This is a genomic window from Micromonospora sp. SL4-19 (assembly GCF_047921475.1).
GTDB lineage: Bacteria > Actinomycetota > Actinomycetes > Mycobacteriales > Micromonosporaceae > Micromonospora.
Genome location: NZ_JBLROB010000006.1, coordinates 56201 through 112648, shown reverse-complemented (window position 1 = coordinate 112648; position 56448 = coordinate 56201). Strand labels below are relative to the sequence as shown.

Annotated in this window: 51 protein-coding genes and 1 pseudogene (2 of these 52 only partly in view); 28 read left to right on the top strand and 24 right to left on the bottom strand. The window is 74.0% G+C overall.

Features of this window, described 5'->3' with window-relative positions; genetic code table 11:
- Positions 1-286, top strand: the 3' portion of a protein-coding gene (locus ACNAVT_RS11380; protein ID WP_416295371.1) for an FMN-binding protein. Its footprint begins 188 nt before the window's first position; the window shows 286 of its 474 coding nt (coding positions 189-474); its start codon lies beyond the left edge, outside the window; its stop codon occupies positions 284-286.
- Positions 283-1113 carry an FAD:protein FMN transferase gene (locus ACNAVT_RS11375; RefSeq protein ID WP_416295370.1) on the top strand — a complete coding sequence of 277 codons (831 nt, stop codon included), beginning with the start codon at positions 283-285 and terminating at the stop codon, positions 1111-1113. Before ACNAVT_RS11380 ends, ACNAVT_RS11375 begins: the two co-directional genes overlap by 4 nt.
- Here the strand turns inward: ACNAVT_RS11375 and ACNAVT_RS11370 are convergent.
- Positions 1095-2285 (bottom strand): FAD-dependent monooxygenase, encoded by a 1191-nt coding sequence (locus ACNAVT_RS11370; protein ID WP_416295368.1) that lies wholly within the window; start codon positions 2283-2285, stop codon positions 1095-1097. The genes ACNAVT_RS11375 and ACNAVT_RS11370 overlap by 19 nt on opposite strands.
- An 83-nt stretch (positions 2286-2368) precedes the next feature.
- Here ACNAVT_RS11370 and ACNAVT_RS11365 point away from each other — a divergent pair, with 83 nt between their 5' ends.
- From ACNAVT_RS11365 to ACNAVT_RS11335, 7 genes are all read left to right on the top strand, one after another.
- The gene (locus ACNAVT_RS11365; RefSeq protein ID WP_416295366.1) at positions 2369-3130 is read left to right on the top strand and encodes a TetR/AcrR family transcriptional regulator; all 762 of its coding nucleotides are present in this window, start codon (positions 2369-2371) and stop codon (positions 3128-3130) included.
- A 257-nt stretch (positions 3131-3387) separates the two neighbouring features.
- A complete protein-coding gene (locus ACNAVT_RS11360; RefSeq protein WP_416295365.1) occupies positions 3388-3897 on the top strand; it encodes a YbaK/EbsC family protein in 510 nt (169 codons plus the stop codon).
- 76 nt (positions 3898-3973) lie between these two features.
- Positions 3974-4735: a monooxygenase gene (locus tag ACNAVT_RS11355; RefSeq protein ID WP_416295363.1), complete on the top strand. Its 762-nt coding sequence runs from the start codon at positions 3974-3976 to the stop codon at positions 4733-4735.
- On the top strand, positions 4732-5307 hold the full coding sequence (locus ACNAVT_RS11350; RefSeq protein WP_416295362.1) for a GNAT family N-acetyltransferase: 576 nt from the start codon (positions 4732-4734) through the stop codon (positions 5305-5307). Before ACNAVT_RS11355 ends, ACNAVT_RS11350 begins: the two co-directional genes overlap by 4 nt.
- Positions 5304-6182 carry a carotenoid biosynthesis protein gene (locus ACNAVT_RS11345; protein ID WP_416295360.1) on the top strand — a complete coding sequence of 293 codons (879 nt, stop codon included), beginning with the start codon at positions 5304-5306 and terminating at the stop codon, positions 6180-6182. Before ACNAVT_RS11350 ends, ACNAVT_RS11345 begins: the two co-directional genes overlap by 4 nt.
- Positions 6179-7303, top strand: coding sequence for a glycosyltransferase (locus ACNAVT_RS11340; protein WP_416295358.1), 1125 nt, complete (start codon positions 6179-6181; stop codon positions 7301-7303). Before ACNAVT_RS11345 ends, ACNAVT_RS11340 begins: the two co-directional genes overlap by 4 nt.
- An 11-nt stretch (positions 7304-7314) precedes the next feature.
- Positions 7315-8802, top strand: coding sequence for a phytoene desaturase family protein (locus ACNAVT_RS11335; RefSeq protein ID WP_416295356.1), 1488 nt, complete (start codon positions 7315-7317; stop codon positions 8800-8802).
- A gap of 10 nt (positions 8803-8812) precedes the next feature.
- On the opposite strand, the gene ACNAVT_RS11330 is transcribed toward ACNAVT_RS11335, so the two are convergent.
- Together ACNAVT_RS11330 and metF are read right to left on the bottom strand one after the other, a co-directional pair.
- Positions 8813-9538 carry a CDP-alcohol phosphatidyltransferase family protein gene (locus tag ACNAVT_RS11330; RefSeq protein ID WP_416295354.1) on the bottom strand — a complete coding sequence of 242 codons (726 nt, stop codon included), beginning with the start codon at positions 9536-9538 and terminating at the stop codon, positions 8813-8815.
- 44 nt (positions 9539-9582) lie between these two features.
- Positions 9583-10500 (bottom strand): methylenetetrahydrofolate reductase [NAD(P)H], encoded by a 918-nt coding sequence (metF, locus tag ACNAVT_RS11325; protein WP_416295352.1) that lies wholly within the window; start codon positions 10498-10500, stop codon positions 9583-9585.
- A gap of 226 nt (positions 10501-10726) precedes the next feature.
- On the opposite strand from metF, the gene ACNAVT_RS11320 reads away from it, so the two are divergent.
- Together ACNAVT_RS11320 and ACNAVT_RS11315 are read left to right on the top strand one after the other, a co-directional pair.
- Complete coding sequence (locus ACNAVT_RS11320) at positions 10727-12187, top strand: helix-turn-helix domain-containing protein (protein ID WP_416295350.1); 1461 nt, start codon at positions 10727-10729, stop codon at positions 12185-12187.
- Entirely contained in the window at positions 12184-13266 is a 1083-nt protein-coding gene (locus tag ACNAVT_RS11315) for a polyprenyl synthetase family protein (protein ID WP_416295348.1), read from the top strand. The genes ACNAVT_RS11320 and ACNAVT_RS11315 overlap by 4 nt, the downstream gene beginning before the upstream one ends.
- A gap of 50 nt (positions 13267-13316) precedes the next feature.
- On the opposite strand, the gene ACNAVT_RS11310 is transcribed toward ACNAVT_RS11315, so the two are convergent.
- A complete protein-coding gene (locus tag ACNAVT_RS11310; protein ID WP_416295346.1) occupies positions 13317-13706 on the bottom strand; it encodes an Rv2175c family DNA-binding protein in 390 nt (129 codons plus the stop codon).
- Between the two features lie 154 nt (positions 13707-13860).
- On the opposite strand from ACNAVT_RS11310, the gene pknB reads away from it, so the two are divergent.
- Positions 13861-15849 (top strand): Stk1 family PASTA domain-containing Ser/Thr kinase, encoded by a 1989-nt coding sequence (pknB, locus tag ACNAVT_RS11305; RefSeq protein WP_416295344.1) that lies wholly within the window; start codon positions 13861-13863, stop codon positions 15847-15849.
- Positions 15850-15905: 56 nt separating this feature from the next.
- A complete protein-coding gene (locus ACNAVT_RS11300; RefSeq protein WP_416295343.1) occupies positions 15906-16766 on the top strand; it encodes a deoxyribonuclease IV in 861 nt (286 codons plus the stop codon).
- A 37-nt stretch (positions 16767-16803) separates the two neighbouring features.
- Here ACNAVT_RS11300 and ACNAVT_RS11295 read toward each other — a convergent pair whose 3' ends face one another.
- The 3 genes from ACNAVT_RS11295 to ACNAVT_RS11285 form a co-directional block, all read right to left on the bottom strand.
- Positions 16804-17778, bottom strand: a complete 975-nt coding sequence (locus ACNAVT_RS11295; protein ID WP_416295633.1) for a threonine aldolase family protein — start codon at positions 17776-17778, stop codon at positions 16804-16806.
- A gap of 104 nt (positions 17779-17882) precedes the next feature.
- Entirely contained in the window at positions 17883-19289 is a 1407-nt protein-coding gene (locus ACNAVT_RS11290) for a class II 3-deoxy-7-phosphoheptulonate synthase (protein WP_416295341.1), read from the bottom strand.
- A 116-nt stretch (positions 19290-19405) separates the two neighbouring features.
- On the bottom strand, positions 19406-19927 hold the full coding sequence (locus ACNAVT_RS11285) for a hypothetical protein (RefSeq protein ID WP_416295339.1): 522 nt from the start codon (positions 19925-19927) through the stop codon (positions 19406-19408).
- 233 nt (positions 19928-20160) lie between these two features.
- On the opposite strand from ACNAVT_RS11285, the gene ACNAVT_RS11280 reads away from it, so the two are divergent.
- Positions 20161-21153: a helix-turn-helix domain-containing protein gene (locus tag ACNAVT_RS11280; protein ID WP_416295337.1), complete on the top strand. Its 993-nt coding sequence runs from the start codon at positions 20161-20163 to the stop codon at positions 21151-21153.
- Positions 21154-21219: 66 nt separating this feature from the next.
- Here ACNAVT_RS11280 and ACNAVT_RS11275 read toward each other — a convergent pair whose 3' ends face one another.
- The gene (locus tag ACNAVT_RS11275; protein WP_416295335.1) at positions 21220-22863 is read right to left on the bottom strand and encodes a glycosyl hydrolase family 18 protein; all 1644 of its coding nucleotides are present in this window, start codon (positions 22861-22863) and stop codon (positions 21220-21222) included.
- 142 nt (positions 22864-23005) lie between these two features.
- On the opposite strand from ACNAVT_RS11275, the gene ACNAVT_RS11270 reads away from it, so the two are divergent.
- Positions 23006-23497: a glutathione peroxidase gene (locus ACNAVT_RS11270; protein ID WP_416295333.1), complete on the top strand. Its 492-nt coding sequence runs from the start codon at positions 23006-23008 to the stop codon at positions 23495-23497.
- A gap of 87 nt (positions 23498-23584) precedes the next feature.
- Positions 23585-24877 (top strand): exo-beta-N-acetylmuramidase NamZ domain-containing protein, encoded by a 1293-nt coding sequence (locus tag ACNAVT_RS11265; protein WP_416295331.1) that lies wholly within the window; start codon positions 23585-23587, stop codon positions 24875-24877.
- 102 nt (positions 24878-24979) lie between these two features.
- Here the strand turns inward: ACNAVT_RS11265 and ACNAVT_RS11260 are convergent, their stop codons facing one another.
- Positions 24980-25783: an SGNH/GDSL hydrolase family protein gene (locus ACNAVT_RS11260; RefSeq protein ID WP_416295329.1), complete on the bottom strand. Its 804-nt coding sequence runs from the start codon at positions 25781-25783 to the stop codon at positions 24980-24982.
- 194 nt (positions 25784-25977) lie between these two features.
- Between ACNAVT_RS11260 and ACNAVT_RS11255 the strand changes: the two genes are divergently transcribed.
- On the top strand, positions 25978-26784 hold the full coding sequence (locus ACNAVT_RS11255; RefSeq protein ID WP_416295327.1) for a hypothetical protein: 807 nt from the start codon (positions 25978-25980) through the stop codon (positions 26782-26784).
- A gap of 53 nt (positions 26785-26837) precedes the next feature.
- Here the strand turns inward: ACNAVT_RS11255 and ACNAVT_RS11250 are convergent, their stop codons facing one another.
- On the bottom strand, positions 26838-27188 hold the full coding sequence (locus tag ACNAVT_RS11250; protein ID WP_416295325.1) for a DUF2203 domain-containing protein: 351 nt from the start codon (positions 27186-27188) through the stop codon (positions 26838-26840).
- Between the two features lie 147 nt (positions 27189-27335).
- Here ACNAVT_RS11250 and ACNAVT_RS11245 point away from each other — a divergent pair, with 147 nt between their 5' ends.
- Positions 27336-27821: a hypothetical protein gene (locus ACNAVT_RS11245; RefSeq protein WP_416295323.1), complete on the top strand. Its 486-nt coding sequence runs from the start codon at positions 27336-27338 to the stop codon at positions 27819-27821.
- 42 nt (positions 27822-27863) lie between these two features.
- On the opposite strand, the gene proC is transcribed toward ACNAVT_RS11245, so the two are convergent.
- The 3 genes from proC to ACNAVT_RS11230 form a co-directional block, all read right to left on the bottom strand.
- Positions 27864-28682, bottom strand: a complete 819-nt coding sequence (gene proC, locus ACNAVT_RS11240) for a pyrroline-5-carboxylate reductase (protein WP_416295321.1) — start codon at positions 28680-28682, stop codon at positions 27864-27866.
- Between the two features lie 72 nt (positions 28683-28754).
- A complete protein-coding gene (locus ACNAVT_RS11235; RefSeq protein ID WP_416295631.1) occupies positions 28755-29783 on the bottom strand; it encodes a 6-phosphofructokinase in 1029 nt (342 codons plus the stop codon).
- Positions 29784-30042: 259 nt separating this feature from the next.
- Positions 30043-30537: a polyadenylate-specific 3'-exoribonuclease AS gene (locus tag ACNAVT_RS11230; RefSeq protein WP_416295629.1), complete on the bottom strand. Its 495-nt coding sequence runs from the start codon at positions 30535-30537 to the stop codon at positions 30043-30045.
- 245 nt (positions 30538-30782) lie between these two features.
- Here ACNAVT_RS11230 and ACNAVT_RS11225 point away from each other — a divergent pair, with 245 nt between their 5' ends.
- Positions 30783-31475: a Crp/Fnr family transcriptional regulator gene (locus tag ACNAVT_RS11225; protein WP_073838866.1), complete on the top strand. Its 693-nt coding sequence runs from the start codon at positions 30783-30785 to the stop codon at positions 31473-31475.
- A gap of 54 nt (positions 31476-31529) precedes the next feature.
- Here the strand turns inward: ACNAVT_RS11225 and ACNAVT_RS11220 are convergent, their stop codons facing one another.
- Positions 31530-31739: a hypothetical protein gene (locus ACNAVT_RS11220; RefSeq protein WP_416295319.1), complete on the bottom strand. Its 210-nt coding sequence runs from the start codon at positions 31737-31739 to the stop codon at positions 31530-31532.
- 186 nt (positions 31740-31925) lie between these two features.
- Here ACNAVT_RS11220 and ACNAVT_RS11215 point away from each other — a divergent pair, with 186 nt between their 5' ends.
- The gene (locus ACNAVT_RS11215) at positions 31926-35513 is read left to right on the top strand and encodes an ATP-binding protein (RefSeq protein WP_416295317.1); all 3588 of its coding nucleotides are present in this window, start codon (positions 31926-31928) and stop codon (positions 35511-35513) included.
- A gap of 29 nt (positions 35514-35542) precedes the next feature.
- Here ACNAVT_RS11215 and ACNAVT_RS11210 read toward each other — a convergent pair whose 3' ends face one another.
- Positions 35543-36235: a lysophospholipid acyltransferase family protein gene (locus tag ACNAVT_RS11210; protein ID WP_416295316.1), complete on the bottom strand. Its 693-nt coding sequence runs from the start codon at positions 36233-36235 to the stop codon at positions 35543-35545.
- 237 nt (positions 36236-36472) lie between these two features.
- On the opposite strand from ACNAVT_RS11210, the gene ACNAVT_RS11205 reads away from it, so the two are divergent.
- Both ACNAVT_RS11205 and ACNAVT_RS11200 read left to right on the top strand, forming a co-directional pair.
- On the top strand, positions 36473-37315 hold the full coding sequence (locus ACNAVT_RS11205) for a DUF308 domain-containing protein (RefSeq protein WP_416295314.1): 843 nt from the start codon (positions 36473-36475) through the stop codon (positions 37313-37315).
- A gap of 171 nt (positions 37316-37486) precedes the next feature.
- Positions 37487-38905: an alpha,alpha-trehalose-phosphate synthase (UDP-forming) gene (locus tag ACNAVT_RS11200; RefSeq protein WP_416295313.1), complete on the top strand. Its 1419-nt coding sequence runs from the start codon at positions 37487-37489 to the stop codon at positions 38903-38905.
- 21 nt (positions 38906-38926) lie between these two features.
- Here ACNAVT_RS11200 and ACNAVT_RS11195 read toward each other — a convergent pair whose 3' ends face one another.
- From ACNAVT_RS11195 to ACNAVT_RS11170, 6 genes are all read right to left on the bottom strand, one after another.
- Positions 38927-39751 (bottom strand): alpha/beta hydrolase, encoded by an 825-nt coding sequence (locus ACNAVT_RS11195; RefSeq protein WP_416295311.1) that lies wholly within the window; start codon positions 39749-39751, stop codon positions 38927-38929.
- 106 nt (positions 39752-39857) lie between these two features.
- On the bottom strand, positions 39858-41261 hold the full coding sequence (locus ACNAVT_RS11190) for a flavin-containing monooxygenase (protein WP_416295309.1): 1404 nt from the start codon (positions 41259-41261) through the stop codon (positions 39858-39860).
- 104 nt (positions 41262-41365) lie between these two features.
- Entirely contained in the window at positions 41366-42067 is a 702-nt protein-coding gene (locus tag ACNAVT_RS11185) for an endonuclease/exonuclease/phosphatase family protein (RefSeq protein WP_416295307.1), read from the bottom strand.
- A gap of 1 nt (position 42068) precedes the next feature.
- The gene (locus ACNAVT_RS11180; protein WP_416295306.1) at positions 42069-43016 is read right to left on the bottom strand and encodes an ROK family glucokinase; all 948 of its coding nucleotides are present in this window, start codon (positions 43014-43016) and stop codon (positions 42069-42071) included.
- Between the two features lie 72 nt (positions 43017-43088).
- Complete coding sequence (locus ACNAVT_RS11175; RefSeq protein ID WP_416295305.1) at positions 43089-43766, bottom strand: hypothetical protein; 678 nt, start codon at positions 43764-43766, stop codon at positions 43089-43091.
- A gap of 41 nt (positions 43767-43807) precedes the next feature.
- On the bottom strand, positions 43808-44263 hold the full coding sequence (locus ACNAVT_RS11170) for an SRPBCC family protein (protein ID WP_416295303.1): 456 nt from the start codon (positions 44261-44263) through the stop codon (positions 43808-43810).
- 179 nt (positions 44264-44442) lie between these two features.
- On the opposite strand from ACNAVT_RS11170, the gene ACNAVT_RS11165 reads away from it, so the two are divergent.
- From ACNAVT_RS11165 to ACNAVT_RS11145, 5 genes and pseudogenes are all read left to right on the top strand, one after another.
- Entirely contained in the window at positions 44443-46248 is a 1806-nt protein-coding gene (locus ACNAVT_RS11165) for an AMP-dependent synthetase/ligase (RefSeq protein WP_416295302.1), read from the top strand.
- A gap of 14 nt (positions 46249-46262) precedes the next feature.
- Positions 46263-47958, top strand: a pseudogene (locus ACNAVT_RS11160) (GAF domain-containing sensor histidine kinase).
- Between the two features lie 7 nt (positions 47959-47965).
- Positions 47966-48634, top strand: coding sequence for a response regulator transcription factor (locus ACNAVT_RS11155; RefSeq protein WP_007072219.1), 669 nt, complete (start codon positions 47966-47968; stop codon positions 48632-48634).
- A gap of 200 nt (positions 48635-48834) precedes the next feature.
- On the top strand, positions 48835-49647 hold the full coding sequence (locus ACNAVT_RS11150) for an SAM-dependent methyltransferase (RefSeq protein WP_416295301.1): 813 nt from the start codon (positions 48835-48837) through the stop codon (positions 49645-49647).
- 85 nt (positions 49648-49732) lie between these two features.
- Positions 49733-51445: a putative bifunctional diguanylate cyclase/phosphodiesterase gene (locus ACNAVT_RS11145; RefSeq protein WP_416295627.1), complete on the top strand. Its 1713-nt coding sequence runs from the start codon at positions 49733-49735 to the stop codon at positions 51443-51445.
- On the opposite strand, the gene ACNAVT_RS11140 is transcribed toward ACNAVT_RS11145, so the two are convergent.
- Both ACNAVT_RS11140 and ACNAVT_RS11135 read right to left on the bottom strand, forming a co-directional pair.
- Complete coding sequence (locus ACNAVT_RS11140) at positions 51405-52079, bottom strand: LuxR C-terminal-related transcriptional regulator (RefSeq protein ID WP_416295299.1); 675 nt, start codon at positions 52077-52079, stop codon at positions 51405-51407. The two genes, ACNAVT_RS11145 and ACNAVT_RS11140, sit on opposite strands and share 41 nt — an antisense overlap.
- A complete protein-coding gene (locus ACNAVT_RS11135) occupies positions 52031-53335 on the bottom strand; it encodes a sensor histidine kinase (protein ID WP_416295297.1) in 1305 nt (434 codons plus the stop codon). The genes ACNAVT_RS11140 and ACNAVT_RS11135 overlap by 49 nt, the downstream gene beginning before the upstream one ends.
- Positions 53336-53508: 173 nt before the next feature.
- On the opposite strand from ACNAVT_RS11135, the gene ACNAVT_RS11130 reads away from it, so the two are divergent.
- On the top strand, positions 53509-55626 hold the full coding sequence (locus ACNAVT_RS11130; protein WP_416295295.1) for an MMPL family transporter: 2118 nt from the start codon (positions 53509-53511) through the stop codon (positions 55624-55626).
- 19 nt (positions 55627-55645) lie between these two features.
- Here the strand turns inward: ACNAVT_RS11130 and ACNAVT_RS11125 are convergent, their stop codons facing one another.
- Positions 55646-56448: the 3' portion of a glycosyltransferase family 4 protein gene (locus ACNAVT_RS11125; RefSeq protein ID WP_416295293.1), read on the bottom strand. The gene runs 322 nt beyond the window's last position; only the last 803 of its 1125 coding nucleotides appear in the window; the start codon falls outside the window, past its right edge; it ends in the stop codon at positions 55646-55648.

Genomic DNA, 56448 nt, shown 5'->3' with positions numbered 1-56448 from the left:
GTCGTCCAGCGGCACAGCCACCGGGTCGGTGACGCAGACCCGGTGGGGTCCGGTGCAGGTCCGGATCACCGTCTCGGGCGGGAAGATCACCGACGTGGCCGCCGTGCGGGTGCCGGACGGCAACCGCCGGGACCAGGAGATCAACGACTACGCGGTGCCGATCCTGCGACAGGAGGCCCTGGCCGCGCAGAGTGCCCGGATCGACACGGTTTCCGGCGCCACCGTCACCAGCGACGGCTACCGGGAGTCGTTGCAGTCCGCCATCGACACGGCGCACCTGAAATGAGCGGGACGGCGACGACGGACCGGACCGTCGAGCCGGACCGGCGGGCCTGGGTGGTGCAGGTGATGGGGCTGCCGGTGAGCGTGCACCTGCGCGGCCCGCGGGTGTGCACCGACGCGGTGGCGGAGCGGGTGGAGCGGGTCTTCGCCGAGCTGCGCGAGATGGACGCGGTGTTCAGCACATACCGGCCGGAGAGCGGGCTGGGCCGGCTCGGCGGCGCGGTGCCCGACCCGGCCACCGCCGAGCCGGTGGTGCGCGAGGTGGTGGCGCTCTGCGAGCTGGCCCGTACCCGTACCGGCGGGTGGTTCGACGCGCGGCGCCTGCCGCTGCCCGGCGGCGGCGTCGGCTTCGACCCGTCCGGCCTGGTCAAGGGGTGGGCGGTGGAGCGGGCCGCCCGGTGGCTGGCCGACCTGCCCGACCACGACCTCTGCCTCAACGCCGGCGGGGACGTGCTGCTACGCACCGCGCCGGGCCGGCCGGCCTGGCGGATCGGGATCGAGGACCCCGATCGCCCCAACCGGATGCTCGACGTCGTCGAGCGGGCGCGCGGCGCGGTCGCCACCTCGGGCACCGCCCGGCGCGGCGCGCACATCCTGGACCCGCACGCCGGCCGGCCCGCCGAGGCCGTCCGGTCGGTCACCGTGGTCGGCCCCGAGCTGCTCTGGGCCGACGTGTACGCGACCGCGGCCGTCGCCCGCGGCGCGGACGCGCTCGACTGGCTGGCCACCCTGGACGGGTACGCGGCCCTGCTGGTGGACGCCGCCGGCCGGGTCCAGGCCACCCCGACCTGGCCCGGCACCCGGCCGGCGGCTCAGACCCGCACCGCGTAGTCGGGCAGGCCGGCGTCGGTGGCCAGCGAGCCGGTGCCGCGCACCAGCATCGCCTGGACCGGGCGGGCGGACAGCAGCCGGTCGCGCAGCCACAGGCCCCACCCGCTGGCCGGGGCGAGGAAGTGGCCAGGGTTGGCGCCGCGCTGCCAGCGGGACGCGTAACCGCGCATCCGCCGCTCGTACGCGGGCAGGGCCACCCGCGGATCCCCGCCGGCCAGGGCCAGCTCGCCGGCGAGCACGTACGCCCCGACCAGGCCGGTGCCGACCCCCATCCCGCCGAGGGTCACCCCCCACGCCGCGTCGCCGAGCAGCACGGCCCGGTCGGTGTGCCAGCGGGGTACGCGCACCCGGGCGATGGCGTCGAAGTAGAGCTCCGGCGCGGCGCGCAGGCCGGCCAGCAGGTGCGGCACGTGCCAGCCCAGCCCGGCGAAGGCGTCGGCGATCAGCGCCTTCTGCCGGTCGACGTCGAGCCGGTCGTGGTCCTGCCGGGGCGAGGCGAAGACCACCAAGGCGCCCGCCCGGCTCGGGTCGCGTTGGTCGGCGGCGACGCTGGCCATCCGCCCGGGCACGTTGTACTGCCGGGGAACGGCGTCGAAGCCGCGGTCGTTGGGCAGGTCCCAGCCGGCCAGGTGGTAGCCGAGGTGGGTGACGTACGCCGACTCCGGGCCGAGGACGAGCCGGCGCACCCCGGAGTGCAGCCCGTCCGCGCCGACCACCAGGTCGACGGTGCGGGAGCCGGCCCGGGCGAGGTCGACGCGCACCCCGTCGGCCGTCTCGGTGAGCGCGGTGATCCGGTCGCCGAACAAGTACTCCACCCGGTCGGCGCCGCGCTCGTACAGGATCCGGGACAGGTCCCGGCGGCGGACCTCCAGCTCGCCGCCCGCGAACTCGGACGGCAGCCGGAAGATCTCCCGACCGTGCTCGTCCACCCGGCTCATCGCGCCCGCGTGGGTCTGCACCGCGCGCAGCTCGTCGAGCACGCCCATGGCGGCCAGCACGCCGAGGTGGGTCGGCCCCCGGAAGTCGACGGCGAAGCCGCTGGTCCGCAGCGCCGGGGCGACCTCGACGACGGTGACCTCGGCCCCGTAGCGGGCCAGCCACCAGGCCACCGCCGGGCCGGCCACCCCGGCACCGGAGACGAGCACGCGCGAGCCGCGCAGCGGAAGAGACATGATTTCCCCCGAGATAGAAACTGTGTCCGTCGGATACAGAGTATCGTAGACACAGTTTTTGTCCGGGCACAAGAGAGGTGATCGTGGAGACCGGTGGCATCGACAACCGGCGGCTGTACGAGCTGCTCTGGGGCACGCCCAGCGGGCCCCGGCGCGGGCCCCGCCCCACCCTCACGCTGGCCGCGATCGCCCGGGCCGGCATCGCCATCGCCGATGCCGAGGGGCTCGACGGGCTGACCATGCAGCGGGTTGCCGAGTCGCTGGACGTCACCAAGATGGCGCTCTACCGATACGTGCCCGGCAAGGCGGAGTTGGTCGCCCTGATGCTGGAGGCGGCGATGGGCGAACCGCCTCCGCCCCCGGCGGGCGCGGACTGGCGCGGGCAGCTCGACGACTGGGCCCGGCAGTTGTTCGACCGGTTCCGCCGCCACCCGTGGGCCAACGCGGCGACGGTCGGCCCCCGGCTGCCCGGCCCCCACGAGCTGGCCTGGTTGGAGCGGGTCGTCGCCGCCCTGACCGGCACCGGCCTGACCGGCGACGAGCAGCTCGACGTCGCGGTGCTCCTGGTCGGACACGCCCGCAACCTGGCCCAGCACGCGGCGGCGACCACCACCGAGGCGCCCGGACAGGTCCGGGAATCCGGGTTCGCCGCGCTGCTGCGGGGCCGGGAGGAACGCTTCCCGGCGCTCGACGCCGCGTTGCGCTCGGCCGCCGCCCAGGACGCCGGCGACCAGGCCCTCGACTTCGGCCTCGCCCGCATCCTCGACGGCATCGAGGCCCTCATCACCGCCCGCGCCGCCCGACCACCGCACACGTTCGGGGCAGCTGCCGCGACCGCCCCCTGACCTGGGGGTGGTGCGACCCCGGACCGCTCCGCCGTCTCACCGGTGCGGCGACACGCGCTCGCCTCCTCCAGAGCCGACAGGCGTGGGCGACCAGAGCCGACAGGCGTGGGCGACCGACGAGCCCGGGCGGGTCACCGGACAGCTGTCTACCGGAGATCCGTAGACAGTGTCTACTCGGCGACGGGCGAACCACCCCCGCCCTGCGCCTCGCCCGGGTGGGTGTGCTGAGGAACGGGGCAGGAAGCAGAATGAGCGACATGCAGTCACAGCCAGACATGCAGGCGGTACACCCGAACGTGCAGGCGGTGCAGCGCGCGCTCGACGACGCGGGCGCGCGTAACGGCTCCGGCGCGGCGAGCCGAATCCGCCTGCTGCCCGAGGCGGTGCACACCGCCGCGGCGGCAGCCGAGGCGCTCGGCGTCAGCGTCGGCGCCATCGCCAACTCGCTCATCTTCGACGCGGACGACGCACCACTGCTCGTGCTCACCTCCGGCGCGCACCGGGTGGACACCGCCGGCCTGGCCGCGTCCCTCGGGGTCACCCGGCTGCGCCGGGCCACCCCGGAGTTCGTCAAGCGGCACACCGGCCAGGTGATCGGTGGGGTCGCCCCGGTCGGCCACCCTCAGCCGCTGCGCACCCTGGTCGACACCGCGCTGCGGGAGTACGACGAGGTGTGGGCGGCCGGCGGCGTGCCCCGGGCGGTCTTCCCCAGCACCTACGCGGAGCTGCTGCGGATCACCGCCGGCACCCCCACCGAGGTGGCGTGAGCGAGCGGAGCGAGCGAACCATCGAGCTCAGCAGCGAGGCGCCTCGCGCCGCCGCGGAGCGGAGCGGAGCGGTGGCGTGAGCGCTCCCGGACTCGTCACGTTGCACGTGTGGCGGATCCCCCGCACGGCGGTCCCTCGGGCGCTGGCCCGGATGGCAACGCATCCGCCGCGGCTGCGCCGGACCCCCGGCGTACGGTTCGGCAAGCTGCTCGGCACCGGGACCGGCACCGGCTTCGGCCCCGGCGACGCCGACCTGACCCGGTGGGCCGCCCTGACGGTCTGGGACTCCCCCGCCGCGGCGGCCGGCTTCGACACCTCGCCGGTCGGCCGGTCCTGGGCCCGGATCGCCCGCTCCTCGGCCAGGCTGGAGCTGCGTCCGCTGACCAGTCGGGGTGAGTGGTCCGGCCACCGGCCGTTCGGCGAGCCGTCCGGCGGCCACCGCCCCGGCTCGCCGGTCGATCCCGGTCGGGGCACCGGTCCGGTGCTGGCGCTGACCCGGGCCCGGCTCCGGGCCCGCCGGGCGGTCACCTTCTGGCGGGCCGTCCCGCCGGTCGCCACCGCCCTGCACTCCGCGCCCGGGCTGCTCGCCCGGTTCGGCGTCGGCGAGGCGCCGCTGGGCTGGCAGGGCACGGTGAGTGTGTGGCGCGACGCGGCAGACCTGGTCGCGTTCGCGTACCGTCACCCGGAGCACCGCGCCGTGATCGCGCGTACCCCCACCGAGGGGTGGTACGCGGAGGAGCTGTTCGCGCGGTTCGCGGTGTGCGACGTGGTCGGCGACCTCGCGGTGCTGGGCTGGGCCGCCGAGGGCGACCCGGAATCGGCGAGAGGACGCGCATGAGGTTGGTGCGGTGGACGCCGGACGATCTGGTCCGGCGCTTGGACGACGTGGTGGCCGTCTACGGCGAGGCGATGGGCTACCGCGCCGACCTGCTGGAGGCCCGGCGTGGCTACATCGCCACCCACGTCCGCCGCCCCGGCTTCCGCGCCGTCGCCAGCCTCACCAGCGAGGGACACCTGGCCGGCTTCGGGTACGGCTACCTCGGCACCGCCGGCCAGTGGTGGCACGACCAGGTGCACCGGGCGCTGGACACCGAGGCCCGGCGGCGCTGGCTCACCCACCCCTTCGAGGTGGTGGAGCTGCACGTCCGCCCGCCCGCGCAGGGGCACGGCCTCGGTGCCGGCCAGCTCCGCGCCCTGCTCACCATGGCGGAGGGGACGACCGTGCTGCTCTCCACCCCGGAGGCCGACGAGCAGCGGTCCCGCGCCTGGCGGCTGTACCGCCGGTTCGGCTTCGTCGACATCCTGCGCGACTTCCACTTCCCCGGTGACGAGCGGCCGTTCGGGGTGCTCGGCCGGGACCTGCCGCTGCCCCCACCGAGCCCGGACGCCGCACCCGGCCCGGCCACGTGATCCGCGGCCGGCTGCCCTGGGCTCTGCTGGCCGTCCTGATCCTCGCCCAGGTCTGCTACCCGCTCACCACCGGCGCCACCAGGGCCGGGCTGACCGTGGCCACCGTCGTGCTCGGCTACCTGCTCTCCGTCGCCCACGCGCTGCTCAGCCGGGGTACGCGTACCGCGGTAGCGCTGGTCGCGGTGGCCACCGGCGGCGGGTTCGCCGTCGAGGCGCTCGGGGTGGCCACCGGCTTCCCGTTCGGCAGCTACGTCTACTCCGGGGAGCTGGGCCCGAAGCTGGCCGGCGTGCCGTTGATCATCCCGCTGGCGTGGACCTGGATGGCCTGGCCGGCCTGGCTCGCCGCGGTCCGGCTCACTGAGCCTGCCCCCGGGCCGGCCGGAGACCGGCAGGCACCAGGGTGGGTGGACCGCGTCGGCCGGATCGCGCTGGCCGCGGTCGGGCTGGCCGCCTGGGACCTCTTCCTCGACCCGCAGATGGTGGCCGAGGGCTACTGGGGATGGCGCAACGCCACCCCGGCCCTGCCCGGGCTGCCCGGCATCCCGGCCAGCAACTACCTCGGCTGGCTGCTCTTCGCGGTGCTGCTGGCGGCGGCGCTGCGCCCGCTCGCCGGGCCGGCCGTCGACCGCACCGGCCGGCGGGACACGCCGATGTTCGTGCTCTACCTGTGGACGTACGCCTCCAGCGTGCTGGCGCACGCGGTCTTCCTCCGGCTGCCGGCCTCGGCGATCTGGGGCGGGATCGGCATGGCGGCGGCCGCCGGGCCGCTGGCGGTGGCGCTGCTGCGCGAGCGCCGCGCCCGTGCCGACCGCCGGCAGCCGCACCCGGCCCCGCCCCGCCCCGGCGTCGCCGACCGCAGGGAGGCGGCGACATGAGCGCTGTTCTCGCCATGGTCGCCGCGGTCGCCGCGCTCACCGCGCACAGCTGGGTCAACACCACCCGCTGGCTGCGCCGCCCCGCCGCCGGCCCGGTCGAGGTGACCGAGGCGGTGGCGGTGCTGCTGCCGCTGCGCGACGAGGCCAGGCGGGTGGCACCGTGCCTGCGCGCGCTGCTCGCCCAGCGGGGCGTACCGGACCTGCGGATCGTGGTGCTCGACGACGGCTCGACCGACGGCACCGCCGACGTGGTCCGCGCGGTGGCCGGCGACGATCCGCGGCTCACCCTGCTCACCGGGGTCGCCCCGCCACCGGGTTGGCTGGGCAAGCCGCACGCCTGCTGGCAGCTCGCCACCCGGACCGACCCGGCCCCGACCGTGCTGGCCTTCGTCGACGCCGACGTGGTGCTCGCCCCGTACGCCGTCGCGGCGGCGGTGGCCGAGCTACGCGCGGCGGAGGCGACGCTGCTGTCGCCGTACCCCCGGATCGTGGTGCGGGCGGCGGGCGACCGACTGGTGCAGCCGCTGTTGCAGTGGCTGTGGCTGACCTTCCTGCCGCTGCGCGCGATGGAACGCTCGCCGCGGCCGTCCCTGGCCGCGGCGGGCGGTCAGTTCCTGGTGCTGGACCGGGCCGGCTACCTGCGGGCAGGCGGGCACGCGGCGGTGGCCGACAAGGTCCTGGAGGACATCGAGCTGGCCCGGGCGGTGAAGCGCGCCGGCTTCCGGATCGCCCTCGCCGACGGCTCTCAGCTGGCCACCTGCCGGATGTACGAGACCTGGCCGCAGCTGCGCGACGGCTACACCAAGTCGCTCTGGGCCTCGTTCGGGCATCCGGTCGCCGCGGCGGCGGTGGTGGCCCTGCTGCTCCTGCTCTTCACCGCGCCCCCGCTGATCGCCGTCGGGTTTGCCGCGACGGCACCACGGGTGTCGATGGTTGCGCTCATCGCATACCTCCTGGGAGTGGCCGGACGGGTGGTCAGCGCCCGGGCCACCGGCGGGCGGGCCTGGCCCGACGCGCTGGCCCACCCCGTGTCGGTCGTGGTCCTCGGTTGGCTGACCCTGCGGTCGTACCATCTGCGGAAGCGGCGCCGGCTCGCCTGGCGGGGTCGCCCGGTGAGCTAGGAGGACGCGGCATGGCGCGGATCGTGGTCATCGGCGCCGGCGTGGGCGGGCTGGCCACCGCCGCCCGGCTGGCGGTCACCGGGCACGAGGTCACCGTCTTCGAGCGGGCCGACACGGTCGGCGGCAAGCTCGGCCGGTACGTCCACGACACCCCCGCGGGGGCGTACCGCTTCGACACCGGCCCGAGCCTGGTCACCCTGCCGCAGGTCCTCCACGACCTGTTCGAGGCGACCGGGGCGAAGCTCGACGAGTACCTCGACCTGGTGCCGCTGGACCCGATCGTCCGGCACGTCTTCCCCGGCGGCGCCACGCTGGACTCCTGCGCCGACCCGGCCGAGTTCACGGCCCGCATCGGCGCGGCGTTCGGCGACCGGGCCGCCGCCGACTGGCAGCGGCTCTGGCGGCGGGCCACCCGGGTCTGGGCGGCGTCGCACCGGGACGTCCTGCGCCGCACCATCGACTCCCCCCGGGACCTGGCCGCGCTGGCCTGGCGGCTCGGCGACCTGACCGCGATCGCACCCGGCCGCACCCTGCGCGGCGTGAGCCGTCGTCACCTGTCCGACCCGCGGCTGCGGATGCTGCTCGACCGGTACGCCACCTACACCGGCGCCGACCCGCGCCGCGCGCCGGCCGCGCTGGTCGCCGTCCCGTACGCCGAGCTTGCGTACGGCGGCTGGTATCTGCGCGGCGGGCTGGGCACCCTCGCCGACGCGCTGCTGTCGCGCTGCCTCGATCTCGGCGTGGTGGTGCGGACCGGCACCACGGTCACCCGGATCGACGCCGCCGGTGGCCGGGTGCACGGGGTGCGCCTCGCCGGGGTCGCCGCCAGAGTCCCCGCCGACGTGGTGGTGGCCAACGTGGACGCGCTCACCGTCTACCGGGAGCTGCTGCCCACCCCGCGCCGGCTGGCCGGGCTCACCGACCGCAGCCTGGCCGGCTTCGTGCTGCTGCTCGGCGTACGCGGCGACTCCGGGCCGGCGCACCACACCGTCTTCTTCCCCGACGACCACGACGCCGAGTTCGACGCGGTCTTCGGCGACCCGGGACGGGGGGTGCGGGCCCGGCCTGCCGTCGACCCGACGGTCTTCGTCACGGTGGCCGACGACCCGACGGTCCGCCCGGACGGGCACGAGGCGTGGTTCGTGCTGGTCAACGCCGCCCGCCACGGCACCGCCACCGGCGCGGTCGACTGGCGGCGGCCGGGGCTGGCCGAGGCGTACGCCGACCGGATCCTCGACGTGCTCGCCGAGCGGGGCGTGGACGTTCGGAACCGACTGGTGTTCCGGGAGATCCGTACGCCCGCCGACCTGGACGCGGCGACCGGCGCGCCCGGTGGGGCGATCTACGGCACGGCGGGCGGGCTGCTCCGCCCGGCCAACCGGGGCCCGGCGCACGGGCTCTGGCTGGTCGGCGGCTCCAGCCACCCCGGCGGCGGCCTGCCGATGGTCACCCTGTCGGCCCAGATCGTCGCCGACGAGATCGGCCCTGCCTGGGCGTGAGGACCTCCCGTCACCGGCCCGGGGTTCGGGTGGGCTGCTCGGCGGGTCGGTCGGCGTCGATCAGCGCGCGGCGGACGGTGGAGAGGAGCTGCCCGAGGCCGAAGCCGGCCAGCAGTACCCAGACCGTGGTGGCCATGGTGATGGTGCCGGCGGTCAGGTCGGCGTCGATCAGCCCGGTGAGCCCGGCGACCAGCAGCCCGACCAGGGCCACACAGACCCGGGTGGGGCGCTCCCCCACGGTCACCGCGCCGATCTCGCGCATGCCGGCGGAGACTGCCCGGGCCCGGACGTACTCGTGCAGCCAGGAGAGGCCGCCGGCCGCGGCGACCAGCGCGCCCGGCGCGCCGATCAGCCAGAACGCGATCAGCCAGGCGGCCTCGCCGAGCCGGTCGGCGACCGAGTCGTAGACGTAGCCGAGCCGGGTGGTGCGGTTGGTGGCCACCGCGACCGCGCCGTCGACGCTGTCCGCCACCGCGGCCAGCAGCACGAACAGCGCGCCGAGCATCGGCCCGTCGGTCGGCCGGCGGACCAGCAGCGGTACGCAGACGCAGAGCAGCACGCCGGCCACGGTCACCGGGGTCGGGCCGATCCGGAGCCGGCCCAGGATGTAGCCCACGTGGTAGGCGAAGCGCACCCAGGCGCGGACGACCGGCGCGGCGGCCCGGGGGTCGAACCCGCCGTGCAGCCGCGCCCACGCGGTCGCGTACTGGTCCCAGTTCAGCTGTGTGCCCACCACAGACCAACCGTAGAAGGACCGCGCGGGTGTCGCGGGCCGCGTGGTCACACTCGCGCGTCGGCCCGCAGGTGCTGCCAGACCTCGCGGGTGGCGGTGGACCGGTTGAGGGTGATGAAGTGGATCCCCGGCACGCCCTCGTCCAGCAACCTCGCGCACATCTCGCTGGCCTGCTCGATGCCGAGCCGGCGGACCGCCTCCGGGTCGTCGGCGACGCGGGCGAACCGCTCCGCCAGCGCGGGCGGGAACGGCGCGCCGGAGAGCTGCACGGACCGCTCGATGGTGCCCAGCTGGGTCACCGGCATCACGCCGGCCAGGATCGGGGTGTCGCAGCCGGCGGCCGCGACCCGGTCCCGCAGCCGCAGGTAGTCGTCGGCGTCGAAGAACATCTGGGTGATGGCGAACTCGGCGCCGGCCCGGCACTTACGGACGAAGTACTTCGTGTCGCTGGCCACGTCGGGCGAGCGCGGGTGCTTGTACGGGAAGGCGGCCACCCCGACGCTGAAGTCGCCGGCGTCGCGGATCAGCCGGACCAGCTCCTCGGCGTACCGCACGCCCGCGGGGTGTTCGACCCACTCGCCGCCCGGGTCGCCCGGCGGGTCGCCCCGCACGGCCAGCACGTTGCGGACGCCGACGGAGGCCAGCCGGCCGATGACGTGCCGCAGCTCGGCGACCGAGTGGTTGACCGCGGTCAGGTGCGCCATCGGCAGCAGGGTGGTCTCGGTGGCGATCCGCTCGGTCACCGCGACCGTGGTGTCCCGGGTCGAGCCGCCCGCGCCGTAGGTGATCGAGACGAACGACGGCCGCAGCGACTCCAGCTCGCGGATGGCCTGCCAGAGCAGGCGCTCCCCCTGCGGCGTCTTCGGTGGGAAGAACTCGAAGGAGAAGGTCGGCCGACCGGCGCGGATCAGCTCCCCGATGGCCGGCTGCGGGTTGGGGAGGACCGAGGGAAGACCGAGCGCCACGCCCCGGCTGTAGCCGCCACGTCCCTTCGTACCCAGGATCTTCCCAGAGCGCGAGCAGGGCCCGGTGCGGCGTCGTACCCCGGGGGTAGAAACGGGGCAGCGCGGTGGTGCCGGCCGGTGGCCGGCCCCGGGGTCCCGCGCGGGGGTCAGCACGATCGGCGGCGCGCCGGTCCGGCACTGCCGGGCGTCCGCGCCGTCACCCGCGCCGATGCCCTCCGGAGGACCGATGACCTCGTTCCCGCCGCCCGAGCCGCGCCTGCTCGGGCCGCTCCTGGCCGAGCTGCGGACCGCGCGTGGCTGGAGCCAGCAGCGGGTCGCCGCCGAACTCTGCGCCGCCTCCGCCGTACCGACCCTGACCCGGCACGAGGTCTCCCGGTGGGAGCGCCAGCGGCGGCTCCCCGGTGACTTCTGGCTGGGCTGGCTCGCGGTGGTCCTCGGGGTGCCGGGTGAGCTGCTCGCCGAAGCCGCGGCGCACAGCCGCCGGTTGGGCGCCGTGCCGGCGGCGGTCGACCGGGCCGGTTCCCGCTCGAGGGTGGCCCTGCTCACCCTCGCGCACCGCTGGGCAGCCGATCCGTCCGGCTCGGCGCCGGGCGGTCCGCTCGCCGACCGCACCCTGGTCGGACCGACCGGTGCGGCGTTCCCCACCGGCCGGGAGGCAGCCGGACGGGGCGTGGCCGGACCAGCGGCCGCCGGACCGGGCGCGGCGCCGGCACACCCGCCGGACCCGGCCGGGCCGGACGCCGGCGACCTGGCCGAGCTGCGGCGCTGGGACGACCTGCTGGGTGGGGCCGACCTGGCCGGGCACGGCGCCCGTCGGCTGCGCCGCGCAGCCCGGGGATACCGCGTCGCCGGGGCGGCCGGCCGCCGCCGGCTGCTGCCGGTGCTGGCCGAGTCGGCACAGCTCGCCGGCTGGCTCGCCGCCGACGCCGGGGACCTGGCCGGGGGCCTGGACGCCTACCGGCTGGCGCTGCGCGCGGCGGCCACCGCCGCCGACCCGGTGTTCGCCGGGCACGTGCTCGGGTCGGCCAGCCACCTGCTGGCCGGCGTCGGGGACCCGCCGGGGGCGTTGGCGCTGGCCCGGATCGGGTACGCCGGCTGCCGCGACGCGGCCTCCCCCGGCCTGCGGGCGCTGCTGCTGCACCGGGTGGCGTTCGCCGCCGCGCTCGCCGGGCGGGCGCGTGCCGCCCGGCAGGCCCTGGACGCCGCCGAGCGGGCCGGCGTGCCCGATCCGGGCCGGGAACCGCCCTGGCTGTACTGGCTCGACGAGGCCGAAGTGGCGGCGATGACCGGCCGCACCCTGATCGCGCTGGGCCGCCCCGCGCCCGCCGTGCCGCTGCTGGCATCGGCGGGCGGGGCGGGCCGCGGCGCGCAGCGGTCTACGGCGGCTGGCTGGCCCGGGCGCACCTCCAGCTCGGCGAGGTGGCGGCGGCCTGTGCGGTGGCCGGCGACGCGCTGCTCGACGCCGTCCGGTCCGGCTCGCCCCGGGCGGTCGGCCAGCTCACCGACGTACGCCACCGGCTGGCCGCGCACCACGACGATCCGGCGGCCCGGAGGTATGCCGACCTGCTCGCGGCGGCCCGGCCGTATCTGCCGCGTGGAACGGCGGCCCGGGGCGGCGCGGTCGCGGCCCCACGCGGCGCACCGCCATGGTCACGGCCCACGAGGACCGGCTAGCGTCGTGGCGTGACCGACGCCTCTCCCGTATCCCCCGTCGACCGCGCCGGCCTGCGTCAGCGGATCGACAAGGCCCTCACCGAGTTTCTCGCCGGCCAGCGCGGCTGGCTGACCGCCGTCGACGACGGCCTGGTGCCGGTCGCCGAGGCGATCGAGGCGTTCGTGCTGAGGGGCGGGAAGCGGCTGCGCCCGGCCTTCGCGTACTGGGGTTACCGGGGCGCCGGCGGGGTCGACTCCGACCAGGTGGTGGCCGCCCTGGCCGCGCTGGAGTTCGTGCAGGCCAGCGCTCTGATCCACGACGACCTGATGGACCGCTCGGACACCCGGCGCGGCGAGCCGGCGGTGCACCGGCGCTTCGCGGCCCGGCACCGCGCGGCCGGCTGGGTCGGCGACCCGGACGGGTTCGGTGACGCGGCGGCGATCCTCCTCGGCGACCTCTGCCTGGTCTGGTCGGACGAGCTGCTGCACGCCGCCGGCCTCGACCCGCGTACGGTCGCCCGGGCCCGCCCGGTCTTCGACGAGATGCGCACCGAGGTGACCGTCGGGCAGTACCTCGACGTGCTGACCCAGGCCACCGGGGACACCTCGCGGGAGCGGGCCGGCAAGGTGGCCCGCTACAAGTCGGCGAAGTACACGGTCGAGCGGCCGCTGCTGCTGGGCGCCGCGTTGGCCGACGCCCCGGCCGAGGTGCACGCGGCGTACTCGGCGTACGGGCTGCCGCTGGGCGAGGCGTTCCAGCTCCGCGACGACGTGCTGGGCGTCTTCGGCGACCCGGAGCGCACCGGCAAGCCGGCCGGCGACGACCTGCGCGAGGGCAAGCGGACGTATCTGGTGGCGGCGGCCCTGGAGGAGGTCGACGACGCGGGCCGGGAACTGCTGCTCGCCGGGCTCGGCGATCCGGAGCTGGACGCCACCGGGGTGGTTCGGCTGCGCGAGCTGATCACGGCCAGCGGGGCGCTGGAGCGTACCGAGCGGCGGATCACGGCGTTGACCGAGAACGCGCTGGCCGCCCTCGCCACGGTCGACCTGGACACCGAGGCCCGTCAAGCCCTGGTCGACCTGGCCATCGCCGCCACCCGCCGCACCGACTGACCGCACCCGAACCCACCCTCCCCATGCTGGGGAGGGTGGGCCGGGCAGGTTCAGAAGCCGACGGCCTGGGCGCGGCGCTTGACCTCGCGGGCCTGGTCGCTGCCGAGCACGGCGGCCGGCGTGCCGGGGAGGGTGGGGTCCACCTCGTAGAGCCAGCGCAACGCCTCCTCGTCGTCGTACCCGGCGTCGGCGAGGAGGTTGAGCACGCCGGGCAGGTGCTTGAGCACGGTCCGGTTGGCCACCAGGTCGGCCGGGACGCGGCGGACGCCGTCACGGCGTACCGCGATCAACTCCCGGTCCCGGATCATCTGGTGCACCTTGCTGATCGACAGGTCGAGGCGCTCGGCCACGTCCGGCAGGGTCAGCCAGCCGGCCGGGTCGGCCGGTCCGGGCAGATCGGCGCCGGTGGCGGCCGCGTCGGCGGGTACGGAATCGGTCACCCGACCACCCTGCCACGTGCCCGCACGGCCGGGCATCGGCACCCCCGTCGCACGCCCGGGCGTCCGGGCGCCGACCTGCGGGGAGAGGTGTCCGCCGGCCCGGCTGTAGCATCCTGTTCTACCTTCACCCCCCGGACACATAGACTGCCTGCCGATGGACACACAGGTCGCCGACACGTTGCTGGGCTCGCTGATCGACGGGCGCTACCGCATTCGCGGTCGCGTGGCCCGCGGCGGCATGGCGACCGTGTACACCGCCACCGACGAGCGCCTGGAGCGCACCGTGGCGGTCAAGATCATTCACCCGACCCAGGCACCCGAGGCCCGATCCCGGATGGCCGGCTTCGTGGAGCGGTTCACCGACGAGGCGAAGACCATCGCCCGGCTGACCCACCCCAACGTGGTGGCGGTCTACGACCAGGGCACCTACCGCGGTCTCCCCTACCTGGTGATGGAGTACGTCCGGGGCCGCACCCTGCGCGACGTGCTCGCCGAGCGGCGCCGGCTCGACCCGGACGAGGCCCTCGCGATCGCCGAGCAGATGCTCGCCGCGATCGCCGCGGCCCACCGGGCCGGTCTGGTGCACCGCGACGTCAAGCCGGAGAACGTGCTGGTCGCCGAGGCTCCCATCGGCGGCACCGCCAACCTGGTGGACAGCGTGGTCAAGGTGGCCGACTTCGGGCTGGCCCGCGCGGTCGAGGCGAGCGCCGAGGAGGAGAACGGCAACCAGCTGATGGCCACCGTCGCGTACGTGGCACCGGAGCTGGTCACCGACGGCCACGCGGACCCGCGAACCGACGTCTACTCCGCCGGCATCGTGCTGTTCGAGATGCTCACCGGCCGGGTGCCGTACGACGGCGACCGCCCGGTGGAGGTCGCGTGGCAGCACGTCGACCGGGACGTGCCCGCCCCGTCGACCCTGGTCCCGCGCCTGCCGAAGGTCCTCGACGACCTGGTCGGCCGGGCCACCCGGCGGGACCCGAACGCCCGACCCGCCGACGCCGGCGCACTGCTGGCCGAGGTGCAGGTGGCCCGGGACGACCTGGGCAACCCCAACTCGCACACCGCTGTGCTGCGGCGGGTGGCCGACGAGACCGCACCGGTGGCCCAGCCCACCATGGTGGTGGCGGCCGTCCGCCCGGCCGAGCGCCCCGCCTGGGCCCGGCTGCCCGAGGGCGGCGGGCAGCGCCCGCACCGCCGCCGGGCCGCCCCCGAGAAGGGCGGCGACCTGGGAGCCCGGCTTGCCGGGCTGCGTACCCGGGTGATGGGCTCGCCGCGCGGCCGGCTGGCGGTGGCCGCGGCGGTCGTGGTGCTCGGCCTGGTGGCCGCGGTCGGCGGCTGGTGGTTCGGGGTGGGCCGGTACACGACCGCCCCGCAGCTGGTGAGCCTGACCAAGGCCGAGGCGCAGGCGCAGGCCACCCGTGGCGGCTTCACCCTCCGCTACGCGGACCCTCGATACGACGAGAAGGTGCCGAAGGACAGCGTGCTGGGGCAGGATCCGGCCTCCGCGGCCCGGATCCTCAAGGGTGGCACCATCACGCTGACCCTGTCGCGCGGTCCGGAGCAGTTGCCGGTGCCGGACGTCGTGGGCAAGGACTTCGAGGTGGCCCAGGCCGAGCTGACCGACGCCAAGCTGGTGGTGGCCAAGGGCCCCGCCAAGTACGACGACGAACTGCCGGCCGGGGTCGTGCTGGCCACCAACCCGAAGGTGGGCACGGTGGTCAAGCCGGGCACGAAGGTGACCGTGACGCTGAGCAAGGGCCGCGCCCCGGTGACCGTGCCGAACCTGGTGGGCAAGAACCTCAACGATGCCCGGGGCATCCTCGCCCAGCTCGGGCTGACCCCGGTGGAGTCGTACAAGCAATCGGACAAGCCGAGGGACGAGATCCTCGGCCAGAGCCCGGCAGACGGCGCCGGCGTGGAGAAGGGCGCCCAGGTCAAGCTGGAGGTCAGCGAGGGGCCGCCGCAGGTGGTCGTACCCCGGGTGATCGACCTGCCGTGCGATCAGGCCAAGCAGATGCTGGAGAGCCAGGGCTTCCCGACCACCATCCAGGTCAACCCCGGCGGAATCGCCCGCTTCCAGGTCCCGGGCGAGAACACGCCGGTGCCGCCGGGCACCCCGGTCACGGTGACGTGCCTGTGAGCGCGAGGAGTGAGCCGGGCCTGCGAGCCCCGCAGTCGCGAACGAAAGACGGCCCGGTGAGTGGGCGGCGGCGGGTCGGCGCGCACACTCCCACCTCGGGCGGCCTGGCGAAGGCGGCGCTGCCGTACGTCGACGCGGCCGCCGCCGAGGTGGTGCAGGTCTACGTCTCCAACTCCCGGGGCTGGGCCCTGCCGGCCGGCGATCCGGCCCAGGACGCGCTGTTCCGGGAGGGCTGCGGCGAGCGGGGCGTACCGGTGTTCATCCACGCCTCGCTGCTGGTGAACCTCGGCTCCCCCACTCCGGCCACGGTCGAGCGGTCGACGCAGACCCTGGCGCACGCGCTGGGCCGGGGCGGGGCGATCGGCGCCGAGGGTGTGGTGTTCCACGCGGGCAGCGCGGTGGACGCGGGACACGCCGAGACGGCGATGCGGCAGGTACGCGAGGCCCTGCTGCCGCTGCTGGACGAGTCGGCGTCCGTCGGCGGGCCGATGCTGCTGGTCGAACCGAGCGCCGGGGGCGGCCGGTCGCTGGCCTCCCGGGTGGAGCACCTGGGCCCGTACCTGGACGCGGTCGACCGCCACCCGATGATGGGGGTCTGTTTCGACACCTGTCACGCCTGGGCCGCCGGGCACGACCTGGCTGCGGAGGGCGGGATGACCGCCACGCTGGAAACCCTGGTCGCCACCGTCGGCGCGGACCGGTTGAAGCTGGTGCACGCGAACGACTCGAAGGACCTGTGCGGTTCCACCCGGGACCGGCACGAGAACATCGGCAAGGGCACCATCGGTGAACCGGCGTTCGCCGAGCTGATGCGCCACCCGGCCACCGCGGGCGTCCCGGTCCTGGTGGAGACCCCGACGGAGAAGCACGTCGGCCACGCCGCCGACATCGCCACCCTCAAGCGCCTCCACCCCTGACCGGGCGGCCCGCAGCAGCGGCGGAGCTGGGGCCGGGTCAGGCGCGGAGGATGCGGGTGAGGATCTCCGCCGCGCGATCGACGGCGGTGGCGTCGACGTCCAGGTGGGTGACCAGGCGGGCGGTACGCGGGCCGAGCACCGAGATCAGCACGCCCTCCGCCCGGGCGGCGGTGGCCAGGGCCTTCGCGTCGAGCGGGTGCTTGGTCAGGTCGAGCGGGACGATGTTGGTCCGCACCGGGGCGGCGAGCACGCCGAACGGGGCGACGGCCTCGGCCAGCCGGGCCGCCTTGGCGTGGTCCTCGGCCAGCCGCTCGACGTGGTGGGCGAGGGCGTACCTGCCGGCGGCGGCGAGGACGCCGACCTGCCGCATGCCGCCGCCCATCCGCTTGCGGACGAACCGGGCCCGGGCGATCTTGTCGGCACTGCCGACCACCAGCGAGCCGACCGGAGCGCCGAGGCCCTTGGAGAGGCAGACCGACAGGGTGTCGAAGAGCGCCCCGTACTCGGCCAGCGGCACCCCGTCGGCGACGTGCGCGTGCCAGATCCGGGCGCCGTCGCAGTGCAGGGCGAGGCCGTGCTCGTCGGCCACCCCGCGCAGCTCACGCAGGGTGGCCAGGGGGATCACCCCGCCGCCGCCCCGGTTGTGGGTCTGCTCGACGGCGATCGCCCGGGTCGGCACCGCGAAGTAACCGTCGGGTCGGACCATCCCGGCCACCACGTCCGGGTCGATCTCCGCGCCGACCGCCGGCCAGGTCCGCGACGAGATTCCGCCGTACGCGGCCGCCGCGCCGATCTCGTACGTGACGACGTGCGCGTCGGCGTCGCAGAGCAGCTCGTCTCCGGGCGGCACGAGCAACTGGAGGGCGATCTGGTTGGCCATCGAGCCGCTCGGGGCGAACAGCGCCGCCTCGTGCCCGAAGAGGGCGGCGACCTCGGCCTCCAGCGCGGCGACGGTGGGGTCCTCGCCGTAGACGTCGTCGCCGACCTCGGCGGCCGCCATCGCCTCCCGCATCCCGGCGGTCGGCCGGGTCACGGTGTCCGAACGAAGATCAATGAAGTCAGCCACAGTAGTCCTTTCGGCTGCCGACTGCGGGCCTCGCAAGCTCACTCCTCGCGTCAGCCACGGAGCATCTCCGCCACCAGGAAGGCCAGTTCCAGCGACTGCTGGGTGTTCAGTCGCGGGTCGCAGGCGGTTTCGTACCGGTCAGGTAGGTCGAGGTCCTCGATGCCCTGGGCACCGCCGAGGCACTCGGTGACATCTTCGCCGGTCAGTTCGACGTGCAACCCGCCCGGGTGGGTCTCCAGGCCGCGGTGCACCTCGAAGTAGCCGAGCACCTCGTCGACGATCCGGTCGAAGTGCCGGGTCTTGTAGCCGTTCGAGGACTCGTGGGTGTTGCCGTGCATCGGGTCGCACTGCCAGACCACCTTGGCGCCGGCCGCGGTGACCTTGGCCACGATCGGGGGCAGGGCGTCCCGGACCCGGTGGTTGCCCATCCGGCTGATCAGGGTGAGCCGGCCGGGGATGTTGTCCGGGTTGAGCTTCTCGCAGAGCTCGATGGCCTCGTCCGGGGTGGTGGTCGGGCCGAGCTTCACGCCGATCGGGTTGGCGACCCGGGAGATGAAGTCGATGTGCGCCCCGTCGATCTGCCGGGTCCGCTCACCGATCCAGAGGAAGTGCCCGGAGAGGCCGTACGCCCGGTTGTCGGAGATCCGGGTGAGCGCCCGGTCGTACTCCAGCGCGAGGGCCTCGTGCGAGCAGTAGAGGGTGACCGTGCGCAGAGCCTCGTCGTCGGTCATCCCGCAGGCACGGATGAAGGCGATCGCCCGGTCGATCTCGCGGGCGATCGCCTCGTAGCGCTCGCCCGCCGGCGACTGCCGGACGAAGTCCTTGTTCCAGTCGTGCACCGCGTGCAGGTCGGCCAGCCCGCCGGCCAGGTACGCCCGGAGCATGTTCATCGCGGCGGCCGAGTTGGCGTACGCCCGGATCATGCGCTGCGGGTCGGCGACCCGCGCCTCCGGCGCGGCCTCCAGCGAGTTGATCATGTCGCCGCGGTACGCCGGCAGGCCGCGCGCGTCGGTCGGCAGCGACCGGGGCTTGGTGTACTGGCCGGCGACCCGGGCCACCTTGACCACCGGCAGCGACGCGCCGTACGTCAGCACGATCGCCATCTGGAGCAGGGTGCGGGCGTTGGCCAGCAGGTGGCTCTCGGTGTTGTCGGCGAAGGTCTCCGCGCAGTCACCGCCCTGGAGCAGGAACGCCTTGCCCTCGCAGACCAGCGCGAGGCGCTGCCGCAGCTGATCGACCTCGTACGGCGCGACCACGGAGGGAACCGTGTCGAGCACCCGGCAGACCTCGGCGACCTGGGCCGGGTCCGGCCAGGGCGGCGTCTGCGCGCGGGGAAGCTCCCGCCAGCGGTCCAGGCCGAGGGCCGCGTCCTCGGCGGAGTCGAGGGTCGGACGACTGGTCCGCAGGCCCGGGCTGCCCACCGCGGGATGACTCAGCTGATGCCACTCATGGCGCATGAGAGAAAGCGTACGGCGACCATGGTCGTGACCGGTCGCCGAGGGGGACGGTTCCGGTGGTTGGGAGATCACCGACACACTTCCGGGCCGACCTGGGGTCAGCTCGGGTGGGAAAGTCAGGGGGTGATCGCCGGATCCGGGTTGTCGCCGGTGGTCGCCGGCTCCGGGGTGTTGCCGCCCGGCGCCTCGGCGGAGATGCACCAGTCGGCGCCACTGCGGGTGACCGTGAACAGCAGCGGCCGGGTGGCCTTGCGGGACCCGGCGGCGACCGTGATCGAGGTGCTGACCTCCTGGCCCTGGGGGCCGGACCGGACGTCGGTGATGGTGGCCTGCGGGACGGTGAAGTGGTCGGCGAAGTCGCCGTTGGGGCCGGTGGCGGCGGCGTCGAAGGCGGCCTGCGCGGGTGCGCAGAGCTGGCTGCGGCCGGCGTCGACGTCCTTGGCGGCCATCGCGTCGAGGTACGCCTGCACCCGCTCGCGGCTCTTGGCCGCCGCCTCGTCGGCCGGCGCCCGCTGCGCGTCGGTGGCCGCGGCGCCGACGGTGCCGTCCTCGCCCATGAGGCCGCAGCCGGCCAGGGCGGCCGGCAGGAGCGCGAGCAGGGCGGCGCCGGCCGCCACCCTCGGGTGCGTCAGGCCCATCGTTCCCTCCCATCGGCGCGGGCATCGAGGCATGCCGAGCGGCGAGTCTGCCACACCGACCTGGAGCCGTGACCCGCGCGGTGGTCGGCGGGATGCGGAACCGGGCCGGTGGCGTGCCCCATCCTCGCCTCCGCCGGCCCGTGCGGCCAGCCCGGCACGCGGCGGGCAGCCGGTTCGGGCGGGCTGGTTAGATCCGGGGACACGTCGCGGCGCCGGGCCGCGCGCTTCGGGAGGTGACGGTCATCCTCGCCGTGGCGTCGATCGACACCGCGTGGCTGCCCCCGGCGGAGCGGTTCGACTTCTGGCAGGACCTGGTTGCCCGCGAGTCGGCGGCGGCCCGGATCAGCAGCGCGCACGCCGACAACTTCACCGCCTCGGCCCGGGCGGTCGACCTCGGCGTGGTGAAGCTCGGCATGTGGCGCTACCCGTCGCTGGAGCTGGCCCGTACGGAACGGATGATCCGCAGCACGGACCCGGAGCTCTACGAGCTCGCCCTGCCGCTGTCCGGGCAGGGCGAGATGTCCCAGCAACGCCGGACGGGGCTGCTCGACCCGTCCGGCTTCGGCTTCATTGACACCGTCCGCCCGCACGGGTCCTGGCATGCGCCGGACCCGGCGGCGGCCGGACCCCTGGAGACGCTGACCGTCCTGCTGCCGCGCAGTGCCCTCCCGCTGCCCGCGCGCCGGGTGGAGGCGCTGTTCGCCGCCCACGTTCCGGCCGACCGCGGGATGGGCGCGCTACTCGCCACCTTCCTGCGGCGGATCATCGCGCATCCCGAGCAGTACGCGGCGGACGACGCACCCCAGCTGGGCCGGATCGCCCTGGACCTGATCTCCGGCACCCTGGCCCGGCGGCTCGACGTCGAGCGGGAGCTGCCCGTCGAGGTCCAGGACGCCGGCCTGCGGGCCCGGGTCGAGGCGTTCGTCCGGCGGCACCTGGCCGACCCGGACCTCACCCCGGCGGCCGTGGCGGCGGCGCACCACATCTCGCTGCGGTCGCTGCACCGGCTCTTCGCGGGCACCGGCATCACCATCGGGGCCATGATCCGCACCGAGCGGTTGGCCGGCTGCTTCCGCGACCTGGCCGACCCGCGCCTGCGCCACCAAGCCGTCCACCAGGTGGCCGCCCGCTGGGGCTTCCGGGACCGGGCGCACTTCAGTCGAGCGTTCCGGTCCGCGTACGGGCTCTCGCCCCGGGAGCACCGCGAGCGCGGCCTGCGGGGCTGAGCACCCGGCGGGGAGGGGCCGGTGCGGCCCCTCCCCGCCGGGTGGGTGGTGCGTCGGCAGCTCGGCTCAGCCGAGACCGCCCTTGATGGCGCCGATCAGCTCGCCGTTGCTGGTGTCACCGGAGAGCTCCCAGAAGAACGCGCCACCGAGGCCCTGGTTCTTCACGTACGTCATCTTGCCGCCGATGGTGGACGGGGTGTCGTAGCTCCACCAGTTGCTGCCGCACTTGGCGTACGCGGTGCCGCCGACGGTGCCGGTGGCGGGGCAGGTGTTCTTGAGCACCTTGTAGTCGTCGATGCCCTGTTCGTAGGTGCCGGGTGCCGGGCCGGTGGCGGTGCCGCCCGGGGCGGACTGGGTGACGCCGGTCCAGCCTCGGCCGTAGAAGCCGACGCCGAGCAGCAGCTTGTCGGCCGGGACGCCCTTGCCCTTGAGCTTCTGGATCGCCGCGTCCGCCCAGAAGCCCTGCTGCGGGATGCCGGTGTACGAGTAGAGCGGGGAGTGCGGGGCGGTGGGCCCCTGGGCGTTGAAGGCGCCGAAGTAGTCGTAGGTCATCGGCATCAGCCAGTTGAGCTGCGGCGCGGCGCCCGCGTAGTCGGCGGCGTCGATCTTGCCGCCGTTGCTGCCGTCGGCGGTGATCGCCGCGGTGACCAGGAAGCTGGAGCCGAACTTGGTGCGCAGCGCGCTGATCACGTTCTTGAAGGCGTTCGGGCCGCTGCTGTCGCACTGGAGACCGCAGGCGTTCGGGTACTCCCAGTCGATGTCGATGCCGTCGAAGACGTCCGCCCAGCGCGGGTCCTTGACCAGCGCGTAGCAGGAGTCGGCGAAGGCGGCCGGGTTCTGCGCCGCCTGGGTGAAGCCGGCCGACCAGGTCCAGCCGCCGAAGGACCAGAGCACCTTCAGGTTCGGGTACATCTTCTTGAGCTTGCGGAGCTGGTTGAAGCTGCCGCGCAGCGGCTGGTCCCAGGTGTCCGCGACGCCGTCCACGCTGTCGGCCGCGGTGTACGCCTTGTCGTAGTCGGCGTAGCTGTCGCCGATGCTGCACCGGCCGCCGCTGGTGTTGCCGAAGGCGTACAGGATGTGGGTGAGCTTGGCCGCGGACCCGCTGGTGTGGATGTTCTTCACGTGGTAGTTGCGGGCGTAGACGCCCCACTCGGCGAAGTAGCCGACCACCTTCTTACCGCCCGAGGGCGGGGGCGTGGTGGGCGGAGGTGTGGTGGGTGGGGTGGTCGTCGGCGGGGTCGTGGTCGGCGGCGTGGTCGTGGGCGGGGCGGTGGTCGGCGGCCTCGTGGTCGGCGGCGGGGTGCCGCCACCTGAGCAGGAGGCGCCGTTGACGGTGCAGTTCAGCGGCGCCTTGTACGCCCCGGTGCCGTTGTAGCCCCAGCTGAAGCTGGCCCCGGGGGCGAGCGGGCCGGCCCAGCTCTTCTTGACCGCGACGTAGTGGTTGCCGCCGCTGGTGACGTCGGCGTCCCAGAAGGTGGCGATGGTGGTGCCCGCGGGCAGGTCGAACTCGATGCGCCAGGTGTCCACGCTGGCACTGGTGCCGTTGGTGACGGTCACCTTCGTCTCGTGACCGGTCCCCCAGTCCTGCACCTTGGTGAAGGTGGCGGTCACGCTGCCCGCGGCGGAGGCGGTCGCCATCGGCACCGCTGCGACCGCCAGCGCGAAGACGGCACCGGTGGCCCAGAGGGCCTGGCGGAGCGATCTCTTCATACGGCGTCTCCCTAAACAGTTAGGAAACTTTCCAAATTGTTTCTGAGACGCTACTCACGCCGTCATCACTTCGTCAAGATGTAGATGCTTCGATTTGTTGGGCCTGCGCCGTCCGGCCCCGGCGGGCGCGTAGCCTCGCCCCATGAGCGTTTTCGACGTGCGGATCAACGCCCTCTCCGGTGGCCCGGCCGACCTCGGGCGATACCGCGGCCGCGCCCTGCTGGTGGTCAACGTGGCCTCCCGGTGCGGCCTGACCCCGCAGTACGCCGGCCTGCAGGCCCTCGCCGACGAGTACGCCGACCGGGGCCTGACGGTGCTCGGCGTGCCGTGCAACCAGTTCGCCGGCCAGGAGCCCGGCACGGCCTCGGAGATCGAGGAGTTCTGCCAGGTCAACTACGGCGTGACGTTCCCGCTGACGGAGAAGGTCGACGTCAACGGACCGGGCCGGCACCCGCTCTACGCCGAGCTGGTGTCCACCCCGGACGCCGAGGGACACACCGGCGACGTGCGGTGGAACTTCGAGAAGTTCCTGGTCGCGCCGGACGGCACGGTGGCCGCCCGGTTCGCCCCGCAGGTGACCCCGGACGCCCCCGAGCTGCGCGCCGCGATCGAGAAGGCGCTGCCGGCCAACTGACGCCGCCCGGGGCGCCTGTAGGGAACCTTCCTTGACCGAGCATTGAGATGTAACTAAGTTTCAATGTTCTCGGACGAGGAGGTCCTTATGGAACGCAGAAGGTTCCTGGCCGGCGCCGGTGCGGTCGCCGCGGGCGCGGTCGCCGCGACGGCCCCGGGCGCCCCGGGGCAGGCCGTACCCGGCATCCGGCGGGTCGCGACCGGCCTGGACATGCTGGTCGATTCCGGATTCGCCGCCCTGGCCGGCCAGCGGGTGGGGGTGGTGTCCAACCCCACCGGCGTGGATTCGGCGTACCGGCACCTCGTCGACCTGATGCACGCATCGGGCCGCGTGCAGGTCGTCGCGGCGTTCGGCCCCGAGCACGGATTCCGCGGGTCGGCCCAGGCCGGCGGAAGCGAGGGCACCGGGACGGACGCCCGCACCGGCATCACGGTCTACGACGCGTACGGCGCGAGCCAGGCAAAGTGGGAGAGCCTGCTCACCCAGGCCGGCGTGGACACGGTCGTCTTCGACATTCAGGACGTCGGGGCCCGGTTCTACACCTACATCTGGACGATGTACACCTCGATGGTCGCGGCGGCCCGGGTCGGCAAGCGATACGTCGTCCTCGACCGGCCCAACCCGGTCGGCGGACGGGCGTACGGACCGATGATGACCCCCGCCTACACGTCGGGCGTGGGGCTGAAGGAGATCGTCCAGCAGCACGGCATGACCGTCGGCGAACTCGCCCGATTCTTCAACGCGGAGTTCCTGCCCGCCGACGCCGGACGGTCGGTCGAGCTGGAGGTGGTCCGGTGCAAGCACTGGAAGCGGGACCTGCTCGCCGCCGACACCGACCTGCCCTGGGTGATGCCCAGCCCCAACATGCCCACTCCCGACACCGCGTTGGTCTACCCCGGCACCTGCCTCTTCGAGGGAGTCGCCTCGATCACCGAGGGGCGGGGCACCTGCCGGCCGTTCGAGCTGATCGGGGGGCTTGCCAACGATTTCGACTACCACTGGGGGGACCGGCTCAACGCCCGGAACCTGCCGGGTGTCGAGTTCCGCGAGGCGTACTTCACACCGACGTCGGCGGGGCAGAAGCCGGCCCTGCTGAACAAGCTCTGCGCCGGCGTCGAGATCAAGGTCGTCGATCGGGCCGCCTACGACCCCATCCGTACCGCCGTGGCGATGCTGGTGGAGGCGCGCCGGTACCCGGCCTTCGCGTGGCGGTTCGACTCGTATGACGCCACCCGGCCGTACTGGGTGGACAAGCTGACCGGGTCGCCCCGCCTGCGCACGATGATCGACGCGGGCGCCGAGGTGGACGACGTGGTCGGCGCCTGGTCCGACGAGCTGTCCGCCTTCGAACAGCGGCGGCGCCCGTACCTGCTCTACTGATTCCCCCGTCTCCTCGGCGATGCCGTGGAGCGCGGTCTCATCCCGGGCTCCACGGCCCCCGCTCCGCCCCTCATGCGGACCGGAGCGGAGGCCGTGCCTCGGTCAGCCCGCCGCGGAGCGGAAGACCGGGTAGTAGCCGCCGGACTGCCCCGCGGCCGTCGGGTGGTACGAGATGGTGAGGTTGAGGTAGTTCAAGGCGTGCAGCCACTTCTCGCCGTAGCTGCACAGCTGGTGGCCGACGAAGATCGACCGGACGTCGGCGAACGTGAAGCCGGCCGAGGTCGCCGCCGTCCGCGTGGTGTCGTCCAGCAGGTTGATACCTTCGTTGATCTTGGCGCGGGAGTTCGCGCTGAGCCCGACACAGATCGTGCCGAGCTGGTAGAAGACCGGGTAGCCGACGACCACCACCCGCGCCGAGGGCGCCCGGCTCTTGATGCCGTTGTAGACGTTGGCCAGTTTGCCGGGCAGCTCCGTCCGGACCTTGTTCTCGGCCGTCTGGATGGCGGCGATGCACTGGGTCTCACCCTGCAGCACGCAGGTGGTCATGATGCTGGAGAAACCGACGTCGTTGCCGCCGATGGTGATGCTGACCAGCGTGGTGCTCGACGACAGCGCGGAGAGCTGGTTGTTGATGACGTCGGCCGTGGTCGCGCCGGAGCAGGCCACCGAGCGGTACGAGGCCGGCTTGATGTTGGTGTTGTAGAGCGCGGGATAGGCGTTGGTGCTGCGCAGGCAGGACCCGCTCTCGGAGGTGTAGCTGTCGGCGCCGACACCGGAGGCGTACGAGTCGCCGAGCGCGACGTACCGGTCGGTCGCGGCGGCCTGGGCGGGGGCGGCCAGGCTCAGCATGACGCCGAGCGACGACGCCAGGGTCAGGGCGAGGGTGGCAAGACGGGATCTCCGCACGTCGCACTCCTGGGGGTGGGAAGTGGTGGTGGGAGATAGATATCAATAGATCAAACCCGGATGGAAGATCGACAATTCGCAGCGGCTGCCGATAGACACTTATGGACACAAATCAATGCCGAATCAGGATTGCTCACTGAAATTCCGGCCAGGTGACGCTGCGCCTCGGGACGGGAGTCGACTACGGTCCGGCCATGGACCGCCTGCGCGAGATCACCTTCCGCCTGCCCCGGACGCCCGACTCACGCGCCTTCCTCGGCGAACTGCGCACGCTGCTCGCCGACGTGGCCTACGCCGAACCCGCCGACGCGGGCGGGCCCCGGGAAACGGGCGACCGTCTCACGCTCACCCCACCGCGGCCCACCGGCGCCCGCCCGGTGACGACGTTCGCCCTGGCCGACGTGGCCGGGCCCGAGGTCATCCTCGACATCGGCCGGTCCGTCGACCTTCGGGCCGGCGCCGCGCCCGACGGGCAGGCGCCCGCCGGCATCGAGATGGCGGAGCTGACCCGCCGCCTCGCCGGACACGCCCGGCGGGTCGATCACACCGGCGTGAACCTGCCCACCAGCACGCTCCCGCCCGAGCGGTGGCGGGACCTGGTCCACGCGATCGCCTCGACGTCCACCATGTACCACTACCCCACCGGGGAGGAGTGGCCGTTCGTCCTCCCCTCCACCGCGGACGAGCTTTCCGGGGACATCCGCGACTTCGTCGTCGGCCGCGAGCCCCGGTTCGAACTGGTCTACGACCAGTGGCGGACACAGCCGGAATGGCAGTTCGCGATCTGGACCGACCTGACCCGCGCCGAGCTGGAACTGCTGTTCCCCGAGCCCGAAGGGATCACGTTCCCCGGCCTCGAGGAGATCTTCCGGGTCGTCCCGGTCCGCCATCCCTGGCCGGGCCTGGGCATCCGGTTCGATCTCTGCTACCGCATCGACGACGGCCCGTCCGACTGGGAGACCGGCGAATGGCTCGTCACCAGCGGCGGCCGGATCCGCTGACCTCGCCCGGACAGCCCGGGTCGACCGCCGGGTGGACCACGACGGATGGGCGGTCAGACCGGGCGGCGGCCGGCGAAGCCGCACTCGACCCGGTGGTACCAGCGGACGTCGTCGTCCCCCTCCAGCCAGCACCAGAGCACGGCCCGGCCGTCCCGCTCGCCGGGAAAGTCCAGCAGCACCGGGGCGATGCCCTTGACCTCGATGTCGTGCTGGTGGAGTTCCTCCACGACGGCGTGCAGCCGGGCTTCGACGGCCTTCACCTCGGCGAGCCCACCGAGCGCGCTGACGCCGCTCTCGGCCAGGTCGACCCGGAGTTCGGCGAGGTCGGCGCGGAGCCGGATCAGCTCGTCGATGCGCGGCCGCAGCGTGGCCACCAGGTGTCGCGCCTGGGCGAGAGTGAACATCGCCCCAGTATGCCGGGGCGGACGGCAGAGTCAGCGCATGAGCGGCACGGACGTCCGCTTTACCACAGTGGACAGATCTTCTAATATCGATGTCTATCGTTTGGCTGGTTCCCCCGACACTCCCCCACCCCCGAAAAGGAACCGACGATGAGAGCAGCTCGTCTCGTGGCGGCCCTGGCCACCCTGCTGACGGTCGTGGTCGCTCCGGGCATCGCCCACGCCGCCTCGATCACCCAATCCTTCTACGCCGACTCCGGCGATGCCTGCCGGTACGGCGTCACCGACGGCACTCTCGGCTGGCGCTACGGCACCGCTTCACCTTTGCCGATGCTCGGCGTCGACGTCAGCGGCAAGCTCACCGACCGGCCACTGCCCAGCGGGCCCGCCACCTGCACCGGCGACGGGTACTACAGCAGGGCCACGTTCATCGCCTATGCCGGCGCGGTCGAGGTCGACCGGCAGACCCGGGTGGCCGACAACGGCGTGGTGCCGTTCACGTTCACCCTCGGCGGCAACTCCACCTCGACGGGCGTCAACCGCGTCGTGGTCCAGGTCTGCCGCAGCCCGGTCATCACCCTTCCGCCCAGCTACTGCGGCAAGCCGGTCACCTACCTGGCGCCACCTGTCGCCTGACATCCGGCGAGCCGGGCCCGATCAACCCGGACGGGCCTGCGCTCAGTCGGCCTGGGCGGCCAGCTCGCGGGCCCGGTCGCGAGCGGCCTCCAGCGCCGCGAGCATGGCCGCGCGTACGCCGTGGTTCTCCAGCTCGCGGATGGCGGAGATGGTGGTGCCGGCCGGCGAGGTGACCGCCTCGCGCAGCTTGACCGGGTGCTCGCCGGAGTCGCGGAGCATCACCGCCGAGCCGATGGCGGTCTGCACGATCAGCTCGTGCGCCACCTGGCGGGGCAGGCCGAGCAGGATGCCGGCGTCGATCATGGCCTCGACCAGCAGGTAGAAGTAGGCGGGACCGGAGCCGGAGAGGGCGGTCACCGCGTCCTGCTGGGACTCGGGCACCCGGACGGTGGCGCCGAGCGGCTTGAACATCTCCTCGGCGAGGGCCAGGTGCGCGCCAGTGGCGTGCGCGCCGGCCGAGATCGCGCTCATCGCCTCGTCCACCAGCGCCGGGGTGTTGGTCATCACCCGGACCACCGGGGTGCCCTCGGGCAGCCGCCGGCTGAAGAAGGTGGTGGGCAGGCCGGCGCAGAGCGAGATGACCAGCTTGTCGGCCGGCACCTTGGGGCCGATCTCGTCCAGCAGCGCCCCCGCGTCCTGCGGCTTGACCGAGATGGCGAGCACCGCCGCCTCGTCCACCGCGGTGAGGTTGTCCACCACCCGGACGCCGTACCGGGCGGTCAGTTCCTCCGCGCGGGCGGGACGCCGGGCGGTGGCGAGCAGCCGTTCCACCGGCCAGCCGGAGCGGAGCAGCCCGGAGAGCATCAGCTCGCCGATCTTGCCCGCGCCGATCACCGCGACCGTGTGCACCTCGGGCGCCATGACGCCGTACCCCTCTCGATGGAGGCGGTGGTGTGGCCGACCCGGCCGGGCCCGCCACACCACCGCCGTCGATCAGCTGCCGAAGAAGACCTCGGCCTCGGCGTACCGCTCCAGCGGCACGGTCTTCAGCTCCCGGGTGGCGTCGGCGAGCGGGACCCGGACGATGTCGGTGCTCTTCATCGCGACCATCTTGCCCCAGTCGCCCTCGTGCGCCGCGTCGATGGCGTGCAGGCCGAGCCGGGTGGCGAGCACCCGGTCGAACGCGGTCGGGGTGCCGCCGCGCTGGATGTGCCCGAGCACCACCGTGCGGGCCTCCTTGCCGGTCTTCGCCTCCAGCTGCTCGGCGAGCCACTGGCCGATGCCGCCGAGGCGGACGTGGCCGAACGAGTCCAGCTCCTGGTTGTGCAGCACCATCTGGCCCTCCAGCGGCTGGGCGCCCTCGGCGACCACGACGATCGGGGCGTACTGGTGCTGGAAGCGCTTCTCGACGTACCCGGCGACCTGGTCGACGTCGAAGTGCCGCTCGGGCAGCAGGATCACGTTGGCGCCACCGGCGAGGCCGGCGTGCAGGGCGATCCAGCCGGCGTGCCGGCCCATCACCTCGACGACCAGGGTGCGGTGGTGGCTCTCCGCGGTGGTGTGCAGTCGGTCGATCGCCTCCATGGCGATGTTGACCGCGGTGTCGAAGCCGAAGGTGTAGTCGGTGGCGCCCAGGTCGTTGTCGATGGTCTTCGGCACGCCGACGACCTTGACGTCCAGCTCGTGCAGCTTGGTGGCGACGCCGAGCGTGTCCTCGCCGCCGATGGCGATCAGCGCGTCCACGCCCTGCGCGGCAAGGTTCTCCTTGATCCGCTCGACGCCGTTCTCGATCTTGAACGGGTTGGTGCGGGACGAACCGAGGATGGTGCCGCCGCGCGGCAGGATGCCGCGGACATCCGCGATGCCCAGCGGCCTGGACAGACCCTCCAGCGGGCCCTTCCAACCATCCCGGAAGCCCACGAACTCGTGATCGTAGGTGGCGACGCCCTTGCGGACCACCGCCCGAATCACCGCGTTGAGACCAGGACAGTCGCCGCCGCCGGTGAGCACGCCGATACGCATGATCTGCTCATCCTCCTGGAGCATCAGGTGAAGCCCGGATAAGCCCCAGGATATGTGTCAGATCAGACCATCGGCGCCGTTGCCGGCCCGGGGCGGGCCGTCAGAGCGCACTGTAGTCGGCGTGGGAGCGCGGCGACACCGCGCCCCGGCCCCTCACGCCCGCCGGACCGGCTACCGGCCAGTAGCTGACCTGCTGGTTCTCCCCGCCTCGATGCCGGACCCGGCACCCGGACAGGAACCGGTCAAACCTGCCGACAGGTCACCCGGTCATCGCCCGCCAGCGCGCCAGGTTGTGCCGGGCGTCGACCAAGGCGTCGTGCCGGTCCGCCTCGGCGTCGGGCAGCCTCGGCCGGCCCCGGTCGTCCCAGAGCTGGCGCAGCTCCTTGGTGAACCGCGGGATCTCCCGGGGCAGCGCCGGCATCGCCCCCCAGAGCTGGGCCAGCACCACGTGGTCGTACGCCGCGTACCAGGCCCACAGCTCGAGCTGCTCGCCCGGCCGGTCCCGGACCGGCTCCAGCAGGAACTCGTGGAGGTCGTCGCGGATCCGCTCCCGGGAGCGCCACGCGCGGTCGGCGGGCGAGGGGAGCTTGTCCAGGACGTTGCGACGCACCCAGGGCACGGCTCGGGAGTCGTCGAACTCGGTGGAGACCGCGTAGAACTCGCGGCCGTACTCGTCGACGACGCCGATCGACACCAGGTCGACGATCCGGCCGTCCTCGATGAATTCGCAGTCGTAAAAGTAGCGGTAGACCATCCCCGTCATCCTCACCCACCGCCACCGCCGCCCGGTCGGCGGGGCAACCGCCGAGGTCGGCGATGCCGCCCGCGCCGCAGCTCGCAAGGGTCACGGAACTGTTTCCAGGGGTGTACAGCAAGCGACCGGAGCGTCATGATCTGATGTGTACCGTTACCGGACGCCGAACCGGTTCAGATGCCTACCGGGGAGTCGGGTTCACCCGGTGAGCGAGTTGTGGTCCTTGACCGGGGAGGGGTTGGGCCGTGGAGGTTCGCCTGCCGGAGCCGGGTGACGCGCTCACGGGCGTGGAGATGTTCGCCGGGCTCGAGCCCGAGGTGCGCCAGCGGGTCATCGCCGCGGCGGTGCCACGCACCTACCGCAAGGGTCAGTTGCTCTTCGTGGAGAACGACCCGGGCGAGTCGCTGATCGTGCTGCGCCGGGGCGCCGTGGCCGTCTTCCGCACCGCCCCGACCGGCGAACGCGCCGTGCTGTCGGTGATCCGACCGCCGGACGTGCTGGGTGAGGTCTCCCTGCTGGACGCCTCGACCCGGTCGGCGTCGGCCGAGGCCATCGAGGACTGCGCGGCCCTGGCGTTGTCCCGCCCGGCGTTCATGGAGCTGGTGCACTCCAATCCGCGCATCCTCGACGCGGTGATGCGTTCGCTCGGCGGGCTGATCCGCCGGCTCACCGAGCAGAACGCCGACCACGTCTTCCTCGACCTGCCCGGCCGGGTGGCCAAGACGCTGGTCCGGCTGGCCGGCGAGAGCCAGGCCCCGATGATCACGATCGAACTCAACCAGAGCCAGCTCGCCGAGATGGCCGGCGGCTCCCGGCAGAGCGTCAACCAGGCGATCGGCTCGTTCGCCAGCCGGGGCTGGCTGCGCACCGAGGGACGCCGGATCGTGGTGACCGACGTGGCCGCGCTGCGCCGCCGCGCCGGGATGAACGACCGCTGACGGATACGCACAGGGCCGGGGCGAGACCGCCCCGGCCCTGTCGTGTCGTCCGGCTCAGATCCCGGCGCTGCCCGGTCCGGCCCACTTGGGGGCGCTGCCCGGGCCCGCCCAGTTGGCGGTCTCATCGCCACCGGAGCCCTCGCTGACGATGCCCTCGGCCTGCAGCGAGGCGAGGGTGCCCGCATCCACGTCGACGGAGTCCCCCGCCGAGTGGGCGACGCCGTCGCCGTCGGTCCAGTCGCTCTCCAGCCTCACAAACACCATGGTGTGTCCCCCTTGATCACAGTCGTCGTACGGGCATGAATGTAGTCCGCGAAACGCGCCGAAGACCGACCCAGCGAGTGTCCACTAGCCAACAGCCCGGTACCTGACACCCTCGGCGGCAGGCGATACTCACTGTGGACGCCGCGGGGGCCGGTGCCCGGCCGGGACCGGCCTCAGGATCCACCAGTGGAGGGTGTCATCTCCGCGCAGTGTGAGCGTTGTGGACGTACCGCCGCCGACGGCGACCGCTTTTGCGGTGGCTGCGGCGCGGAGCTGGGCGCGGTCTGCCCGCACTGCCTGCGCCCGCTCGCCACCGACGTGGCCTTCTGCACCTCGTGCGGCACGCCGAGGGCGGGCGCCAGGCCGGCGGTCCCCGCGCCGCAGGAGGACCGCCGCCGGGTCAGCGTCCTCTTCGTCGACCTGATCGACTTCACCCCGTACGTCGAGCGGGCCGACCCGGAGCAGGTCCGCGGCATGCAGACCGGCTTCTTCTCCGCCGCCAAGCGGGTGGTCGGGCAGTACGGCGGGGTGGTCGAGAAGTACATCGGCGACGCCGTGATGGCGTTGTTCGGCGCGCCGGTGGCCACCGAGACCGACGCGCTGCGCTGCGTACGGGCCGGCCTGGAGCTGCAGCGGGTGCTGACCCGGTTCGCCCCGACCGGCCACGACGAGCTGCGCTTCCGGGTCGGCGTGGCGACCGGCGAGGCGCTGGTGGACGTGGCCGCAGCCCGCGACGGCGGGCAGGCGATCGTGGCCGGCGACGTGGTCAACACCGCCTCCCGGATGCAGTCGGTGTCGCCGCCCGGCGGGGTGCTGGTCTGCGGCGTCACCCACGCGTTGACCAAGGACGCCATCCGCTACGAGGAGCAGCCGCCGGTCACCCTGCGCGGGCGTTCCACCCCCACCGAGGTCTGGCTGGCCCTGGCCCCGGTACGCCGGCAGCCGACCGACCGGGAGTCGGACACCACGCCCCTGATCGACCGCGAGCACGAGCTGGGCCTGCTGGTCAACGCCCTGCACCGGTCGCTGCGGGACCGGCTCCCGCAGGTGGTGACCGTCTTCGGCCGGGCCGGCATCGGCAAGAGCCGGCTGGTCCGCGAGCTCTACCGGCACGCCGGGCGGCTGGTCGACGAGCCGCTGAGCTGGCGTACCGGGCGGTGCCCGCCGTTCGGGGAGAACGTCACCTTCGCCGCGCTCGCCGACATCGTGAAGACCGAGGCCGGCATCCTCGACACCGACCCGGCCTCGGCCGCGGCGCAGCGACTCACCGCGGCGGTCACCGAACTGGTCGGCCCGGCCGAGCGGGACCGGATCGTCGACGCGCTGCGGCCGTTGGTCGGGCTGGCCGGCCCCCCGCTGCCCGCCGAGGAGGCCGAGTCGGCGTGGCGACGCTTCCTGCTGGCCCTCGCCGCCCGGCGCCCCACCGTGCTGGTCTTCGAGGACCTGCACTGGGCCGACGACGCGATGCTGCGCTTCGTCGAGCTGCTCGGCGCGGCCGCCCGGGACGTACCGCTGCTGCTGCTGTGCACCTCCCGGCCCGAGCTGGTCGACCGGGACCCGACCTGGGCGGGGACCATCACCGGTTCGGTCACCATCACCCTGCCCCCGTTGCGGGACACCGGCATCGCCTCGCTCTACGCGCACATGTTCGGCCAGGCGGCGTTCTCCGCCGACATGCTCAGCCCGCTGGTGGAGGTGGCCGGCGGCAACCCGCTCTACGCCCACGAATACGTCCGGATGCTCATCGAGCAGGGCGCGCTGCGCCAGTCGGGGCGCGGCTGGTCGCTGGAGAAGCACCTCGACCTGCCCATGCCGGAGAGCGTGCACGCGGTCATCGCCAACCGGATCGACCTGCTCGACGCGAAGGACCGGGCGGTGCTGCTGGCCGCGTCGGTGGTCGGCGTGCAGTTCTGGCCGGGCGCGGTGGCCGCCGCGCTGGGCCAGTCGGTCGAGTCGGTGGAGCGGGCGCTGCGCCGGCTGGAGCAGCGCGACTTCGTGCACGAGCAGGCGGCGTCCACGATGGCCGGGCAGTCGGAGTTCCGGTTCCGGCATGTGCTGGTCCGGGACGTCTGCTACCAGCGGTTGCCGCGTACCGAGCGGGTGGCCCGGCACGAGCGGACCGCCGGCTGGCTGGACGCACTCTCGCAGAGCCGGGACACCGACCTGGCCGAGGTGCTCGCCCACCACCGGTGGGCGGCCCACGAGATTGCCCGCACGCTCGGCATGGACCCCCACCGGTACGCCGGCCCGGCGCGCGCCGCGCTGCATCGGGCGGCCCGCCGGGCGTACGCCCTGCACGGGCTGGACGCCGCGGCCAATCACGCCGGCCGGGCGCTGGGCCTGGCCGACGACAGCGACCCGGTCGGCCGGTTGCAGCTGGAGCTGCTGAGCACCGAGATCTCGTTCTACCGGGACGGCAACGCGTTCCTTTCCGGGGGCGGGCCGGAGCAGCTGCACGCGCTCGCCGACCGGCTGCTCGCGCACGGCGACGACGCCTGCGCCGCGCGGGCCTGGACGCTGCTCGGTCAGGCGGCCTGGCTGCGCGCCGACCGGGGTGCGGCGGTGGCCTGCCTGGGCCGGGCGGTGGCGCTGTTCGAGCCGCTGCCGGACAGCGCCCAGAAGGCGGACGCGCACGCCGAGCTGGGCCGGCTGCACATGCTCAACTACGAGCGGGACGCGGCGGTCGCCGCAGCGGAGACGGCCGCCGGGATCGGCGAGCGGCTGGGGCTGGTGGAGACCCGCACCAACGCCCGGATCACCGCGGCCACCGCCCGCTACCAGGCCGGCGAGCGGGCCGGCCTGGACGAGCTGCACGCGATCGTGGAGCAGAGCCGGGGGCAGCAGCTGCTGGCGCTGCCGCGGGCGGTGCAGAACCTGGCCTACGCGGTCCGTGAGGAGGGCGACTGGCTGCGCTCGAACGCGCTGTTGTCCGCCGCGCCGACGCGTACGGCCAGCGGGCAGACGCTGACCACCAGCTACTCCGGCGAGGCGATGCGGGCGTACTTCGACGGGGACTTCGCCCGGCTGCTGACCGCCGCAGACGCCTTCGTGGACACCCCCACCGGCGGCTGGGACATGCAGGTCCGCGGCCTGCGCTCGTGCCTGCTGGTGCTGCGCGGCCAGCCGGTGCCGCCGGCGCCCCGGCCGGCCCCGGACCAGCGCGACGGCGCCCCCGAGGAGCCCGCGCCCCGGCACCGGGACGACGTGGCCGCCGCGCTGGACAGCGCCCGCCGCAGCGGCTTCCACCGGCCACACTGGACGATGCTCGGCATGGCGGCGCTGTGCCGAGCGCTGCAGGGGCGGGCGGACCAGGCGGCGAAGCTGGTCGACGAGCTGGCCGACTCGTGGTCGGCGGTGCCGGCGCTGGCCAGCGGCGAGTGGATCGCCGCGGCGGCGTACGCGGCGACCGTGGCCGGCCGGGACGCGGCGGTGCGGGTCCGGGCGATGCTCGACCGGCTCGGGCACCGGACGCCCTGGTCGGACGCGGCGCTGCGGACGGTCACCGCAGCCGTCGCCGCGGCGGACGGCGACCACCGTCGCGCCGGAGAGCTGCACCTGGCGTCCGCGGAGATCTACGCCCGGGTCCCGGACGTGACCGACCGGATGCTGGCCCTGGCCCTGGCCGTCGCCGAGCTGGACCTGGCCGGGGACCGGGCCGCGCTCGCCGCGCCGCTGGCCGAGGTACGCGCCTTCGCCCAGCGCAACGAGGCGCCGGGCCTGCTCGCGCTGGCCCGCCGGCCGGTGCCCGACACCGGCTCCGCGGTTGCCTGCTGAGCCGCGCCCGACCCGGGTTCGGCGCGGCGTCAGGCCGGGACCGGCTCCTTCGGCTGGCCCTTCGCCTGCTGCGCGTACATGTCGACGTACTCGCGGCCGGAGAGCTCCATCAGTTCGTACATGATCTCGTCGGTGACCGCCCGCTCGACGAACCGGTCGCCGGCCATCCCCGCGTACCGGGAGAAGTCCAGCGGGGCGCCGAAGCGGATCCGCACCCGCTTGACGTGGGGGATGACCTGGCCGGGCGGCTGGATCTCGTCGGCGTTGAGCATCGCCATCGGGACCACCGGGGCGCCGCTCTCCAGGGCGAGCCGGGCCACGCCGGTCTTGCCCCGGTAGAGCCGGCCGTCGGGCGAGCGGGTGCCCTCGGGATAGATGCCGGCGATCCCGCCGGCCCGCAGCACCTTCAGCTGGGTGTCCAGCGCGGCGCGGGCGGCCCGGCCGCCGGAGCGGTCGACCGGGATGGTGCCGGAGCCGACGAAGAACATCTTCGTCAGCCAGCCCTTGATGCCCTTCCCGGTGAAGTACTCCGCTTTGGCGATGAATGTGACTTTTCGCTTGACGATGAGCGGTGTGAAGATCGAATCGGAGAAGGAGAGGTGGTTGCTCGCCAGGATGACCGGGCCGGCCTCGGGGACGTTCTCGAGCCCTTCGACCTGCGGGCGGAAGATCAGCCTCAGCGGCGGGCCGAGGATGATGTACTTCAGCAGCCAGTACAGCACCGGAGTCCTTCCAGGCAGGGGCGGCGACGGCCGCGGTCACCGGGGATCCCGGAGCGGGCCGCCGGGACGCGCCCGGGGCGCCGCCGGCGCCGGGACTGTCGGGGATGAGCCTACGAACCGGGAGCGGCACGCCACAACGCACTCCCGGAACCGGGTCCCGACGTGTCACGATTCAGGGCACGGCGTGCGGGGCGCCGGATCAACACGCACCGGTGGGTGCGGCAAGGAGGGTGTCCGGTGTCAGCGGGTGGGCCCCGCCGGGGGCGGCGGGACAACGGGCTCGACGCGGCGGAATACGCGGTCGCGGGCGACGTCGATCCGCGCGTCGGCGAACACCTGCTCGACGTGCTCGCCGCCGGCGGGATCGCCGCATACCTCCAGCCCTCGGCCGACCTGAACCCGGTCACCCGCACCACCACCGTCCCGTCCCGGCCGATCGACCGGCTCTACGTCGACCGCTCGCACCTGACCACCGCCCGGGACTACCTCACCCAGCTCACCGACGAGGGCGGCCGCGAGCCGGCCCGCAACGAGCCGGACGTCGAGGCCGAGTTCGCGAAGATCATCGCCGGCTTCCACACCACGCCGACCGCCGGGAGCCACCCGTGGCCGGCCGCCGAGGACGTCGACGACCCGGTCGACCCGCCCGGTCCGCCGGGGAGCGCGGGCGGCCGCACGGAGGAGACCGGCGGCCCGACCGCCACCGACGTCCGGCGCCTGCCGTACGCGGCGGACGTGTCCGGGATCTCGGTGAGCCCGCGCGACCGGCACGACGAGCCCTCGCTGCTGGACGGGCTGGACACCTTCGGCGCCGACCTGCCGGACGACGACGAGGATCACTACACCCCGCCACCGCCGCCCCCGCTGCCGCGCTTCTCGAAGTACGCGGTGATCGGCGTGCTCTGCATCGTGGTCGGGTTCGTGCTCTTCCTCTCCCCCACCGTGCTGCCGATCACCGACCCGTCGGTGGTGACGCTGCTCGGCTTCACCGGCATCCTGGCCGGCTTCGTGATGCTGATCTGGCGCCTGCGACCCGGCGACGCCGACGAGGACGACCCGGACGACGGCGCGGTCGTCTGACCCGCGCCGCCCCGCCGCTCGGATGCCGGGACGGTGCCCGCGCGGCCCGACCGCGTAACAGTGGTGTAACTTACTGTCAGTAGGAATACGGCCGTACGTCACGTCCCGCACCGGCTGCCCGGGTTGTCCGTCACTTCGGTGGTCGGTCCTCTGCTGATCGGAATGCCCGAGATGCGACAGAGTCCCCTCGTGGTGGTGGCCAACCGCCTTCCCGTCGACGACAGTGTGGCGCCGGACGGCGCCTTCGAGTGGCGCCGCTCCCCCGGCGGCCTGGTGAACGCCCTGCACCCGCTGCTCCGGCACACCCCGGTCACCTGGGTCGGCTGGGCCGGGGGCACCGGCCCCGCGCCGCAGCTACCCGACGTGGACGGCATCCGGATGCACACCGTGTCGCTCAGCGGCGACGACCTCCGCGATCACTACGAGGGCTTCGCCAACGCGACCCTCTGGCCGCTCTACCACGATGCGGTCGAGCAGCCCGAATACCACCGTCGCTGGTGGGAGGCGTACCGACGGGTCAACCAGCGCTTCGCCGCGGCCGCCGCCGAGGTGACCGAGCCGGGCGGCCTGGTCTGGGTGCAGGACTACCACCTCCAACTGCTCCCGGGGCTGCTCCGGGAACTCCGCCCCGACCTGCGGATCGGCTTCTTCCTGCACGTGCCGTTCCCGCCGCCGGAGCTGTTCATGCAGCTCCCCCGCCGGGTCGAGCTGCTGCGCGGCATGCTCGGCGCCGACCTGATCGGCTTCCAGCGGGCCCAGGCCGCGCACAACTTCGCCCAGCTGGTGACGAAGGTGCTCGACCTGCCGGCCACCGACCGGCGGATCGGCGTCGGCGACCGGGTGGTCCGGGTCGGTGCCTTTCCCGTCTCCATCGACACCGCCGAGATGGCCGCGCTCGCGGCCCGGCCCGAGGTCGCCGACCGTGCCGGCCGGCTGCGCCAGGACCTCGGCGGCCCCGAGCGGGTCATCCTCAGCGTCGACCGCATGGACTACACCAAGGGCATCGAGCAGCGCCTCCAGGCGTACCGCGAGCTGCTGGCCAGCGGGGACGTCAAGGTCCGCGACACCGTGCTGATCCAGGTCGCGGTGCCCAGCCGGGACCGTGTCGCGCAGTACCGGATCCTCCGCGACCGGGTGGCACACCAGGTCGGCCGGATCAACGGCGAGTTCGGCCGGGTCGGCGAGCCGGCGATCCACTACCTCAGCCAGCCGTTCGACCGGACCGAGCTGGTCGCCCTCTACCGGGTCGCCGACGTGATGGCGGTGACCCCGCTGCGGGACGGGATGAACCTCGTCGCCAAGGAGTACGTCGCCGCCCGGGTGGACGACACCGGAGCGCTGCTGCTCAGCGAGTTCGCCGGCGCCGCCGCGGAACTGGAGCAGGCGTACCTGGTCAACCCGCACGATCTGGACGGGCTCAAGCAGGGGCTGCTCGCGGCGCTGCGGGCCACGCCCGAGGACGTCTCCGCCCGGATGCGGGGGATGCGGGAGCACCTGCACCGCAACGACATCCACGCCTGGGCGCGCTCGTACCTCAGCGCCCTGGGCGAGAGCGGGTCGCAGCTGCACCGGCTCGCCGGCACCGACTGATCCGGCGACCGGCTCCGACGGTCAGTGCGGCGTCGGCGCCGGATCCTTCTCCAGCCAGTCCAGGATCGCGTCGATCGGCTCCCGCCAGCGGGCGTCGAGCATCAGGTCGTGCCCCATGCCGGGGAAGAGCAGCGGGGCCGAGGCGTACCGGCGGGCGGCCCGGGTCAGCGCGGCCGACGACACCACCCGGTCGTCCGGGCTGCCCAGCACCAGCACCGGCGGGCGCCCCACCGCCGGCTCCGGCTGCCGGCCGGTGAGCAGCTGCCACTGCGCCCGCCGGCCAGCCCGGCCCAGCTGGGAGACGTACCGGCGGGCGTCGCCGTCGGGCAGCTCCCGGCTGAACAACTGGCGACGGCTGAGCCGCAGGCGACCACCGAAGACCGCCGGCAGGGTGCCGGCGGGGTTGCGCCGCAGCGCGGTGCCGAACGTCCCCCAGCCGCCGAGCACCGGCGCCACCAGCACCGCCGCCCTGGCCGGGTAGCGGGCCAGGGCGTGCGCGAGCACCCGAGCGCCGGCGCCGTGGCCCACCAGCACCGCCTGCCGCGGCAGGCCCGCCGCCACCTGGGCCACGTCATGGGCGTACGACCGCAGCGTCGCCTCCGGCGCCGGGGCGCTGGCTCCGTGCCCGCGCAGGCTCAACGCGTACGCCGGAAAGCCGCGGGAAGCCACATGCCCCAGCCAGTGTTCGGCGAACGCCCACGCCCCGTGCCCGAACCCGGGTACGAAGAGCAACGGCGGTTTCGCCTCCTCCAGCTCGGGCACCGCGGCGAGCACCTCGCGGCGGGCCGGGCGCTCCGGGCGGGCCCACTCCCACGACCGGACGATGCGCACCCGCTCCGCGGTCACCGTGCCCGCCTTTCGTTCGCGACTGCGGGACTCCGCTGCGCTGCTGCTCGCATTCCTGCGCGACCGCGTCCCACGCGAGCCGCCCAGGAATGCTCGTTCCTCGCGCTCACTTGCCCTCCAGCTCGTACAGGGCGCGCTGGAGCGCGCGCAGGTAGTCGGCGTGTCCGACCTCGAACCAGTGCCGGGTGCTGTCCTTGACCTTCCCCGAGTACCGCTCGCCGAGGCCGGCGGTCACCTTGCGGCCGAACGCGGCGGCCCGGTCCGGCCGGGTGGCGCGCAGCGCGAGCAACCGGGCGAAGAGCACGCTCTGCCAGTGCGAGATGGTGAAGACACCACCGTCCGGCTGCACCAGGCCGACCACGGCCAGGGTGGGGTGGCCGGCGGTGAAGGCGTTCAGCCAGAGGCGGGGGCGGCCCGAGCCGTCGGCGTCGCCGAGGACCCGCCCCTCGAGGAACTCGAAGCGCGGCAGGTAGCCGGTGGCGAAGACGACCAGCTCCGGGTCGATCTCCCGCCCGTCGGTCAGCTCCACCGTCCGGTCGTGGAACCGGGCCACGTCCGGCACCGGGGTGATCTGCCCGTGGCCGACGTGGTAGACGAGCTGACTGTTGGCGATCGGGTGGGTCTCGTAGACCCGGTGGTCCGGCTTCGGCAGGCCGAACCGGGTCAGGTCGCCGACGGTCAGTCGCAGCGTCCAGTGGTATAGCCACTGCCGGAGCCGCAGCGGCACCCGCAGCGCGAGCAGCGTGTCGTTGACCTGGTCGGCGGGGCGGCCGAAGACGTACTTCGGGGCGTACCAGTAGCCGCGGCGGCTGGAGTGCCAGCAGCGGGACGCCTGCTGGGCGGCCTCGACCGCGATGTCGCAGCCGGTGTTCCCGGCACCGACCACCAGCACCCGCTTGCCGCGCAACTGGGCCGGGTCCTTGTAGGACGAGGCGTGCATGACCTCGCCGCGGAACTCCTCCAGCCCCTCATAGCGGGGCAGCTTCGGCGACCAGTTGTGACCGTTGGCGAGCACCACCGCCGCGTAGCGGGAGGTGCGCTCCGGGCCGTATCCGCCGGTGCTGCGGGTGGTCACGTCCCACCGGTCCCCCTCGACCGGCTCCACCCGGACCACCTCGGTGCCGAACCAGATGTGCTGGCGCAGGTCGAAGTGGTCGGCGTAGCGCTCGAAGTAGGACAGCAGCTGGGCGTGGTGCGGGTAGTCCGGCCAGTCGTCCGGCATCGGGAAGTCGGGGAACTGGGTGAACGGCCGCGACGAGATGAGGTGGGTGCTGGCGTACACCGGGCTGCGGTCGTGCCGCCAGTTCCACGCCCCGCCGACGCCGGTCTCCCGCTCGTAGCAGTCGACGCCGAAGCCCTGCTCGCGCAGGTTCTTCACGGCGGTGAGGCCGCTGGCCCCGGCGCCGATGACGCAGACGGTGTCGCCACGGTCGGAGACCGGGCGGCCGTCTCCGGTCGGGGCGACCGCCGGATCCGGACCGGGACGGCCGAGGTCGGTGGAGGAGGACACCGGGGAAATCTCCTTTGTGCGGCACGTGTGCCGGGTCGGTGCGAAATCCTGCCGACAATGCCCGCCGTTGTCCAGCCCTGCCGGCGGCGCGCCGGGCCGGTGGTTCAGCCGGCGGCGGGCAGCAGCAGGTCGACGAGGATGGGGAAGTGGTCGCTGGCGCGGCGGGTCCGCGGGGTGTCGACCACGTCGTAGTCGACGACGGTGATGCGCGGGTCGACGAAGAGGGCGTCGATGCGGCGGTGCGGGTTGGCGCACGGGAAGGTGTGCCGGTCCGCCCGGTCCGCGGCGACCGCGGCGTCGGTCAGCCCCTCGGCGACCGTCCGCCACGCCGGCCCGTCCGGCCCCTCGTTGAGGTCGGCGCCGGCGATCACCGGCAGCGCCGCGGCGGCCAGCTCTCGCCGGAACGCTGCCGCCTGGGCCGGGCGCCCCGCCGGGTCGGTGGACAGGTGGGTGCCGGCCAGCAGGAACCGGCTGCCACCCACCAGGCACTCGGCGTACGCGGCGCCGCGCAGGTGCCGCCCCGGCGTCAGCGGGTAGCGCTGGCACCGGGTGCCGAGCACCCGCACCCGCAGGCTGGTCAGCAGCAGGTTGCCCAGGGCGGGCAGGCCGCCGGCCGCCACCACCAGCCCGAACGAGTCGGCCAGCGCGGCGCACTTCTGCCGCCACCGGAACCGCCGCGGCCCCTCCTGGACGATCACCACATCCGGGGCGGCCTCCCGGACCACCTCGGCCAGGGCGGTGGTGTCGTCCCGCCGGCTGTGGATGTTGTACGACACCACCCGCAGCGGCACGCCAGGCGCGGGCACCTCAGATCCGTCGGGCGAGGTCGGCGGCGCCGATGACGCCGGCGGTGTTGCCCAGTTCGGCCGGGCGTACCTCGGCGACGGGAAGGCGGCTGCGCTGGGCCAGAGCGTCGATGAACGACCGGCGGGTCGGGCCGAGCAGCAGGTCGCCCGCCTCCACCACGCCGCCACCGACGACCAGCACCTGCGGGTCGAGGATCTGCGCCATGTCCGCGAGACTGGTGCCGAGCCAGCGGCCGACCTGGGCGAACGCCTCGGCGGAGACCGGGTCGCCGCCCTGCGCGGCGGCGGTCACCATCAGCCCGGTGATCGCTTCGGCCTCGCCGCCGGCCAGCTCCAGCAGGGCGGTGGCCCGGTGCGGCTCCTGGCGGGCGGCGGCACGGGCGAAGCGGACCAGGGCGCTGCCGCTGGCGTACTGCTCGATGCAGCCCAGCCGGCCGCAGCCGCACTGGTGGCCGTCCGGCACGGTGAGCATGTGCCCGAGCTCGGCCGCGATGCCGTTGGCCCCACGGACCAGCTCGCCGCCGAGCACGATGCCGCCCCCGACGCCGGTGCCGATGGTGAACATGACCATCGAGTCGTCGGCGTCCCGACCCGCGCCGTAGCGGAACTCCGCCCACGCGGCCACGTTCGCGTCGTTCTCCACGGTCACCGGCAGGCCGGTGGCGGCGCTGACGTAGTCGCGGAGCGGCTCGTCCCGCCAGGCGAGGTTGGGGGCGAAGAGCACGGTGGAGCGGGTGGCGTCGATCCAGCCGGCCGCGCCGATCCCGACCGCCGCGACGGTCCGGCCGACGGCCAGCTCGGCGACCACCTCGATGATCACGTCCCGGGTCTTGGCCACGTCGTCCGCGGGAGTGTTCCGTCGGGCCTGCGCGAGAACCCTGCCGGTGTCGTCGACGACACCGCCGGCCACCTTCGTGCCACCGACGTCGACTCCGATGGTCAGCGTCACCGCTGCCACTCCCCTCTGCTGTGCTGCCCGGCATCGGCCGAACCGGCCGTGAGATCCCGGGATGTCCGGTGGTCAGGCCCCGTCGCCTGCTGCGTTCTCGCCCACCTCGCCGGGCGCCCGCGAGGCGGGCACCACGGGACGGCCGGCCGGCGGCCGGATCGGCACCGGTCCGTCCGGTCCGGCGGCATCGGCGGGCGGGACGACGGCACCCGGACCGGCCGCCTCCTCCCCCCGGGTGGCGACGGACCACACGTCCTGCTCGGGTACCGGCTGAGAATCATGCCCGGTACTGGTCGCCTCGCGCCACACGTGGTCTCCCGTCGGAGTTCCGGCGGCCGGTTCGCCGGGCTCCGCCGCCCCGGCGGGGGCGGTCGGGGCGGGGTCGGCCGGGGCGAAGGCACGCAGCAGGCTGGCCACGCCGGCAGCCAGGTCACCGGCACCGGTGGCGAGCCGCTCCGCGAACTCCGGGCTGGGGTCCCGCAACGCCGCGATGCCCCGGCAGACCGGGCAGACACAGCATTCGGGCGATCCGGTGGCGAAACCCGCGCCGCCCGTCGTCGCCCCCGACGCCGCCGAGGTCGGGTCGCTGGAGTCGCCCGGGGTGTGACCTAGGACACCCGCGAGGATCCCACCGAGCGGACCCCAGGGCCCCGCTCCGGGCGCGGCGGCGGCCAGCCGGCCGGTGGCCAGCAGCATGGCGACGAGGCGCTCGGCCTCTTCCCGGGCCGAACCCGGATCAGTGGTGCCCATGGGTCGGCTCCTCTCCCGTGGCGACCGGATCGCCGGTCGGGTCAGTGGGCCGCACCGGGTGCTTCTACCCGGAGCTTGAGCTGCTTCAACGCGGCGTCCATGATCATTTTCTCGGCCTTGCGGCGAAACATGCCGAGCATGCCCACGGAGAGCTCCACCTCGAGGGTGTAGGTCACCGTGGTGGTTCCGTCCGCGTTCCCGACCAGGTCGTACGAGCCCCGCTGCGACCTCTGCATCTTCGAGGGCGCCACCAGGTGCCACTCGATCCGGGAGATGTCCGCGGCGTACTCGTAGGCCAGCACGTACTCGTCGGCCATCACGCCGGCGTCGATGGTGAACCGGACCTGGCTGGCGTAGCCGTCCTCGTACTCCTCGATCACCTCCGCCCGCCGGACCGCCTCGGCCCACTCCGGGTAGCTGGGGAAGTCGCAGATGATCGACGCCACCCGGTCCGGTGGCGCGCCGACGATGATCGACTGGGTGGAGGAGTCCGCCATGGGGGGAGGCTACCCGGCGGCGGGCTCGCGCGCGCCGCTCCACCCCGGGGCGTTCACGGGGACCCGTCGGCGACGCGTCCCACCAGCCGGGTGGGCAACCTCCCCACCTCATTCAGCGGAGCGGGCGGGTAGGTTTCGACAGAGCCGGACCCGGCCGGCGCGAGCACGAGGGAGTTCAGGTGCGCGAGTTCTCCGTTCCGCCGATCGTCACCGTCGGCGACGCGGCCAACCTGACCGACCCGGTCTGGGAAAACGCCGAGGCCGCCCCCGACGCCGTGCAGTTCGTCCGGCGGATCGGCGGCGAGGGCAGCCCCCGGGCGGAGGTGACCTGCCGGCAGTTCCGCGACGAGGTCGTCGCGGTTGCCCGCGGCCTGGTCGCCGCCGGCATCTCCCCCGGTGACCGGGTCGGGCTGATGAGCCGCACCTGCTACGAGTGGACCCTGCTCGACTACGCCATCTGGGCCGCCGGCGCGGTGACCGTACCGATCTACGAGACCTCCAGCGCCGAGCAGGCCGCCTGGATCCTCGCCGACTCCGGCGCGGTCGCCGTGGTGGTGGAGACCGCCGCGCACGCCGCCCTGGTCGGCGCGGTCCACGATCGGCTGCCCGAGCTGCGCCACGTCTGGCAGCTCGAGTCGGGCGCGGTGGACGAGCTGACCGCGGCCGGCGGGTCGGTCGACCAGGTCGAGATCGAGGCACGCCGCTCGGCGCTCAAGGCCGACGACCTCGCCACCATCATCTACACCAGCGGCACCACCGGCCGCCCCAAGGGCTGTCTGCTGACCCACCGCAACATGTACGCCGACATCGCCAACGCGGTGCCGGTGCTGCCGAACCTGTTCCGGCAGGGTGCCTCCACCGTGCTGTTCCTGCCGCTCGCGCACGCCTTCGCCCGGCTCATCCAGATCGGCGTGGTGCAGGCCCGGGCCACCATGGCGCCCTGCTCGGACACCAAGAACCTGGTCGCCGAGCTCCAGGAGTTCAAGCCGACGTTCGTGCTCTCCGTGCCCCGCGTCTTCGAGAAGGTCTACAACGGTGCGCGGCAGAAGGCCGAGGCCGAGGGGAAGGGCCGGATCTTCGACCGGGCCGAGAAGGTCGCGATCGCCTACAGCGAGGCGCTGGAGACCACTGCCGGCCCGGGCCTGGCGCTGCGCGCCCAGCACGCGGTCTTCGACAAGCTGGTCTACGGCAGGCTGCGGGCGGCGATGGGTGGCCGGTGCCGCGACGCGATCTCCGGCGGCGCCCCGCTCGGCGCTCGGCTCGGGCACTTCTTCCGGGGCGTGGGGGTGACCATCTACGAGGGTTACGGCCTGACCGAGACCTCCCCGGCCGCCGCCGCGAACCTGCCCACCGCCATCAGGATCGGCACCGTGGGCCGCCCGCTGCCCGGCGTCACCATCCGGATCGACGACGACGGCGAGATCCTGATCTCCGGCGAGCTGATCTTCCAGGGCTACTGGCACAACGAGGCGGCCACCGCCGAGGTGCTCGCCCCGGACGGCTGGTTCCGCACCGGCGACCTGGGCCAGCTCGACGAGGACGGCTACCTGCGCATCACCGGCCGCAAGAAGGAGATCATCGTGACCGCGGGCGGCAAGAACGTCGCCCCGGCGCTGCTGGAGGACCAGGTCCGGGCTCACCCACTGGTCAGCCAGTGCCTGGTGGTCGGCGACCGGCAGCCGTTCATCGCGGCGCTGGTCACCATCGACGAGGAGGCGCTGCCGAAGTGGCTGGCCGCGCACGGCCGGCCGGAGACCACCGGCGTCGCCGAGCTGCGCGACGACGAGGCGCTGCGGGCCGAGGTCCAGGGCGCGATCGACCTGGCCAACCAGTCGGTCTCCCGGGCCGAGGCGATCAAGGTGTTCCGGATCCTGCCGCAGGACTTCACCGAGGCCACCGGCGAGCTGACCCCATCGCTCAAGGTCAAGCGGCAGGTCGTGCAGAAGACGTACGCCGCGGAGATCGCGGATATCTACCGTCGCTGACTACGATCCGTCACGTGCCCACCTCGACCCCCGGCCAACCACAGACGCAGTTCCTCGCCGCTGCCGCGCGCCTGGTTCTTCTGGCGCTGGTCGCCGCCCTGACCCTGTTCGCCACCGGCGACGTGACCGAGCTCTGGTGGATCGCCGTGCTCGGCGTCGCCGGGCTGCCCGCCGTGCTGGCCCCGCAGCACCGGCTGCTCGGGCCGCTCAGCCGCTTCGCCGAGGTGGTGGTCCTCGGCCTGGCCGCCAGCAAGGTCGCCGCCGACACCCACCTGACCGCGGTGACCGACGGGCTGGGCGCCTCGGCGGTGCTGCCGTACCTCGCCGTGCCGGTCACCGTGACGGCGCTGCGCCGCCGGTTCCGGGAGGGCGCGGCGCTGCTCGCCGTGGCCGCGGCCACCCTGCTGGTCAGCGCGGCCCTCACCGACGCCGGCGACGGGCGGCAGCTCGGCCAGCTCGGATATCTCGCGGTCTGCGCCCAGTGGCTGATCCTGGCCGGCCTCGGCCTGTACACGGCCGGCATGCTGCAGCGGGTGATGCGCGTGCGCGGCGAGGGCAAGCCCCAGCCGTACGCGGAGGCGACCCGGCTGCTGACCCAGCTGCGTACGGTCGCCCGCCAACTGCCCGGCGCCACCCTCGACCCGGGCGGCATCTCCGAGCACCTGCTGGAGGAGCTGCGGGTGGTGGCGAAGACCGACCGGGGCGCGGTGCTGTCCGCCAGCGGGGGCGGTCGGCTGGTGGTGCTCGCCCAGATCGGCGCGGACCGGGTGGACTGGGAGACCACGCTCGACGCGGACTCGGCGATCGCCGACGCCTGGGCCAGCCAGCAGCCGCACACCTCGACCCGCTCGCAGGCCCGCTCGCAGCACTCCGGCGAGGTCTCCGCGCTGATCGTGCCGTTGGTCGCCGGGGTGCGGACGGTGGGTCTGGTGGTCATCGAGGCGGACACCGCGCACGCGTACCCGCCGCCGGTGGTCTCCCGGGTGACCGCGCTGACCGGCCCGGCGGCGCTGCGCCTGGAGGCCGCGCTGCTCTTCGACGAGGTGCGGTCGCTGGCCACCAACGAGGAGCGCCAGCGGCTGGCCCGGGAGATCCACGACGGGGTCGCCCAGGAGCTGGTGATGGTCGGGTACGGCATCGACAACGCCCTGGCCACCGTCCACGACGACGCCGAGGAGACCGCCGACTCGCTGCGTACGCTGCGCCAGGAGGTCACCCGGGTGATCACCGAGCTGCGGCTGAGCCTGTTCGAGCTGCGCAGCGAGGTGGACCGGCACGGCGGCCTGGCCGCCGCGATCGCCGAGTACGCGCGCACCGTCGGCGCGTCCGGCGGCCTGCGGGTGCACCTGTCCCTGGACGAGTCCACCGCCCGGCTGCCCGCCGCCACCGAGGCCGAACTGCTGCGCATCGCCCAGGAGGCGGTCACCAACGCGCGCAAGCACGCCGGGGCGTCGAACCTGTGGGTCACCTGTGAGGTGGACCCCCCGTACGCGCAGATCGAAGTGTCGGATGACGGTCACGGCATCGCTGACCAGCGCCACGACGGGCACTATGGTCTTGCGATCATGGCCGAGAGGGCGGAACGTATCCGGGGCCGGCTGGAGATCAGACCACGACGACCCAGCGGCACGACCGTGGCGGTGGTTCTCGGCTCCTCGCCCCGGGCGCGATAAGGTGCGCGGCAGCGTCGCAGCAGCAGAAGGGGAGTAACCCGAGGATGACCACCAGCCCGACACCGGCCACCCGTACCAAGGTTCTCCTTGTCGACGATCACGACCTGATCCGTAAGGGTCTGCGGCACGCCTTCGAGCGAGACCGGCAGTTCGAGGTCGTGGGCGAGGCCGCCACGGCCGCGGAAGGCGTACGCCAGGCCGGCGCGCTCCAGCCGGACGTCGTGATCATGGACCTGCGGCTGCCCGACGGCAGCGGCCTGGAGGCGACCCGCGCCCTGCGCAAGTCCAGCGCCTCGATGGGCATCGTCGTGCTCACCATGTACGCCGGCGACGACCAGCTCTTCGGTGCCCTGGAGGCGGGGGCGAGCGCCTTCGTGCCGAAGACCGCCCCGGCCGACGAGGTGGTGGCCGCCGCCCGGCACGCCGCCTCCTCCCCCAGCGCGTTCACCGCGGCCGACCTGGCCGAGGCCATGAAGCGCCGGCTGGCCCCGTCCGGCCCGCAGCTCTCTCCGCGGGAGGGCCAGGTGCTGCGGCTGCTCGCCGACGGCATGAGCGTCGCCGGCATCGCCAAGCAGCTGTTCGTCAGCGAGTCGACCGCCAAGACGCACATCTCCAAGCTCTACGAGAAGCTGGGCGCCGCCAACCGTGCCCAGGCGCTGATGACCGCGCTGCGGCTGGGTCTGCTGGAGGCCCCGGACGCCCCCAAGTTCTAGCGGCACCCGACAGCTCGACCGGAGAGGCCCGCGACCGCACCCCGGACGCGGGCCTCTCCGGCATTCCGGACGAACGCGGACGGTGAGGAGCCGACCGCGTAGCGACGACGGTCTTTGCAGCGGGAGAACGGGCGGGCAGAATACCCGGGTGGCCCGCGCGGGCGGCAGCTCGCGCGCTGTTGACACAAAGGGGCGAGCGCATGCAGCGGCCGGACTGGGCACCCGACACCATCGACATCGAGCGCCCGAGCGTGGCCCGCATGTACGACTACTACCTGGGCGGCTCGCACAACTTCGCGGCCGACCGGGCCGCCGCCCGGGCGATGGTGGACGCCGTGCCGGAGGCCCCGCTGATGGCCCAGGCCAACCGGGCCTTCCTCCGCCGGGCGGTGCAGTTCCTGGCCGAGTCGGGAGTGCGCCAGTTCCTCGACATCGGCTCCGGCATCCCGACCGTCGGCAACGTGCACGAGGTCGCCCAGCGGATCGACCCGGAGTGCCGGGTGGTCTACGTCGACGTCGACCCGGTCGCGGTGGCGCACAGCCTGGAGATCCTGGCCGGCAACGACCGGACCGCGGTGATCCGGGAGGACCTCCGCCGTCCGGAGGCGATCCTCGGCCACCCCGAGGTCACCCGACTGCTGGACTTCACCCAGCCGGTCGCCGTGATGATCGTGGCGGTCCTGCACTTCATCCCGGACGCGGACCGGCCGGAGGAGATCCTGCGGACGCTGCGGGCGGCGCTGGCCCCCGGCAGCCACCTGGTCATGTCGCAGGCCAGCGACGACGGCCGTACCGGGACGGGCGAGCGGGCCGAGGCCGAGCAGGTCTACCGCCGCACCGACAACCAGCTCTGGATCCGCAGCCGGGCCGAGCTGACCGCGCTCTTCGACGGCTTCGAGCTGGCCGAGCCGGGCGTGGTCTGGGTGCCGCAGTGGCGCCCGGAGTCGCCGGAGCACGCGGAGAACGCCGCGCAGGCGGTCTTCCTGGGCGGCGTCGGGCGACTCGGTGGGTGACGGGCCCGCCGCCGCGACCCGATCCTGCCCCGACACCTTCGCGCGGGCCTGGGCCAAGGCGGTCTCCGGGACCAGCTACCTGCCCATGACCCAGGCCCAGCTGGAGGCCCTGCTCCAGCGACTCACCGAGCGGCTGGCCGCGGCGCTGCGGACCGAGCCGTTCGACCGGCGCGTCGGCCAGCAGGTCGGCGCCGAGCTGGTGCGGGCGCACATCGCCTCCGCCGAGGGCCTGGGCCGCACCATCGAGGTGATCCAGCTTCGCCTGGTCCGTGACCTCGGCCTGGTCGCCGACGACGTCGAGGACCGGATGGCCCGGCTGCTCGCCACGGTCGCCACCGGGTACGCCCGCGCCCTGCGCGACCGCACCCTCGACGAGCAGGAGTCCATCCGCCGGGCCGCGATGACGGCCCGGACGCAGGCCGCCCGGGCGCTGCGGGACAGCGAGGCCCGGTTCCGGCACCAGGCCACCCACGACCCGCTGACCGACCTGCCCAACCGCACCCTGTTCACCGAGCGGCTCACCGCCGCGCTCAGCGAGCCCGGCCGCAGCGCCGACCGGATCGGGGTCTGCTTCCTCGACCTGGACCGGTTCAAGGTGATCAACGACTCGCTCGGCCACCAGGTCGGCGACTCGCTGCTGGTGTCGGTGGCGCAGCGGCTGCGCCGGGCCCTCGGCAAGCATCTGGTGGCCCGGCTCGGCGGGGACGAGTTCGTCATCCTGATCGAGCACACCGGCGGCACCGAGGACGCTGTCAAGGTCGCCGAGGCCGCCCTCGCGGCGGTGCGCGAGCCGGCAGTCGTCGACGGGCACGAGCTGACCGTGTCGGCCAGCATCGGCATCGTGGAGCGGCCGGTGGCCGGCACCACGCCGATGGAGCTGATGCGGGCCGCGGACAGCACCCTGCACTGGGCCAAGGCGGCCGGCGGCGCCCGCTGGTCGATCTTCGACGCCGACCGCAACCGGCAGGAGCTGGCCCGGTACGCCCTCTCCGCGGCCATCCCCGCCGCCCTGGACCGGGGCGAGTTCTACCTCGACTACCAACCGCTGACCTCGCTGCGCGACGGCCGGGTGCTCGGTATGGAGGCACTGGTCCGCTGGCGCCACCCGGAGCTGGGCGTGCTCCAGCCGGACAGCTTCATCGGGCTGGCCGAGGAGACCGGGCTGATCGTCCGGCTCGGCAGCTGGGTGCTCGCCGAGGCCTGCCGGGAGGCCCGGACCTGGTCGGCGGGGCGCGACGGCGCGCCGTTCGTCAGCGTCAACCTGGCCGTCCGTCAGCTGCACCGGCCCGACCTGGTGCAGGAGGTGCGAGGCGTGCTCGGGCGGACCGGGTTGCCCCCCGAGCGGCTTCAGGTGGAGGTCACCGAGAGCACCATGATGAGCACGGTCGCGGAGCCGGTACGTGCCCTGCGCGTGCTCAACGACCTCGGGGTACGTGTGGCCATCGACGACTTCGGCACCGGCTACTGCAACCTGGCGTACCTGCGGGATCTGCCGGTCACCGAGCTGAAGGTGGCCGGCGAGTTCGTGACCGGGATGCGCGCCCCGGCGGACGACCCGGGCAGCCGCACCGACGAGCGGATCCTCGCCTCACTGGTCTCCCTCGCCCACGCCCTCGACCTGACCGTCACCGTCGAGGGCGTGGAAACCGCCGAGCAGGCCGAGCGGTTGCGGGCGATCGGCTGCGACGCCGGCCAGGGCTGGCACTTCGGCCGCCCGGGTCCGGCGGCGCCGCACCTTCGCAGCTCCCTCGCCGGGGTCAGGTCCGCGTCCGCGGCCGGCGGCCGTCCTCCCCGTTGAGGTAGGCCAGCACCGCCAGCACCCGCCGGTTGTCGTCGTTGGACGGCGGCATCCGCAGCTTGCTGAAGATGTTGTTGATGTGCTTGCTGACCGCCTTCTCGGTGACGAAGAGCCGGGCGGCGATCGCCGCGTTCGATCGGCCCTCGGCCATCAGGCCCAGCACCTCCCGCTCCCGCGCGGTCAGCTCCGCCAGCGGCTCCGCCCCGGCCCGGCTGGCCAGCAGCTGGGCGACCACCTCCGGGTCCATCACCGTGCCGCCGGCGGCCACCCGGCCCACCGCGTCGACGAACTGGTCCACGTGGGACACCCGGTCCTTGAGCAGGTATCCGACGCCGCCGAGCCGGTCCGAGAGCAGCTCCCGGGCGTACAGCTGCTCGACGTGCTGGGACAGCACGAGGATCGGCAGCCCGGGGATCTCCGTACGGGCCCGGATGGCGGCCTGCAACCCCTCGTCGGTGAAGGTGGGCGGCAGCCGTACGTCGATCACCGCGACGTCCGGGCGGTGCGCGGTCAACGCGGGCAGCACGGACGGCCCGTTGTCGACGGCGGCGACGACCTGGCAGCCGAACGCCTCCAGGATGCGGATCAGCCCGTCCCGGAGGAGGGCGAGGTCCTCGGCGATGACAACTCGCAAGGCAGCTCCATGCTGACGACGGTGGGCCCACCGGCCGGGCTGGACACCACCATCGTTCCATCGAACGCCGCCAGGCGGCGCCCGATACCCGCCAGGCCGCTGCCCGCCGTCGGGTCGGCACCGCCGCGGCCGTCGTCACCGACCACGATGGTCAGCCGCCCGTCGGCGTGGCCGAGGCGGATCCAGGCCCGGGTCGCCCCGCTGTGCTTGGTGACGTTCGCCAGCCCCTCCGCCACCGCGAAGTACGCCGCGGACTCCACCGGGGCCAGCGGGCGGCCCGGCAGGTCGACCGCCACCTCCACGGGCAACGGCACGGCGAGCGCCAGCGCCCGCACCGCGCCGTCCAGTCCCCGCTCGGCGAGCACCGGCGGGTGGATGCCGCGAACCAGCCCGCGTAGCTCGGCCAGGGCCTGCCCGCTCGTTTCCCGGGCCTCGGCGAGCAGCCGCCGGACCGCGTCCGGATCGCGCTGGACGAGCTGCTCGGCCAGGCCGATGCTCATGCTCAGCGCGACCAGCCGGGCCTGCGCGCCGTCGTGCAGGTCTCGTTCGATCCGCCGTAGCTCCGCCGCCTGGGCGTCCACCGTCTCGGCCCGGGTGACGGTGAGCTGGCGGACCCGCAGCGCCAGCTCGGCGGCCCGGGTCGGCGGCAGGAAGAACCCGGCGAAAGCCGTGTGCAGCCAGACCAGCCAGCGCCCGGCGGCCAGCCCGCCCCACAGGAAGAGCACCCCCAGGGGAAAGCAGAGCAGCGCCTGGAAGAGGTTGCCGATCGGCCAGAACGGGCCGTAGCCCCACCAGTCGACGGTGAGGTACAGCGCCAGCGGCAGCCCGACCACGCCCTCCAGCCCGTACAGCGGAACGACGAACGCGGCCAGGCACACCGCGCCGGTCAGCACGCCGGGCAGCAGCCAGGCCAGGTCCCGCCAGGTGGCCGGATCGGTCACCACCCAGCGGAACCGCCGCCAGGTGCCGAACTGTGCGCCGGCCGGCGCCGGCAGGTACGGCGTGGTCATCTCCACCCCGCTCCAGCCGGCAAGGCGGCGGTGCAGGCCGGTGCAGTGGCGTACCAGCGCGGTGGCCGCCGGGAACAGGGCGAACCCGACGCCGAAGAGCGGGATGAGGGCCAGCGACGCCAGCGACAGCACGAAGAGCGCGACGTGCGTGGTCAACGACAGCAGGAAGATCAGCAACCCCTGCGCGGCGGTGACCGCGCCGGGCCGGATCCACGCACGGATCAATCCGCGTACCGAGCTGTCCACGGGCTCCATTCTCCGCCACCGGCGGCACCCGATCGGTGGTGCTGGCACCACCTCCGGTCGGCGGGATGACACCCCTGACGTCGGCCCCGGCGGCCCGAAGGATCGAGGACGTGACGGGGGTCGGCCCGCGATCCCCGACCCACCCGACCGGTGACGACGAAAGGAAACCCGAGATGTCCCCGCAACGACTGGCCGGCCTGCCGTCCGGCCGCCGCGGCAAGTACGCGGTCCTCGTCCTCTGGCTGGTGCTGCTCGGGGTGGCCGGTCCGCTCGCGGTGAAGCTCAGCGAGGTGCAGGACAACTCGGCGCTCGGCGCGCTGCCGGCCGGCGCCGAAAGCAGCCTGGCCGTGCAACGGGCCGAGGCCGCCTTCCCCGAATCGCGGCGGCCGCTGGCCATCGCCGTCTACGTCCGCGACGCCGGCCTCACCGCGGCCGACCGCGCCCGGGTCGACGCCGATCGCGCCGTCTTCGCCCGGTACGCCGACGGCGGTGTGGTGTCCCCTGCGGTGCCCAGCGCCGACGGTCGGGCCCTGCTGCTCTCCCTCCCGGTCACCGAGGACGACAACCGGCGCGCCGAGGCGGTCAGCGCGCTCAAGGACCGGCTGGCCGACGGTGCGCCGCCTGGCCTGCGGACCGCGCTGACCGGAGACGCGGCCGCCGAACACGACATCTTCGACGCGTTCGGCGGCATGGACGGCGCGCTGCTGCTGGCGACCGCGGCCACCGTCGCCCTGCTCCTGCTGGTCACCTACCGCAGCCCGGTGCTGTGGCTGATCCCGCTGGTCGCGGTCGCCATCGCCAACCAGCTCGCCGGCGGCGTGGTCTACCTGCTGGCCAGGCACGCCGGGCTGGCCGTCGACTTCCAGAGCCAGACCATCCTGACCGTGCTGGTCTTCGGCGTCGGCGTGGACTACGCCCTGCTGCTCATCGCCCGGTACCGCGAGGAACTGCGCCGACACGCCGACCGGCACGCCGCGATGGCGGCGGCGCTGCGCCGCTCGTACGGCGCGGTGTGCGCCTCGGCGGCGACCGTCGCGATCGGACTGCTCTGCCTGCTCGCGGCGGACCTGCCCTCGACCCGCGGCCTGGGCCCGGTCGGCGCGATCGGCATCGGCGCGGCGCTGCTCGCCATGACCACCCTGCTGCCGGCGGTGCTCGTCCTGCTCGGCCGGTGGCTGTTCTGGCCGTTCGTGCCCCGATACACCCCCGACGCCGGCACCCGCGACCGCACCGCCGACCACGGCGTCTGGCGCCGGATCGCCGCACTGGTCGCCAACCGGCCGCGCGCGGTGTGGGTCGGCACCGCCGCCGTGCTGGTCGCGCTGACCTTCGGCATCGGCAACCTCAGCCTCGGCCTGCCCGACAAGGAGTCCTTCACCACCGAGGTCGGCTCGGTCACCGGGCAACGGCTGATCGCGGCCCACTACCCGGGCGGCTCGGCCGCGCCCGCCGAGATCCTGGCCGGCGCCGGCGCGGCCGACCAGGTGCTGGCCGCCGCCCGCGCAGTGCCCGGCGTCGCCGAGGTGGGCACGCCGGAGCGCTCGGCCGACGGCCGGTGGATCCGCGTCCCGGCGGTGCTCGCCGCCGCCCCGGACAGCGGGGCCGCCCAGGACACGGTGACCCGGCTGCGTATCGCCGTGCACGCGGTGCCCGACGCGCAGGCCCTGGTCGGGGGGAGGACCGCGAGCCTGCTCGACGAGCAGCGCACCGTGAACCGGGACAACAGGACGGTCATTCCGCTGGTGCTCGCCGTCGTCCTGGTCATCCTGGTGCTGCTGCTGCGGTCCCTGGTCGCGCCGCTGCTGCTGATGGGGAGCGTGGTGCTGTCGTACGCGGCCGCGATGGGGGCCGCCGGACTGCTGCTCGACGCGCTGGGCCACCCCCGGTTGTTCGTGGGGGTCCCGTTGCAGGCCTTCCTGTTCCTGGTGGCGCTCGGGGTGGACTACACGATCTTCCTGATGACCAGGGCCCGGGAGGAGGCCGCGCTGATCGGCCACCGGCCGGGCATGCTGCGCGCGCTGACGGTCACCGGTGGCGTGATCACCAGTGCGGGGTTGGTGCTCGCGGCCACGTTCGGCGCGCTGCTGGTGCTGCCGCTGGTGCCGTCGGTGCAGATGGGCGTCATCGTGGCCGTCGGCATCCTGCTCGACACGCTCCTGGTCCGCAGCCTGCTGGTCCCGGCGCTGACCCTGGACCTGGGCGCCCGCACCTGGTGGCCGGGCCGGCTGTCCCGCCGGGCACCCCACCCGGCACCGCCGCCCCCGGCCGAGCGGGCCCTGGCCCGAACCTGACCCGGCCGGCACTGGCGGCTCAGCCGGCGAGGAGGGTCGCCATCCGCTCGGCCTGGGCCTCCCAGCGCCACTCCTTCTCCACCCAGGCACGGCCGGCCGCGCCGAACTGGCGGGCCAGGTCCCGGTCGGCGAGCAGCGTCGCCACCCGGTCGGCGAGCTGGGCCACATCCCGGCCCCGGACCACGTACCCGGTCTCCCCCTCGCGGACGGCGTCCGGCGCGCCACCGGAGTCCCCGGCCACCACCGGCAGCCCGGTCGCGCTGGCCTCCAGGTAGACGATCCCCAGGCCCTCGACGTCCAGCCCCCGGTTGCGGGTACGGCAGGGCATGGCGTACACGTCGCCGGCGGCGTAGTGGGCGGGCAGCTCGGCCGACGGCACCGAACCGGTGAAGACCACGTCGCGTTCCACGCCGGTCTGCCGGGCCAGCTCCTCCAGCGCCGCCCGGTACGGCCCGCCGCCGACGATCAGCAGCGCTGCGTCCGGCACCCGGCGGCGGATCTCCGGCATCGCCCGGATCAGCATGTCCTGCCCCTTGCGGGGCACCAGGCGCGAGACGCACACCACGACCGGCCGATCGGCCAGGCCCAGATGCCTCCGCACCTGCGCCCCGTTCACGTCCGGGTGGTACGAATCCACATCGACGCCCGGCGCGAGCCGGCGCAGCTCGGTCAACCCGTCCAGCACCCGGGCCAGCCGGACCCGGGTGTACTCGCCCAGGTAGGTGGTGACGTCCACGCCCCGGCCGATCCGGCGCAGCGCCGCTCGCGCGCCGGGCAGCGCGGCCCAGCCGACCTCGTGCCCGTGGGTCAGCGCCACCGCCC

What these genes read in the sequence shown, in the direction of transcription:
- ACNAVT_RS11375 (WP_416295370.1), top strand. Translation starts at nt 283, where the DNA reads ATGAGCGGGACGGCGACGACGGACCGGACCGTCGAGCCGGACCGGCGG.
- ACNAVT_RS11370 (WP_416295368.1), bottom strand. Translation starts at nt 2,285, where the DNA reads ATGTCTCTTCCGCTGCGCGGCTCGCGCGTGCTCGTCTCCGGTGCCGGG.
- ACNAVT_RS11360 (WP_416295365.1), top strand. Translation starts at nt 3,388, where the DNA reads ATGCAGTCACAGCCAGACATGCAGGCGGTACACCCGAACGTGCAGGCG.
- ACNAVT_RS11350 (WP_416295362.1), top strand. Translation starts at nt 4,732, where the DNA reads ATGAGGTTGGTGCGGTGGACGCCGGACGATCTGGTCCGGCGCTTGGAC.
- ACNAVT_RS11340 (WP_416295358.1), top strand. Translation starts at nt 6,179, where the DNA reads ATGAGCGCTGTTCTCGCCATGGTCGCCGCGGTCGCCGCGCTCACCGCG.
- ACNAVT_RS11335 (WP_416295356.1), top strand. Translation starts at nt 7,315, where the DNA reads ATGGCGCGGATCGTGGTCATCGGCGCCGGCGTGGGCGGGCTGGCCACC.
- ACNAVT_RS11320 (WP_416295350.1), top strand. Translation starts at nt 10,727, where the DNA reads ATGACCTCGTTCCCGCCGCCCGAGCCGCGCCTGCTCGGGCCGCTCCTG.
- pknB (WP_416295344.1), top strand. Translation starts at nt 13,861, where the DNA reads ATGGACACACAGGTCGCCGACACGTTGCTGGGCTCGCTGATCGACGGG.
- ACNAVT_RS11295 (WP_416295633.1), bottom strand. Translation starts at nt 17,778, where the DNA reads ATGCGGGAGGCGATGGCGGCCGCCGAGGTCGGCGACGACGTCTACGGC.
- ACNAVT_RS11290 (WP_416295341.1), bottom strand. Translation starts at nt 19,289, where the DNA reads ATGCGCCATGAGTGGCATCAGCTGAGTCATCCCGCGGTGGGCAGCCCG.
- ACNAVT_RS11285 (WP_416295339.1), bottom strand. Translation starts at nt 19,927, where the DNA reads ATGGGCCTGACGCACCCGAGGGTGGCGGCCGGCGCCGCCCTGCTCGCG.
- ACNAVT_RS11275 (WP_416295335.1), bottom strand. Translation starts at nt 22,863, where the DNA reads ATGAAGAGATCGCTCCGCCAGGCCCTCTGGGCCACCGGTGCCGTCTTC.
- ACNAVT_RS11270 (WP_416295333.1), top strand. Translation starts at nt 23,006, where the DNA reads ATGAGCGTTTTCGACGTGCGGATCAACGCCCTCTCCGGTGGCCCGGCC.
- ACNAVT_RS11265 (WP_416295331.1), top strand. Translation starts at nt 23,585, where the DNA reads ATGGAACGCAGAAGGTTCCTGGCCGGCGCCGGTGCGGTCGCCGCGGGC.
- ACNAVT_RS11255 (WP_416295327.1), top strand. Translation starts at nt 25,978, where the DNA reads ATGGACCGCCTGCGCGAGATCACCTTCCGCCTGCCCCGGACGCCCGAC.
- ACNAVT_RS11250 (WP_416295325.1), bottom strand. Translation starts at nt 27,188, where the DNA reads ATGTTCACTCTCGCCCAGGCGCGACACCTGGTGGCCACGCTGCGGCCG.
- ACNAVT_RS11245 (WP_416295323.1), top strand. Translation starts at nt 27,336, where the DNA reads ATGAGAGCAGCTCGTCTCGTGGCGGCCCTGGCCACCCTGCTGACGGTC.
- proC (WP_416295321.1), bottom strand. Translation starts at nt 28,682, where the DNA reads ATGGCGCCCGAGGTGCACACGGTCGCGGTGATCGGCGCGGGCAAGATC.
- ACNAVT_RS11235 (WP_416295631.1), bottom strand. Translation starts at nt 29,783, where the DNA reads ATGCGTATCGGCGTGCTCACCGGCGGCGGCGACTGTCCTGGTCTCAAC.
- ACNAVT_RS11230 (WP_416295629.1), bottom strand. Translation starts at nt 30,537, where the DNA reads ATGGTCTACCGCTACTTTTACGACTGCGAATTCATCGAGGACGGCCGG.
- ACNAVT_RS11220 (WP_416295319.1), bottom strand. Translation starts at nt 31,739, where the DNA reads ATGGTGTTTGTGAGGCTGGAGAGCGACTGGACCGACGGCGACGGCGTC.
- ACNAVT_RS11200 (WP_416295313.1), top strand. Translation starts at nt 37,487, where the DNA reads ATGCGACAGAGTCCCCTCGTGGTGGTGGCCAACCGCCTTCCCGTCGAC.
- ACNAVT_RS11175 (WP_416295305.1), bottom strand. Translation starts at nt 43,766, where the DNA reads ATGGGCACCACTGATCCGGGTTCGGCCCGGGAAGAGGCCGAGCGCCTC.
- ACNAVT_RS11170 (WP_416295303.1), bottom strand. Translation starts at nt 44,263, where the DNA reads ATGGCGGACTCCTCCACCCAGTCGATCATCGTCGGCGCGCCACCGGAC.
- ACNAVT_RS11155 (WP_007072219.1), top strand. Translation starts at nt 47,966, where the DNA reads ATGACCACCAGCCCGACACCGGCCACCCGTACCAAGGTTCTCCTTGTC.
- ACNAVT_RS11150 (WP_416295301.1), top strand. Translation starts at nt 48,835, where the DNA reads ATGCAGCGGCCGGACTGGGCACCCGACACCATCGACATCGAGCGCCCG.
- ACNAVT_RS11145 (WP_416295627.1), top strand. Translation starts at nt 49,733, where the DNA reads ATGACCCAGGCCCAGCTGGAGGCCCTGCTCCAGCGACTCACCGAGCGG.
- ACNAVT_RS11130 (WP_416295295.1), top strand. Translation starts at nt 53,509, where the DNA reads ATGTCCCCGCAACGACTGGCCGGCCTGCCGTCCGGCCGCCGCGGCAAG.